Here is a 56,354-nt window from a genome sequence, read left to right on the forward strand (position 1 = left end):
GCTTGAGCAGCGCCCGGCCCTCGTCGTCGGTCGTGGCGGTGGTGACCACCGTGATGTCCATGCCCCGCTGGCGATCGATCCGGTCCTGGTCGATCTCGTGGAACACCGACTGCTCGGTCAGACCGAACGTGTAGTTGCCGTGCCCGTCGAGCTTGCGCCCGTCCAGACCGCGGAAGTCGCGGATACGCGGCAGCGAGATGGACAGCAGCCGGTCCAGGAACTCCCACATCCGGTCGCCGCGGAGGGTCACCTTCGCGCCGATCGGCATGCCCTCGCGGAGCTTGAACTGCGCGATGGACTTGGTCGCCCGCCGCACCTGCGGCTTCTGGCCGGTGATCGTGGCGAGGTCGCGGACCGCGCCGTCGATCAGCTTGGCGTCGCGAGCAGCCTCGCCGACACCCATGTTGACGACGATCTTGACCAGCCGCGGCACCTGCATGGGGTTGCCGTAGCTGTTCTGCTCGCGCAGCTGGGCCACGATCTCGTTGCGGTACCGCTCCTTGAGGCGCGGCAGGGTCTTTTCGGTAGCCGTGGTCATCACAGGTCCTTACCGGTGCTACGCGCGATGCGGACCTTCTGGCCGTTGTCGTCGAACCGGTAACCGACGCGGGTCGGCTTGCCGTCGGAGTCCAGGACCTGCACGTTCGAGACGTGGATCGGGGCCTCCTGAGTGACGATGCCGCCGGTCTTGGCGCCACGCTGGGTGGTGCTGATTCGGGTGTGCTTCTTGACCCGGTTCACGCCCTCGACCAGGACCTTGTCCTGCCGCGGGTAGGCCTGAATGACCTTGCCCTTGGCACCCTTGTCCTTGCCGGCGATGATGACGACCGTGTCGCCCTTCTTGACCTTCACGGTCACAACACCTCCGGCGCGAGGGAAATAATCTTCATGAACCGCTTGTCCCGCAGCTCCCGGCCCACCGGGCCGAAGATACGGGTACCGCGCGGGTCCCCGCCGTCCTTGATGATGACGGCGGCGTTCTCGTCGAAGCGGATGTACGAGCCGTCCGGACGTCGCCTCTCCTTGGCGGTGCGAACGACGACCGCCTTGACGACGTCGCCCTTCTTGACACCGGCACCCGGGATCGCGTCCTTGACGGTGGCCACGATGACGTCGCCGATGCTCGCGTAGCGCCGACCGGAGCCACCGAGAACCCGGATGCACAGGATCTCCCGAGCACCCGTGTTGTCGGCGACGCGCAGTCGCGACTCCTGCTGAATCACGTCTATCTCCTATGTCTGCCGGTTCTCCGGCCGCCGTAGCGGCCGGAGCCTGGCGGAACCTACGCCCGACGCAACGCCGGGCGAGCTCGAGCCTTCGCTACTTGGCCTTTTCCTGGATCTCCACGATCCGCCAACGCTTGGTGGCGCTCAGCGGCCGGGTCTCCATGATCAGGACCCGGTCGCCGATGCCGGCGGCGTTCTGCTCGTCGTGCACCTTCAGCTTGCGCGTACGACGCATGATCTTGCCGTACAGCGCGTGCTTGACCCGGTCCTCGACCTCGACCACGACGGTCTTGTCCATCTTGTCGCTGACCACCAGGCCCTCACGGACCTTGCGGCGCGCCCGCTCGGTGGCGGTGGTGGTGTTCTCGGTCATGATGCAGTCACCTCAGTCGGCGCGGCCGAGAGCCCCAGCTCGCGCTCGCGCATGATCGTGTAGATCCGGGCGATCTCCCGACGGATGACCTGCAGCCGCCGGTTGTTGTCCAGCTGCCCGGTTGCGGCCTGCACGCGGAGGTTGAACAGCTCCGCCTTGGCCTCCCGCAGCTTCGTGACCAGCTCCTCCTCGGAGAGCTCACGCAGCTCGGTCGCCTTAACGCCCGCTGCCATCAGGATTCACCCACTTCGCGCGTAACAATGCGGCACTTCATCGGGAGCTTGTGAATCGCGCGACGCATCGCCTCTCGCGCGATCTGCTCGTTGGGGAAGGACATCTCGAAGAGAACCCGCCCCGGCTTGACGTTCGCGACCCACCACTCGGGCGAGCCCTTACCGGAACCCATCCGGGTCTCGGCCGGCTTCTTGGTGAGGGCCTGGTCCGGGAAGATCGTGATCCAGACCTTGCCACCACGCTTGATGTGACGGGTCATCGCGATACGCGCCGACTCGATCTGCCGGTTGGTCACGTACGCGGGCTCGAGAGCCTGGATCCCGAACTCGCCGAACACCACCCGGTTGCCGCCCTTGGACGCGCCACTGCGGTCCGGGTGGTGCGGCTTGCGGAAGCCCTTCGGGGGCTTGCGCGGCATCAGCATCTGTCAGCCCTCCTGCTGCGTTTCTGCCGGAGCGGAAGCCGTGGCGGCGACAGCTGCGCTGTCAACCGGCTCGCCGCTCGGCGTCTCGGCCTGCTGCGCGATGGTCGTCGCGGCAGCCCGGCCGGCCTCAGTGCCACCAGCCGTCGTGCCGGACGAACCCGACCGGCCACGGCGCGGACGCTCGGGACGGTCGCCACGCTCACCACGACGCGGGCGGGACGGACCGGCCTCGGCCGGAGCCTCCCGGCCCGGAACCGCGTCACCCTTGTAGATCCAGACCTTCACGCCGATCCGGCCGAAGGTGGTACGGGCCTCGAAGAAGCCGTACTCGATGTTGGCCCGAAGCGTGTGCAGCGGAACCCGGCCCTCGCGGTAGAACTCGGTCCGGCTCATCTCGGCGCCGCCGAGACGACCCGAGACCTGAACCCGGATGCCCTTGCAGACCGGGTTCTTCATCGCCGACTGCATGGCCTTACGCATCGCCCGACGGAAGCTGACCCGGCTCGACAGCTGCTCGGCCACGCCCTGCGCGACGAGCTGTGCGTCCGACTCGGGGTTCTTCACCTCGATGATGTTCAGCTGGACCTGCTTGCCGGTGAGCTTCTCGAGCTCGCCGCGGATCCGGTCGGCCTCCGCACCCTTACGGCCGATGACGATGCCCGGCCGGGCGGTGTGGATGTCGACCCGGACCCGGTCGCGGGTGCGCTCGATGTCGACCTTGGAGATGCCGGCACGCTCGAGGCCCTTGGACATCATCCGGCGGATCTTGACATCCTCGCCGATGTAGTCCTTGTAGAGCTTGTCGGCAAACCAGCGGGACTTCCAGTCGGTCGAGATGCCGAGCCGGAATCCAGTGGGGTGAACCTTCTGACCCATTACTCGGCGCCTTCCGTCTTGCTCTCCGCTTCGGCCGGTGCGGCCTGCGTCGCCGGGGCGGCCTTCTTCGCCGCGGCCTTCTTCGGCGCTGCCGGCGCGACCGCCTCGACCGCCACGGTGATGTGGCAGGTGCGCTTGCGGATCCGGAACGCCCGACCCTGAGCCCGCGGCTGGAACCGCTTCATGGTCGGACCCTCGTCCACGAACGCCTCGCTGACGAGCAGCGCGTCAGGGTCCAGCCGCTCGTTGTTCTCCGCGTTGGCGATCGCGCTAGCGAGCACCTTGTACACCTGCTCGCTCGCAGCCTGCGGCGCGAACTGCAGCACCGTGAGAGCCTCCTTCGCGGGCAGGCCGCGGACGAGGTTGACCACCCGGCGCGCCTTCATCGGCGAGATGCGCACGTGCCGCGCAACCGCCCGCGCGCCCGGAAGCACCGGAGCGTCGCCCTTTCCTGGCATCGCTGTAACCCCTTGTTCCCTCTATCCGTATGCCCGCGGCGTCAGCGCCGACGGCTCTTCCGGTCGTCCTTCTCGTGACCCTTGAACGTGCGGGTCAGCGCGAACTCGCCGAGCTTGTGCCCGACCATCGCCTCGGTCACGAACACCGGGACGTGCTTGCGTCCGTCGTGCACCGCGATCGTGTGCCCGAGCATGTCCGGGATGATCATCGATCGCCGCGACCAGGTCTTGATCACGTTCTTGGAGCCCTTGTCGTTCTGGACTTCCACCTTCTTGAGCAGGTGGTCGTCGACGAACGGGCCCTTCTTCAGGCTGCGAGGCATGTCTTATCTCCCTCAGCCGCGCTTACGCGTGGCGTAGCGGCGGCGAACGATCAGCCGGTCACTCGGCTGGCCCTTACGGCGGGTGCGGCCCTCGGGCTTACCCTGCGGGTTAACCGGGTGGCGACCACCGGAGGTCTTACCCTCACCACCACCGTGCGGGTGGTCGACCGGGTTCATGGCGACACCACGGACGGTCGGGCGCTTGCCCTTCCACCGCATACGGCCGGCCTTGCCCCAGTTGATGTTCGACTGGTCGGCGTTGCCGATCTCGCCGATGCTCGCGCGGCACCGCACGTCCACCCGCCGGATCTCGCCGGACGGCATACGCAGGGTCGCGTACGCGCCCTCACGGCCGAGCAGCTGGATGCCGACGCCGGCGGAACGGGCCAGCTTGGCCCCGCCACCCGGACGCAGCTCCACGTTGTGAATCGTGGTACCGACCGGGATGTTGCGCAGCGGCAGGTTGTTACCCGGCTTGATGTCGGCGCCCGGGCCGGACTCGACGCGGTCGCCCTGCTTCATGTCCTTCGGCGCGATGATGTATCGCTTCTCGCCGTCGGCGTAGTGCAGCAGCGCGATGCGCGCGGTGCGGTTCGGGTCGTACTCGATGTGCGCGACCTTCGCCGGCACGCCGTCCTTGTCGACCCGCTTGAAGTCGATCAGACGGTACTGGCGCTTGTGCCCGCCACCGTGGTGCCGCGTGGTGATCCGGCCGTGGGCGTTACGCCCGCCCTTCTTCGGCAACGGAGCCAGCAGCGACTTCTCCGGCGTGGACCGGGTGATCTCGGCGAAGTCGGCAACGCTGGAGCCACGTCGGCCCGGCGTCGTCGGCTTGTACTTACGGATAGCCATTGTCTACACCCCTCAGCTGACCGGGCCGCCGAAGGCCTCGATGCGGTCACCGTCAGCCAGCTTCACGATCGCCCGCTTGGTCGCCTTGCGCTGACCGAAACCGGTCTTGGTGCGCTTCCGCTTACCCTGGCGGTTGAGCGTGTTGACCGTCAGGACGCGGACGTTGAAGATCTGCTGGATAGCGATCTTGATCTCGGTCTTGTTCGCGTCCGGGTGCACCAGGAAGGTGTACCAGTTCCGGTTCAGCTCGCTGTAGCTCTTCTCCGAGACGACCGGCGCCACGATGATGTCGCGCGGGTCGGCGATCGTGCTCACTTGCCACCCTCCTCGGTGGTCTCGGCGGGAACGCCCAGGAACTCGTCCAGGGCGTCCTTGGTGAAGACCACATCGTCGGCCACCAGCACGTCGTACGTGTTGAGCTGGCCGGCCTCGATCAGGTGCACCCGCGGCTCATTGCGCAGCGACACCCAGTTCAGCTCGTCGGTGCTGCTCAGCACGACCAGGACCCGACGGGCCTCGGTGAGCTTGGTCAGCGTGGCCAGGGCCGCCTTGGTCGACGGCGTCTCGCCCGAGACGAAGGCCTCGACGACGTGCACCTGCCCGGCGCGGGCCCGGTCGGAGAGGGCGCCCCGCAGAGCGGCGGCCTTCATCTTCTTCGGGGTCCGCTGGCTGTAGTCGCGCGGCACGGGGCCGTGCACCACACCACCGCCGGCGAACTGCGGCGCGCGGATCGAGCCCTGCCGGGCGCGACCGGTGCCCTTCTGCTTGTACGGCTTCTTGCCGCCACCGGCGACCTCGCCGCGGGTCTTGGCCTTGTGCGTGCCCTGTCGGGCCGCCGCGAGCTGGGCCACCACGACCTGGTGCATCAGCGCGACGTTGGCTTGCACGTCGAAGATGTCAGCCGGCAGCTCGACGGAGCCGCTGGTGCTGCCTTCGACGGTGCGCACGTCAACGGTGGTCACTTGGCCGCACCGCCCTTCTTCACCTTGCTCTTGGCCGCGGTACGGACCAGAACCAGCGCACCCTTGGGGCCAGGAATGGCCCCGCGGACGAGCAGGAGGTTGTTCTCGGTGTCGACCGCCTGGACGGTGAGGTTCTGCACGGTGTAGCGCACGCCACCCATACGGCCGGCCATCCGGGTGCCCTTGAAGACACGACCCGGGGTGGCGCAGGCGCCGATGGAACCGGGCGAGCGGTGCTTACGCTCGACACCGTGGCCGGCACCCAGACCGTGGAAGCCGTGCCGCTTCATCGGGCCGGCGTAGCCCTTGCCCTTGGTCTTGCCGGTGACGTCGATGACGACGCCCGCCGGAAACTCGTCGACCGTGACCTCCTGGCCGAGCGAGTAGTCCGCAGCGTCCGTGGTGCGCAGCTCGACGATGTGCCGGCGCGGTGCCACGTCCGCCTTCGCGTAGTGCCCGCTGACCGGCTTCTTGACCTTGCGCGGGTCGATGACGCCGTACGCGAGCTGGACCGCGGAGTAACCGTCCTTCTCGGCGCTACGAACCTGGCTGATGACGCACGGGCCGGCCTCGACCACGGTCACGGGAACAACCTTGTTGTTGTCCCAGACCTGGGTCATGCCGAGCTTGGCGCCCAGGATCCCCTTGACTTGCCTGTCCATTTGTCCGGTCCCTACAGCTTGATCTCGATGTCGACGCCAGCCGGCAGGTCGAGGCGCATGAGCGAGTCGACCGTCTTCGGAGTCGGGTCGATGATGTCGATCAGCCGCTTGTGCGTGCGCATCTCGAAGTGCTCGCGCGAGTCCTTGTACTTGTGCGGCGAGCGGATAACGCAGAAACGGTTGATCTCCGTGGGCAGCGGCACCGGGCCCGCGACCTGCGCCCCGGTGCGCGTCACCGTCTCGACGATCTTCCGAGCCGAGGAGTCGACGACCTCGTGGTCATAGGCCTTGAGCCGGATGCGGATCTTCTGTCCCGCCATGGTGGCTTCTGTTCCTTCTCTCGATGCCGCTGTGTTGCGGGCGCCTGTACCGGCTGGTACAGGCCCACTTCGCCGACCCCCGCGGTCGGGCGTGTCGCGCCCTCGGGCCGGGCTCCGCCCCGGGACTCCGGAGCGGTGCTGACCGCACGGTGGGTCAAGACGCCGATCGCTACCGCGACCTGAACGCCGTGCGAGGGTGGTTGGCGACCTGCGCCGCCAACCACCCCACGCTCGACTGTCCCGTCACCCGGAGGTTCAGCGGAAGCCGAACACAGGCGACGAACTGTCGTTACGCAACCTGACTAGTATGCCGCACGACCGGCGGCGGGTCTAATCGGGGTTACCTTGGTCACTTAGAGATCTTGGTGACGAACCCGGCGCCGACGGTGCGGCCACCCTCGCGGATCGCGAACTTGAGGTTCTCCTCCATGGCGATGGGCTGGATCAGCTTCACCGACATGGTGGTGTTGTCACCCGGCATGACCATCTCGGTGCCCTCGGGGAGGGTGACGACACCGGTGACGTCAGTGGTCCGGAAGTAGAACTGCGGACGGTAGTTCTGGAAGAACGGGGTGTGGCGGCCACCCTCCTCCTTGGAGAGGATGTAGACCGTCGCCTCGAACTCCGTGTGCGGGGTGTTCGAGCCCGGCTTCACGACGACCATGCCACGCTCGACCTCGTCGCGCTTGGTGCCACGCAGCAGCAGGCCGACGTTCTCGCCTGCGCGAGCGTCGTCCAGGGTCTTCCGGAACATCTCGATCGCGGTGACCTTGGTCTTGAAGCTCTTCTCCTTGATACCGACGAGCTCAACATCCTCGTTCGGCAGGAGAACGCCGCGCTCCACACGACCGGTGACGACGGTGCCACGACCGGTGATCGTGAAGACGTCCTCAACCGGCATCAGGAACGGCTTGTCAACCTCGCGCTCCGGCTGCGGGATCGAGGTGTCGACCGCGGTCATCAGGTCCAGCAGCTTGCCGGTCCACTCGGGGTCACCCTCGAGGGCCTTCAGCGCCGAAACCCGAACGACCGGCAGGTCGTCACCCGGGTACTCCTGCGAGGAGAGCAGCTCACGGACCTCGAGCTCGACGAGCTCCAGGAGCTCCTCGTCATCGACCATGTCGCTCTTGTTGAGCGCCACGACGATGTACGGCACACCGACCTGACGGGCCAGCAGCACGTGCTCGCGGGTCTGCGGCATCGGGCCGTCGGTCGCCGCGACCACCAGGATCGCGCCGTCCATCTGCGCGGCACCGGTGATCATGTTCTTGATGTAGTCGGCGTGCCCAGGGCAGTCGACGTGCGCGTAGTGCCGCGACTCGGTCTGGTACTCGACGTGCGCGATCGAGATCGTGATGCCGCGGGCCTTCTCCTCCGGCGCCTTGTCGATCTCGTCGAACGGCGTGTAGGGGTTCAGGTCCGGGTACTGGTCGTGCAGGACCTTGGTGATGGCCGCCGTCAGCGTCGTCTTACCGTGGTCGATGTGACCAATGGTGCCGATGTTGACGTGCGGCTTAGTCCGCTCGAACTTAGCCTTCGCCACTGGTGTCCTCCTGTGGACTTCTTGGTTCGTACGCCCGGCGCGCCGGTCGGCGCTTAGGACTCTGTCGACAGCCTTTCCGGCCTGACGGCCGGGAAGCTTTTGTGGGTTCTGCGGCGATGAAGCCTACAGGCCCGATCTCACGCAACCCGATCGTGGTGGCCGCGGGCGGGTGAAACCTCCCGCGACCAACCACGAATCACCTGCTCCGGGACGTTACTCGCCCGTCGCCTTGGCAATGATCTCCTTAGCGACGCTCGAGGGAACCTCGGCGTAGGAGTCGAACTGCATGCTGTAGCTAGCCCGGCCCTGGGTCTTCGACCGCAGGTCGCCGACGTAGCCGAACATCTCCGACAACGGCACCAGAGCCCGAACGATGCGGGCGCCGCTGCGCTCCTCCATCGCCTGGATGATTCCGCGGCGGGAGTTGAGGTCACCGATGACGTCACCCATGTTCTCCTCAGGAGTGGTGACTTCAACGGCCATCATCGGCTCGAGCAACGCAGGGTCGGCCTTGCGGGCCGCGTCCTTCATCACCATCGAGCCGGCGATCTTGAATGCCATTTCCGACGAGTCGACCTCGTGGTACTGGCCGTCCAGCAGGGTCAGCTTGACACCGACCAGCGGGAAGCCGGCGAGGATGCCGTACTGCATGGCGTCCTGCGCGCCCGCGTCCACCGACGGGATGAACTCCCGGGGGATGCGGCCACCGCTGACAGCGTTGGCGAACTCGTAGGTCGGCGAGTCGTTGTCGAGCGGAAGCGGCTCGATGCTCACGATGACGCGGGCGTACTGGCCCGAACCACCGGTCTGCTTCTTGTGCGTGTACTCGACCTTCTCCACCTTGCGGCGGATGGTCTCGCGGTACGCCACCTGCGGCTTGCCGACGTTCGCCTCGACGTTGAACTCACGTCGCATACGGTCGACCAGGATGTCCAGGTGCAGCTCACCCATGCCGGAGATGACCGTCTGACCGGTCTCCTCGTCCAACCGGACGCGGAAGGTCGGGTCCTCCTCGGCCAGGCGCTGGATCGCGGTGCCCAGCTTCTCCTGGTCGGACTTGGTCTTCGGCTCGATCGCCACCGAGATGACCGGCTCCGGGAAGGTCATCGACTCCAGGATCACCGGGTTCGCCGGGTCGGAGAGCGTGTCGCCGGTGGTGGTCTGCTTGAGACCCTGCACGGCGATGATGTCGCCGGCCTGCGCCGACGGACGCTCTTCCCGCTTGTTGGCGTGCATCTGGTAGATCTTGCCGATCCGCTCCTTGCGGTCCTTGGTGGAGTTGACCACCTGGGAGCCGGACTCGAGCAGACCGGAGTAGACCCGGACGTAGGTGAGCTTGCCGAGGTGCTTGTCCGTCTGGATCTTGAAGGCCAGACCGGAGAACGGCTCCGACTTGGACGGCTTCCGCACCAGCGGGGTCTCGCCGTCGGTGGCCGTACCCTCGATCGCCGGAACGTCCAGCGGCGACGGCAGGAAGTCGACCACGGCGTCGAGCATCGGCTGGACGCCCTTGTTCTTGAACGCCGAGCCGCAGAGCACCGGGTTGGCCTTGCCGGCGATGGTGGCACGCCGGATGGCGGCCTTGATCTCCTCGACGGAGACCTCCTCGCCTTCCAGGTACTTCTCCATCACCGAGTCGTCGACGTCGGCCAGGGTCTCCATCAGCTTCTCGCGCCACTCGGCCGCGGAGTCGACCAGGTCGGCCGGGATCTCCTCGATCGCGTAGTCGTCACCCTTCTGGGTCTCCCCACGCCAGGTGAGCGCGCGCATGCCGATCAGGTCGACGACACCGATGTGGTCACCCTCGAGCCCGATCGGGATCTGGAGCACCAGCGGGGTGGCGTTGAGCCGGTCGATCATCATCTGCACGCAGCGGAAGAAGTCGGCACCGGTCCGGTCGAGCTTGTTGACGAAGCACATGCGCGGGACGTTGTACTTGTCGGCCTGCCGCCAGACGTTCTCCGTCTGCGGCTCGACGCCGGCGACACCGTCGTAGACCGCGACCGCACCATCCAGCACGCGCAGCGACCGCTCGACCTCGACCGTGAAGTCGACGTGGCCAGGCGTGTCGATGATCTGGATCGTGTGGCCCTTCCACTCACACTTGGTAGCAGCGGAGGTGATGGTGATGCCACGCTCCTGCTCCTGCTCCATCCAGTCCATGACGGCAGCGCCCTCGTGGACCTCACCGATCTTGTACGTGATGCCGGTGTAGAACAGGATCCGCTCGGTGGTCGTGGTCTTACCGGCATCGATGTGCGCCATGATGCCGATGTTGCGTACGTTGGCGAGCGCGTCTGCGGCGGCCACTTCAATCCCTACTTATCGTCGTCTCGACTCAACTGGTGGCGGTTCCGGCGCCCGTGGGCGCCGGAACCAGGGTGTTACCAGCGGTAGTGCGCGAAGGCCTTGTTCGACTCGGCCATCTTGTGCGTGTCCTCGCGCCGCTTGACGGCGGCACCGAGGCCGTTGCTCGCGTCCAGCAGCTCGTTCATCAGCCGCTCGACCATGGTCTTCTCACGCCGAGCGCGGGAGTAGGTCACCAGCCAGCGCAGGCCCAGGGTGGTCGCCCGGGTGGGGCGGACCTCGACCGGAACCTGGTAGGTGGCGCCACCGACACGGCGGCTGCGCACCTCGAGGGTCGGCTTGACGTTGTCCATCGCCCGCTTGAGGGTGACGACCGGGTCGGTGCCGGACTTCTCGCGGCAGCCCTCGAGGGCCGCGTACACGATGGTCTCGGCGAGCTGACGCTTGCCGCGCAGCAGGATCTTGTTCACCAGCTGGGTGACCAGCGGCGAGTTGTACACCGGGTCAGCGACCAACGGCCGCCGCGGAGCGGGTCCCTTACGCGGCATGTCAGCTCTTCTCCTTCTTCGCGCCGTAACGGCTGCGCGCCTGCTTGCGGTTGCGGACACCCTGGGTGTCCAGCGAGCCGCGAACGATCTTGTAACGCACGCCGGGGAGGTCCTTCACCCGGCCGCCGCGAACGAGCACGATCGAGTGCTCCTGCAGGTTGTGACCGACGCCCGGGATGTAGGCCGTCACCTCGATCTGGCTGCTGAGCTTCACACGAGCGACCTTGCGCAGCGCCGAGTTCGGCTTCTTCGGGGTGGTGGTGTACACGCGGGTGCACACGCCGCGCCGCTGAGGGGAACCCTTCAGCGCCGGGGTCTTGGTCTTGCTCGTCTTTGCCTGGCGGCCCTTTCGGACCAGCTGCTGGATCGTGGGCACCGGGTTTCTCCGCTCCCTTCGGCCGCTGTCGCGACCGCGCCGTCTGCTCGTTAGCCGGCCTGATGACCGGCTCTCCTACATTCCGACCAGGGCCGCCTTGCGGCAGTCCCGGCACCCGCGGTCGGGCGTGTCGCCCCGTCCACGGTCCCGGTGGGGACGCTTTCGCGTGCCTACCGGGGATCTGTCTGTCACCGGCCCGCGAGTCGCCCCGCTCCGGATCCTTGGCTTGCCGTGCCGCCGTCCGGAATCCGGATCCAGCGCACGCACGAGTTGCCCGGGCAGGCCCGGGCACAAGGGGAAAGAGTACCTACCACAGCCGCCCAGGTCAAAACGGAATGACCCGGCGAACATCTCACACCCGCCGGTCTGATCCCGCCCTGCCCCGTCGCCCGCAATGGGCACCTACGAATACAAGTGTACCGGCTCCCCCGCCGGACCACCCGTCGCCCCCGGGGCGGCCACCCCGGGCAGGCGCGGACCCTTCGCCGACTCGAACCGGCCGGTCAACCGCCGGCGCGCGTCTCCGATAAGGGACAATCCACGCGACAAGTGTGCAGCAGCAGCCCTCTGATCCATGATCATCTCGAGATCACGGACGTCGGGGTATCAACGACGGCCGGTTACCCCGACCTCACCGACACCGTGCGGATCAGCCAAGGCCGGGTGGGTGATGGGGCTCACGCCAGTGAGATCAACAATGCCAGGCCCAGACCCAGGGCGCTGAGCAGCGCCCCCGCCGCGCCGCAGCTGATTCCGGCCACCGCCAGGCCCTGCCCGGTGAACCGGACCGCGGGCGGCGCCGCCGGCCGGCGGATCTGCCGCCGACCGAGCAGGCCGGCGACGATCGCCGCCACCCCGGCGAGCATGCCGAGCACGGCGAACGCTCCGGACGCCCAGGCCCCACCGTTGTTCGCGAAGGCCACCCCGATGCAGATCACCAGCAGCGAGACCAGGATCGACGCGATGCCGACCAGCAGCGCCCCTACAGCCAGACCGGAGGTGACCGGGGGCACGTCCAGGTGCACCACGCCGAACGGCGTACCCGGCACCATCTCCACCCGCTTCGGCGGCCGGCGCTGGTCGTCCGTGGGTGGCGGCACCGGCGGTGCTGGCGACACGCCCCAACCAGCGGCCTGGCCCGACGGCGGGGCTCCCCAGCCGGGCGCCCCACCAGCGCCACTCACCGGCCAGGTGGACGGAGGCACCGGGCCCGCCGCCCCGCCAGGCCCGCTCGCCGGCGGCCCCCAGCTCTGCGCCGCCGGGGCCGGCGCCCCAGATCCGGGGTACGGCTGCCCGCCACCCGGGTACGGCACCCCAGATCCGGGGTACGGCTGCCCACCCGGGTACGGCACCCCAGAACCCGGGTACGGCTGCCCACCACCCGCGTAGGGTGCCCCGGATCCGGGGTACGGCTGCCCGGTGCTCGAAGGGGCCGTGCCGGTATTCGGGGACGGCTGCCCGGGGCTGGGCGGCGTCGGCGTACCCCAGTTAGGAGACGGCGTGGAAGCCGCCGGAGCGCCCCAACCGGGTGTCGACGCCAGCGGTTTGCCCCAGTCGGGCGTGGCGGCCGGCGACGGCCCGCCGTCCGGGGATGCATCCTGGCTGGCCGACTCACCGCCCGGGTCGGGTCGCGCCCAGTCGCTCGGCTCAGGCAGGCCGTTGGCCGGCTCCGACGCGCCAGGATGACCGGCCGGTTCGTCCGCCGGTGGCCGCGCCGGTTCCGTCACGAGGTCCTCCTGTCGACAGGGCCGCCACCGCCGTGCGACGGACACCGGCCAGGCTACCGTCGGGTGCACAGGCGCTTACGCCCGGCGCGGCGGCGAGCCGGCGGCTCAGTCCATGTTCGTCGGATAGTCGTGGCCCAACGGAGAGCCCGCCATCCGGACCACGCCGATCACCACCGCGATCACCACGCTGACCGCGACCAGCACCAGGCCGGTCCACGCGAGCCGCTCCCCCCGTCGCAGCCAGGCCGCGCCGGTCAGGAAACCCCCCGAGGTGTACGCCTCTCGGCGCGCCTGCCGAGCGAGTTGCAGCGCCACCGTGGCCGGCGCCACTCCACCGATGAACAGACCGGTCAGCATGCCGAGCAGTCCCAACGCGAAGACCGCCCGCGCCTTGGTGGCTCGGGCCGGGTCGGGATCCAGCGGGTGGCGCAGGCCCTGCTGCGCGACGGGCACCTGCCCGGGTGCGGTCGTCATGCCCCCATCATGCCGAACCCGGCCCGCGGATGGGCCAGGCCCGGACTGAGCGACGCTGTTCAAGATCTCTGTGGCCTCAGCAGTTCCACGGACCCGCTCGCAACTGTTCCGGACACCGTGATCATGGGCGTGGCCGCGGCGGGCACGGTCGGGTGCCCCGAGCCCGGACGCGACGAGGCCCCCGGCGGGTGCCGGGGGCCTCGTCGTGCGGTTGGTGCTTAGCGGTACGACCCGAAGTCGAAGTCGTCCAGCGGCACAGCCTGCCCGTTGGCCGGCCCGAAGCCGTAGTCGGTCTCCGGGTAACCGGTCATCGAGTAGACCTTGGCCTTCGCCTCCTCGGTCGGCTCCACCCGGACGTTGCGGTACTTGCTGATGCCGGTACCAGCCGGGATGAGCTTTCCGATGATCACGTTCTCCTTGAGGCCGACCAGCGAGTCGCTGCGCGAGTTGATCGCAGCGTCGGTCAGCACCCGGGTGGTCTCCTGGAAGGAGGCCGCCGAGAGCCAGGAGTCCGTGGCCAGCGAGGCCTTGGTGATACCCATCAGCACCGGACGACCGGCGGCGGGCTCGCCGCCCTCCGAGACGAGTCGGCGGTTCTCCGACTCGAACAGCGCCCGGTCGACCAGCACACCCGGCAGGAACTCGGTCGAGCCGGAGTCGATGACCGTCACCCGCTTGAGCATCTGGCGAATGATGATCTCGATGTGCTTGTCGTGGATGAGCACACCCTGCGAGCGGTAGACCTCCTGGACCTCACTGGTCAGGTGGACCTGGACCGCCCGCGGACCCATGATCCGCAGCAGCTCGTGCGGGTCGATGGTGCCCTCGGTCAGCTTCTCGCCGACCGCGACGTGACCGCCGTCGTGGGTACGCAGCCGAACCCGCTTGGAGATCTTGTCGTACACGATCTCCTCGCTGCCGTCGTCCGGCACCACGATGATCTTGCGCGAGCGCTCGCCGTCCTCGATCCGGATCCGGCCGGGGGTGTCGGCGATGGGCGCCTTACCCTTCGGGACCCGGGCCTCGAAGATCTCCTGGACACGCGGCAGACCCTGGGTGATGTCCTCACCCGCGACACCACCGGTGTGGAAGGTACGCATCGTCAGCTGCGTACCCGGCTCACCGATCGACTGGGCGGCGATGATGCCGACCGCCTCGCCGACGTCCACGGTCTTGCCGGTCGGCAGCGAACGCCCGTAGCAGGCACCGCAGACACCCAGCTTCGACTCGCAGGTGAGCACGCTGCGCACCCGGACCGTCTCCACGCCGGCGGCGACGATCTTGTCGACCCCGATGGAGTTGATGTCCTGACCCCGCTCGGCGACCACGGTGCCGTCCGGCCCCTTGATGTCGTCGGCCAGGGTACGGGCGTGCACGCTGGTCTCGGCGTGCTCGTGCACGACCAGCTTGCCGCCCTCCAGGCGCTCGCCGATCTGCATCGGGATCGCCCGGTCGGTGCCGCAGTCTTCCTCGCGGATGATGACGTCCTGCGAGACGTCCACCAGACGACGGGTCAGGTAACCCGAGTCGGCGGTACGCAGCGCGGTGTCGGCGAGACCCTTACGGGCACCGTGCGTGGAGATGAAGTACTCCAGCACGGACAGACCCTCCCGGTAGCTGGCCTTGATCGGCCGCGGGATGATCTCGCCCTTCGGGTTGGCCACCAGACCACGGATCGCCGCGATCTGCCGGAGCTGGAGCAGGTTGCCTCGAGCACCCGAATTGATCATCTTCCACAGTGGGTTCTCCTGCGGAAGCGCAGTGTCCATCTCCTTGGCGACCTCGTTGGTCGCCTTGGTCCAGATCTCGATGAGCTCGCCGCGACGCTCCTCGGCGGTCATCAGACCACGCTGGTACTGCTTGTCGATCCGGTCGGCTTCCTTCTCGTACTTCTCCAGGATCTCCGCCTTGCGCGGCGGAGCGATGACGTCCTCCATGCCGATGGTCACGCCGGACCAGGTGGCCCAGTGGAAACCGGCCTCCTTGAGCCCGTCCAGGGTGGCGGCCAGCGCCACCTTGGGGAACCGCTCGGCAAGGTCGTTGACGATCGCGGAGAGCTGACCCTTGCGGATCTCGTAGTTCACGAAGCGGTAGCCCTGCGGCAGCGTCTCGTTGAACAGCACCCGACCCAGGGTGGTCTCCACGGTCAGCGCTTCGCCCTCGACCCAGCCCTCCGGGGCGGTCCACGGCTCGGCGCCGGCGCCGTTGTCGACCCCGATCACGTTGTGCAGACGGATCTTCACCGGTGCCTGCAGGTGCAGCTCACCGTTGTCGAACGCCATCCGCGTCTCGGCGTCCGAGCTGAACGCCCGGCCCTCGCCCTTCTCACCGGGGGTGAGGTGGGTGAGGTGGTAGAGACCGATGACCATGTCCTGGGTAGGCATGGTGACCGGCTTGCCGTCGGCCGGCTTGAGGATGTTGTTCGACGACAGCATCAGGATCCGGGCCTCGGCCTGGGCCTCAGCGGACAGCGGCACGTGCACCGCCATCTGGTCACCGTCGAAGTCGGCGTTGAACGCGGTGCAGACCAGCGGGTGGATCTGGATCGCCTTGCCCTCGACCAGCTGCGGCTCGAAGGCCTGGATGCCCAGGCGGTGCAGGGTCGGCGCCCGGTTGAGCAGCACGGGGTGCTCGCCGATGACCTCTTCCAGCACGTCCCACACGACCGGACGCTGCCGCTCGACCATCCGCTTGGCAGACTTGATGTTCTGCGCGTGGTTGAGGTCGACCAGCCGCTTCATCACGAACGGCTTGAACAGCTCCAGCGCCATCTGCTTGGGCAGGCCGCACTGGTGCAGCTTGAGCTTCGGGCCGACCACGATGACCGAACGGCCGGAGTAGTCGACGCGCTTGCCCAGCAGGTTCTGGCGGAACCGGCCCTGCTTGCCCTTGAGCATGTCGGACAGCGACTTGAGCGGACGGTTACCCGGACCGGTGACCGGCCGGCCGCGGCGGCCGTTGTCGAACAGCGCGTCGACGGCCTCCTGGAGCATCCGCTTCTCGTTGTTGACGATGATCTCGGGCGCGCCGAGGTCGATCAGCCGCTTGAGGCGGTTGTTCCGGTTGATCACGCGGCGGTACAGGTCGTTCAGGTCCGAGGTGGCGAACCGGCCACCGTCGAGCTGCACCATCGGGCGCAGGTCCGGCGGGATGACCGGGACGCAGTCCAGCACCATGCCGAGCGGCGAGTTGCGGGTGTTCAGGAACGCCGCCACGACCTTGAGTCGCTTGAGCGCCCGGATCTTCCGCTGGCCCTTGCCGGACCGGATGGTCTCCCGCAGGCTCTCGGCCTCGGCGTCGAGGTCCATGTTCTGGACCAGCGCCTTGATCGCCTCGGCGCCCATCGAGCCGGTGAAGTACTCACCGAACCGGTCGCGCAGCTCGCGGTAGAGCAGTTCGTCGGTGACCAGCTGCTTCGGCTCCAGCTTGCGGAAGGTGTCCAGCACCTCGTCCAGGCGGTCGATCTCGCGCTGGGCCCGGTCGCGGATCTGGCGCATCTCGCGCTCTCCGCCCTCCTTGACCTTGCGCCGGACGTCCGCCTTGGCACCCTCGGCCTCCAGCTCGGCCAGGTCGGCCTCGAGCTTGGCGGCCCGCTTCTCGATCTCCGAGTCGCGGCTGTTCTCGGACTGCCGCTTCTCGGCCAGGATCTCGTTCTCGATCGTCGAGAGGTCGCGGTGACGCGACTCCGCGTCCACGCTCGTCACGACGTACGAGGCGAAGTAGATGATCTTCTCGAGGTCCTTGGGGGCGAGGTCCAGCAGGTAACCCAGCCGGCTCGGCACGCCCTTGAAGTACCAGATGTGGGTGACCGGAGCGGCCAGCTCGATGTGGCCCATCCGCTCACGACGCACCTTGGAGCGAGTCACCTCGACGCCGCAGCGCTCGCAGATGATGCCCTTGAAGCGCACCCGCTTGTACTTACCGCAGTAGCACTCCCAGTCCCGCTGCGGACCGAAGATCTTCTCGCAGAAGAGCCCGTCCTTCTCCGGCTTGAGGGTGCGGTAGTTGATCGTCTCAGGCTTCTTGACCTCGCCGTGCGACCACTGACGGATGTCGTCGGCGGTGGCGAGACCAATGCGCAGCTCGTCGAAGAAGTTGACGTCGAGCACTATGTCCCCTATGTCGTCGTCTGTACTGCTAATTCTCGGGCGAGGTCGGGGGCCGGCGTACCGGCCCCCGACCGCTCACCTCAGACCTCTTCGACCGAGCTCGGCTCGCGCCGGGACAGGTCGATGCCCAGCTCCTCAGCGGCCCGGAACACCTCGTCGTCGGTCTCGCGCATTTCCAGGGCCACACCGTCGCTGGAGAGCACCTCAACGTTGAGGCACAGCGACTGCAGCTCCTTGAGCAGCACCTTGAACGACTCCGGGATGCCCGGCTCCGGGATGTTCTCGCCCTTGACGATGGCCTCGTAGACCTTCACTCGGCCGAGCACGTCGTCGGACTTGATCGTGAGCAGCTCCTGCAGGGCGTAGGCAGCGCCGTACGCCTGCATCGCCCAGCACTCCATCTCACCGAAACGCTGACCACCGAACTGCGCCTTACCACCCAGCGGCTGCTGCGTGATCATCGAGTACGGACCGGTCGAACGAGCGTGGATCTTGTCGTCGACCAGGTGGTTGAGCTTCAGGATGTAGACGTAGCCGACCGCGATCGGGTCCGGCAGCGGCTCGCCGGAACGACCATCGAACAACTGCGCCTTGCCGGTACGCCCGATCAGCTGCTTGCCGTCCCGGTTGGGCAGGGTCGACTCGAGCAGGCCGGAGATCTCCTCCTCGCGAGCACCATCGAAGACCGGGGTGGCCACGTTGGTGTCGCCCTCGGACTCGTGCGCGTCGATCGAGCGCAGCTGGCGCTTCCAGTCGGCGTCGTCACCCTCGACCTTCCAACCGGTCTTGGCGACCCAACCGAGGTGGGTCTCCAGCACCTGGCCGATGTTCATCCGGCTCGGCACACCGAGCGGGTTGAGCACGATGTCGACCGGGGTGCCGTCCTCAAGGAACGGCATGTCCTCGATCGGCAGGATCTTCGAGATGACACCCTTGTTGCCGTGCCGGCCGGCGAGCTTGTCGCCGTCCTGGATCTTGCGCTTCTGGGCGACGTAGACCCGGACCAGCTCGTTGACACCCGGCGGCAACTCGTCGCCGTCCTCGCGGGAGAACGTGCGCACACCGATGACCGTGCCGGTCTCGCCGTGCGGCACCTTCAGCGAGGTGTCCCGAACCTCACGCGCCTTCTCACCGAAGATCGCGCGGAGCAGGCGCTCCTCCGGGGTCAGCTCGGTCTCACCCTTGGGCGTGACCTTGCCGACCAGGATGTCGCCGGGGACGACCTCGGCGCCGATCCGGATGATGCCGCGCTCGTCGAGGTCAGCGAGCATTTCCTCGCTGACGTTCGGGATGTCGCGGGTGATCTCCTCCGGGCCGAGCTTGGTGTCCCGGGCGTCGACCTCGTGCTCCTCGATGTGGATCGAGGTGAGCACGTCCTGCTGCACGAGGCGCTGCGACAGGATGATCGCGTCCTCGTAGTTGTGGCCCTCCCAGCACATGAACGCCACCAGCAGGTTGCGTCCGAGTGCCATCTCGCCCTCGTCGGTGCACGGACCGTCGGCGATGACCTGACCGGCCTCGACGCGGTCGCCCTCGAAGACGACCGGCTTCTGGTTGACGCAGGAGCCGGCGTTGGAGCGGCGGAACTTGTGCAGCAGGTACGTCCGGCGGTGGCCGTCATCCTGGTGGATGGTGACGTAGTCGGCGCAGAGATCCTCGATCACACCACCGACCTCGGCGACCACCACGTCGCCAGCGTCGACCGCGGCCCGGTACTCCATTCCCGTACCCACGAGCGGCGCCTCGGCCTTGACCAGCGGCACCGCCTGGCGCTGCATGTTCGCGCCCATCAGTGCCCGGTTGGCGTCGTCGTGCTCGAGGAACGGGATCATGGCGGTCGCGACCGAGGTCATCTGCCGGGGCGAGACGTCCATGTAGTCGACGGCGCCGGGGACGACGTCCTCGGTCTCGCCGCCCTTACGACGGCAGAGCACCCGGTCCTCGGCGAACGTGCCGTCAGGCTGCAGGCGCGCGTTGGCCTGGGCCTTGACGAACCGGTCCTCCTCGTCCGCGGTCAGGTAGTCGATCTGGTCGGTGACCCGACCCTCGACGACCTTCCGGTACGGCGTCTCGATGAAGCCGAACGGGTTGACCCGGGCGAAGGTGGACAGCGCGCCGATCAGGCCGATGTTCGGGCCTTCCGGCGTCTCGATCGGGCACATCCGGCCGTAGTGGGACGGGTGCACGTCGCGGACCTCGAAGCCGGCCCGCTCCCGGGACAGACCACCCGGGCCGAGCGCGCTCAGCCGACGCCGGTGGGTCAGGCCCGCCAGCGGGTTGGTCTGGTCCATGAACTGGGACAGCTGCGACGTCCCGAAGAACTCCTTGATCGCCGCCACCACCGGGCGGATATTGATCAGGGTCTGCGGGGTGATCGCCTCGACGTCCTGCGTGGTCATCCGCTCGCGGACGACACGCTCCATCCGGGACAGGCCGACCCGAACCTGGTTCTGGATCAGCTCGCCCACGGTACGGAGGCGCCGGTTGCCGAAGTGGTCGATGTCGTCGGCCTCGTAGCCGTCCTCACCGGCGTGCAGCCGGCACAGGTACTCCACGGTGGCGACGATGTCGTCCTCGGTCAGCGTGCCGGTGGTGATCGGTACGCCGACTTCGAGCTTCTTGTTGAACTTGTAGCGCCCGACCTTGGCGACGTCGTACCTCTTCGGGTTGAAGAAGAGGTTGTCGAGCAGGGTCTGGGCGTTCTCGCGCGTCGGCGGCTCGCCAGGGCGCAGCTTGCGGTAGATGTCGAGCAGAGCCTCGTCGGCGCCGGCGATGTGGTCCTTCTCGAGCGTGGTCATCATCAGCTCGGACCAGCCGAACTTCTCACGGATCCGCTCGGCCGACCATCCGATGGCCTTGAGCAGGACGGTGACGGCCTGCCGACGCTTGCGGTCGATGCGTACGCCGACCGTGTCGCGCTTATCGATGTCGAACTCCAGCCAGGCACCCCGACTCGGGATGACCTTGACGCTGGAGAGGTCGCGGTCGGAGGTCTTGTCCGGCTGCTTGTCGAAGTACACGCCCGGAGACCGGACGAGCTGGCTGACCACGACGCGCTCGGTGCCGTTGATGACGAAGGTGCCCTTGGGCGTCATCATCGGGAAGTCACCCATGAACACCGTCTGGCTCTTGATCTCGCCAGTGGTGTTGTTGGTGAACTCCGCGGTCACGAAGAGCGGAGCGCAGTAGGTCAGGTCCTTCTCCTTGCACTCCTCGATCGAGGCCTTGACCTCGTCGAAGCGCGGCGCTGAGAAGGAAAGAGACATGGTGCCGGAAAAGTCCTCAATGGGACTGATCTCTTCGAGGATCTCCGCGAGACCCGAGCGTGCGTGCGGGTCGTCCGCCGACCGGCCCTGCCAAGCCTCGTTGCCAACGAGCCAGTCGAACGACTCGTTCTGGATGGCGAGGAGGTTGGGGACCTCGAGGTGTTCGGTGATCCTGCCGAATGAAACTCGGCGGGGCGCGAATGCGCTCGACGTACGACTGGTCTTCGCAGGGCGGGAAGCTGCCAAGATGCGTCCTTCCGAGGACCGGTGCTGCAGAACGGCTGGTACGCGTGCACTCCAATGACCCCACCAGAAATATCCGTAAACGGACATTTCCGCGCAGGGGTCAAGACGGAAGGCAGCGCAAACTAGCAGTGTAGCCGAGAGGCTAACCGCTGTCCAGCCCACCCCGCAGGTCGTTTGCGGAACGCGCCTCGGGCCCCCGGAAACGGGGTCTACCGGGCCGCTCGGAACGCAACGGTCCTGCCGGGCCGCTCGGGTAGCAGCGGCTGATGGTGCCGCCGCTGCACTACCCACATCGTGGCCGTCGCAAGCGCGGTGTCTTGCTGGTGTCAGCGTGCCTGGCAGCCCGGGGCCGCGTCAAGGCCCGGTATCCGGTTGCCCCTCTTTCCCGCCGACGACACACCCCGCCAGGCACGGCCGATGCAGGGCTGATGGTCGTCGAAGCCCAGCTCAGGCCGCCTGTGCACCGGAGCCACCAAACACAGCGGGCGGTGACCCTGTCGGATCACCGCCCGCCGCGACGCGGTGGTATTCCCGGCTCAGCGAGCCGGGCAACGCGCTGGTGGAGCGTCAGGTCACTTGAGGGTGACCTTGGCGCCCTCGCCCTCGAGCTTGGCCTTCGCCTTCTCGGCGGTCTCCTTGTTGACCTTCTCCAGGATGGCCTTCGGCGCGGACTCGACCGCGTCCTTGGCCTCCTTGAGGCCCAGGCCGGTCAGCTCGCGCACGACCTTGATGACCTGGATCTTCTTGCCGCCGTCAGCCTCGAGGATGACGTCGAACTCGTCCTTCTCCTCCTCGACCGGAGCAGCAGCGGCGCCGCCGCCGCCACCCTGGGCGATCGCGACCGGAGCGGCCGCGGTGACCTCGAAGGTCGTCTCGAACTGCTTCACGAACTCGGAGAGCTCGATCAGCGTCATCTCCTTGAACGCGTCGAGGAGCTCGTCGGTGCTGAGCTTCGCCATGTCTGGCGTCCTTTCCTAAATCTGTTAAGTAAGAACTGGTGCGCCGGGAGGGCCTCAGGCCGCCTCGGCGCCCTCCTTCTCGCGCTTGTCCTGCAGGGCAGCCGCCAGGCGGGCGGTCTTCGACAGCGGGGCCTGGAACAGGGCCGCGGCCTTGCTCAGGTTGCCCTTCATCGCGCCGGCCAGCTTGGCCAGCAGCACCTCGCGGGACTCCAGGTCGGCAAGCTTCGTGACCTCGGCCGCGGAAATGGCCTTGCCCTCGAAGACACCGCCCTTGATGACGAGCTTCGGGTTGGCCTTCGCGAAGTCGCGAAGTCCCTTCGCCGCCTCGACGACGTCGCCCGAAACGAAAGTCAGCGCGGTAGGACCGGTGAACAACTCGTCGAGGCCGGTGATGCCCGCGTCCGTCGCAGCACGCTTGGCCAGCGTGTTCTTCGTGACCGTGTAGCTGGTCTCGGCACCGAGCGTGCGCCGCAGCTGGGTGAGCTGCGAAACGGTCAGACCGCGGTACTCGGTCAGCACGGTGGCGCCCGAACTGCGGAAGCTCTCGGTCAGCTCAGCGACGGCCGTGGCCTTGTCGGCCCGGATCGGCTTGTCCGCCATGTCCCTCCTCTCTCGTTACTCGAGGCTGGTCCCCGTCACGGCCGGAGCCGGGGCGGGGGCGGAGGCAGCACGACAACGAGAAAAGCCCCGGCGCAGGGCGCACGGGGCGAGGGCCGGCGGATCGTCATGGTCGGCGGACCATGCTCACTGCCGAGTTACGCTTGCCGCCCTACGCGGGTCGCCCGTCGTCGCGGGACCTTCGACCGTGCCGAAGCACGGTGACCAGCGGTCTTTGGGTGGTTCCTCATCCATGACAACACGGATGACGTTTGAAGAGTACGCGACCGCGTGACCTGCGCCAAATCGCCCTCGTGTGGGCTGGGCCACCGCCGGCCCAGCGACCCCGGGCTGGTCAGCCCTGGGCCCGCCGCCGCCACAGGTAGCCGCCGGCCGCCACGGTGCTCCAGACCAACGCCCAACCGCTGAGCCCCAGCAGGGTGAGCGCGGCGGCGTCGCCCGCGATCGCGCGGGCGGTGGCCATGATCGGCGGTGCGAGCCAGGGAGCCACCGAGCCGGCCATACCGAGCACCACCGCGCCGACGCCGCCGAGGGCCAGGACCGCGACGCCGTACCCGGCACTGCCCACGGAGGCCCGGCTGGCGAGCGCGCCAAGGGCCACCGCAGCGGGTACGGCCAGCAGATGCGCCCACAGCCCCAGTGCGAGGCCGACCAGCACCGACCGGTCGGTGGGCTCGACGGGGCCGGTGACCCCGCCGACCAGCCACGGGAAGACCAGCGCGATGGCCACGGTGACCAGCGCGACCACGCCGGCGGCGAGCAGCCCGCTCAGCCGTTCCCGGGCCACCCCGACCGTGACCTGAGCCAGCCGGCGCTGGACGTCCGGCTCGACGTCCAACAGGATCTTGGTCTGCCATGCCAGCACCGGGAAGAGCACCACCGCCGAGACGCCGTACGCCTCCGCCGGCTGTGCCCGACCCCCGCCGTAGAGGATGGCGAGCGCCACCAGGCCGGCGAGCAGTGGCGCGATCGCCCGGCCGGTCCGCAGGAAGCCGGCCAGCCGCAGCCGGACCAGGGCGCTCATCGGGCCTCCCCCGCCGCTCGCTCGACCGCCACGCCGGAATCATCGGCGGACACCGGGTCGTCCAGCGCCGGGTCGTCGCCGGCTGGGCGGGTCGCCGAGGCGTCGTCGGCGGAGCGGGTCGAGGGCGCGCCGTTGACAGGCCGGGCCGACGAGGCATCGTCGACCGACCGGGTCGACGCGGCGGCGGGCCGGGCGTCGGGGCGTACCCGCAGCACCTGGTGGCCCTCGGCGCGCAACCGGGCGACGGCGCCGGCGACCCGCGCGGCCGGCACCGCCAGCTCGATCACCGCGATCGCCTCGCCCTCCGCAGTCTCCTCGGTCACCGCGCCGTCGGCCACCAGCCAGCGACGTGCACCCGGCAGCCGGACCGTCTCCCCCCGGTGGTCACTGACCAGGACGGCGCCGCCGTCCGCCAGCACCTCGTCGATCAGATCCGGAACCAGCTCGCGGGTGGTGGCGTCCAGCCCCTCCCACGGCTCGTCCAGGACCAGCAGGCCCGGCGGCCGCAGCAGCGCCTGGGCCAGGCCGACCTTCTGGGCGGTGCCCTTGGACAGCTCCGGCAGACGGACCCCCCGGAACGCGGCCAGCCCCAGCCGGTCGGTCCAGGCCGTGACCGCCTCGTCGGCGGCCGCGCGGCCCAGTCCCGCCACCCGGGCCATCCCGGTCAGGTAGCGGGTCACGGTGAAGGGCTGGTCCGCAGGGAAGCGCTCCGGCACCCAGCCGACTCGCCCGGGCCGGTCGGTGACCCGGCCCCGGCCCGGCCGGAGCACGCCGGCGGCCACCTGGAGCAACGTCGACTTGCCCACTCCGTTGCGGCCCAGCACGACCGCCACCTCGCCCGGACCGATCTGAACCTGTACGTCTCGCAGCACCCACGGACCACGCCGGTGGTACCGCAACCAGACGTTCTCCAGCCGCATGCGGTCGAGCCTGCCACACCGCAGACGCGCCGGGGCGCCGCCACGGTGGTGGCGGCGCCCCGGTGGAGCGGAGTGTCGGCTCAGGCCTCGGCCGAGCCCTCCTGCAGGTTCTTGATCACGTTGGGGTCGACCGGGACACCCGGGCCCATCGTGGTGGTCAGGACGACCTTGCGGAGGTACTTGCCCTTCGCGGCGGACGGCTTGGCGCGCAGCACCTCGTCGAGCACCGCCGCGTAGTTGTCCACCAGCTGGCTCTCCGAGAAGGAGGCCTTGCCGATGATCAGGTGCAGGTTGGAGTGCTTGTCCACCCGGAAGGTGATCTTGCCGCCCTTGATGTCCTGCACCGCCTTGGTGACGTCCATGGTCACCGTGCCGGTCTTCGGGTTCGGCATGAGACCGCGCGGGCCCAGGATCCGCGCGATCCGGCCGATCTTGGCCATCTGGTCCGGCGTGGCGATCGCCGCGTCGAAGTCGAGCCAACCACCCTGGATCCGAGCGACCAGCTCGTCGGTGCCCACCTCGTCCGCACCCGCCGCGGCGGCCTCATCGGCCTTCGCGCCAGCGGCGAAGACGATCACGCGGGCGGTCTTACCGGTGCCGTGCGGCAGGTTGACCACGCCGCGGACCATCTGGTCCGCCTTGCGGGGGTCGACGCCGAGGCGCATCGCGACCTCGACCGTGGCGTCGAACTTGACGTTGGTGGTGTCCTTGGCCAGCTTCACGGCCTCGGCCGGGGTGTAGAGCCGGTCCCGGTCGATGGCGTCGGCGGCCTTGCGGTAGCTCTTGCTGTGCTGCATTGCTGATTACTCCTGTGGTCTCTGGCGGGCCCGCTCGGCGCGTGCCCTCCCACGGTCTGATCGTCGGCCGGAGCCGGCGTCAGTCGTTGACGGTGATGCCCATCGAGCGGGCGGTGCCGGCGATGATCTTCTCGGCCTGGGCCAGATCGTTGGCGTTGAGGTCGGCCATCTTCTTCTCGGCGATCTCACGCAGCTGGGCGCGGCTGACCGAGCCGACCTTCTCGGCCTGCGGGACGCCCGAACCCTTCTGCACACCGGCAGCCTTGATCAGCAGCCGGGCGGCGGGCGGGGTCTTCAGCACGAAGGTGAAGGACCGGTCCTCGTACACGCTGATCTCGGCGGGGACGATGTCGCCCCGCTGGGACTCGGTCTGCGCGTTGTAGGACTTGCAGAACTCCATGATGTTGACGCCGTGCTGGCCGAGCGCGGGGCCGACCGGCGGCGCCGGCGTGGCCTGGCCAGCCGGCAACTGAAGCGTGAACGTCTTGACGAGCTTCTTCTTCGGAGGCATGTCACTTCCTGGGGCTTGGAGCTGGGAAAATGCGGCTGACACCGCCCTCGGGGCGCGCACGGTCAGCGCGGTGCGACAGCGGCGACGTTCAAGAGTAGCGCAGGCCGCGTCCCGCTCGTCTGCCGAGGTCGAGCGGGAGGGGGTACGCCGACGTCGACGGCGGGCTGGGCCCGCCGTCGACGACCGGTCAGATCTTGGCGACCTGGTTGAAGTTGAGCTCCACGGGCGTCTCCCGACCGAAGATCGACACCAGCACCTTGAGCTTCTGCTGGTCGGCGTTGATCTCGCTGATCGTGGCCGGCAGCGACGCGAACGCGCCGTCGGTGACGGTGACCGAGTCGCCCACCTCGAAGTCGAGGACCTTGATCTCGGGCTTCGACTTCTTCTGCTCGGTCTCGACGGCCGGCGCCAGCCACTTCAGCACCTCGTCGAGGGAGAGCGGCGCGGGCCGGTCAGCCCGGTCGGTCGCGCCGACGAAGCCGGTCACACCCGGGGTGTTCCGGACGCAGGAGTACGACTCCGCGGTCAACTCCATCCGGACCAGGATGTAGCCCGGGAAGACCTTGGCTTGGACCTGGTTCCGCTTGCCGTTCTTGACCTCGATCTCTTCCCGGGTCGGCACCTCGACCTGGTAGATGAAGTCCTCCATGTCGAGGCTCGTGATCCGGGTCTCGAGATTGGTCTTGACCTTGTTCTCGTAACCGGCGTACGAGTGCACCACGTACCAGTCGCCCGGCGCGTAACGCAGCTTCTGCCTCAGCTCGGCGACGGGATCGTAATCCTCGTCGGGCGCGGGCTCGGTGGTTGGGAACTCCGGCTCGCTGGCGGCCTCAACCGACTCGTCACCAGCCGCCGTCGCGACGGTGGACTGCTCGTCCACCGGTCCGGCGGTCTCGTCGTACTCAGGCACGCTCGCTCACTTCCGTCACTATCGGCTGGAGACAGCCGGTCAGTCCGTGTTGCCGAAGACAAACAGCACGGCCTTGGCGAAGCCGAAGTCCAGGACACCCACGATCGTCAGCATCACCGCTACGAACGTCACCACCACGGCGGTGTACGTCAGCAACTCCTTGCGCGTCGGCCAGATGACCTTACGCAACTCGGCCACGACCTCGCGGAAGAACCGGGCGATGCGGCCGAATACGCCTACCCGCCCCGTCTCCGACCGGGTGGTCGGACGGCTGTCCGCCGACTCCGCCCGAGCGCGGGACCGCGTCGCGGTGCCGCCCCCGGAGATCGGCTCGTCCGCGCTGGTGGCGTCGTCGTCAGCTACGTCGTCGACGACCTCGTCGTCCAGACGATCGTCGCCGGCGTCCTCGCCGCGCCGCTTGTTGTCGGCCACTTCGCCCTCCGTCGCGGAATCTCGGGTCGCACGCCGGACGGCGTGCGCGGCGCTGTTCACGCCGGCCGGACCAACCGTCCCGCGACGGGCCGCGGCCGGCGGATCAACCAGAGGGGTCCGGTGTGTCGGAACCACCCCGCCGATGCCACCACCACGGGCCGGACGCCGCCTTGTCGGCGGCGCGACCCACGGGAACGGTCAGGCCTGAGGCGCAGGGGTGACAGGACTTGAACCTGCAGCCTGCGGTTTTGGAGACCGCTGCTCTGCCAATTGAGCTACACCCCTGTGCGGCAACACTCGCCCCACGCGGTCACAGACGACCGAGCAGGGGTCACTTGCCCCACGGCGGACCAGTGTACGGGTAGCCGCCCGACTTTCCCAACCGGTCTCCCCGCCGCGCGTGGCAGACCCGGGTCAGCCGGTCGTCCGGATGGTGGCACGGGCCTGCGAGAGCACTTTCTCGCCCTGGCAGGTGGCCGTCACGTCGATCCGGGTGAGGCCGTCCTCGGTCACCTCGCGGACCTTCGCGGTGACCTCGATCTCGGTCCCCTGCTCGTCGTCGGGGACGACCACCGGCCGGGTGAACCGGACGCCGTACTCGACCACCGCGTCGGGCGACCCGGCCCACTCGGTGACCGCCCGGCCGACCAGCGCCATGGTGAACATGCCGTGCGCGATCACCCCGGGCAGCCCGACCTTGGTGGCGAACCGGTCGCTCCAGTGGATCGGGTTGAAGTCACCCGAGGCGCCGGCGTAGCGGACCAGGTCCGCGCGGGTCACCTGGTACGTCTTGGCTGGCAGCTCCATGTCAGGCCTCCCCGCGTACGACGATCTTGGACCAGACGGCGACCACCGGATCCCCGGCGGCGGTGCTCACGTCGGTGCGGGTGGTCAGGAAACCGTGCCCGCCCCGGTTGCTGACGTCCTCGATGGTGTTGACGCAGACGAGCTCGTCGCCGGCGACCACCGGCCGGGTGTACGCGAACCGCTGGTCGCCGTGGACCACCCGGCTGTAGTCGACGCCGAGCGCCGGGTCCTCGATCACCTGACGGCTGGCCGCCATCGTGATCACCACCGGGAAGGTCGGCGGGGCGACCACGTCGGGGTGACCCAGCGCCTGGGCCGCGGCCGGGTCGTGATGGGCCGGGTCCGTGGCGCCGATGGCGGTGGCGAACTCACGGATCTTTTCTCGGCCCACCTGGTAGGGGGCCGTCGGCGGATAGGTCCGGCCGACGAAGGAAGGGTCCAGAGACATGTCGCGAACGTACACGCCCAACACAATCGCCGACCTGCTCGGTCGGTGGCGGCGGTAGCCGCACCGGCCGGTCAGATCGGCGATCGGAAGAGCTTCGACAGCGGCCGGCAGAACCGGCCGGGAGTCAGCGGGTCTCGCGGTGGACCGTGTGCCGACCGTCGCGCGGGCAGAACTTCTTCAGCTCGATGCGGTCGGGGTCGTTGCGGCGGTTCTTGCGCGTGATGTAGTTGCGCTCCTTGCACTCCACACACGCCAAAGTGATCTTCGGCCGGACATCGGTAGCCTTCGCCACGGCGGAGTGCCTTCCTCGCTAACGGAAACAACTACGACGCACCAGCGTAGTCGCTGACTGCGTGGACATGCAAAGTGGGCGCCAGAGGCGCCCATCACCACGACCACCGGGAACGAACCCGGAAGACGAGAGTAGCGGTGGCCGGAATTGAACCGGCGACACAGCGATTATGAGCCGCTTGCTCTGCCATCTGAGCTACACCGCCGCGGTGGGTCCGGCTGAACCCTCGAGCCCCCTTACGGAATCGAACCGTAGACCTTCTCCTTACCATGGAGACGCTCTGCCGACTGAGCTAAGGGGGCCTGCGCGATCTCCCCGTGGGGCGCGCAGAAGTAAGAGTACACGGCCCGGCTCGACAGGTGAAATCGGATCCCCGATGATCGTTTCCGCCCTGGTCAGGGCAGGGCCAGGGCACGGTCAGGGCACGGCACGAAGGCGCGGAAGCTCCGTACCGGAGATCGTCTCCGGGTCGACCTGGGCGCCGAACCAGGCAGCCAGCCGCTCGTACGGCAGCGGTCGGCTGAACAGGAAGCCCTGCCCGATCTCGCAGCCGATGTCCTGAAGGAGCTCCAGGGTCAGCTCGCTCTCCACGCCCTCGGCGACCACGGCCAGGCCGAACTGCTGGGAGAGGGTCACCACCGCGTTGACGATGGCCAGGTCCCCCGGATCGGTCGCCATGCCCTGCACGAAGGAGCGATCCACCTTGACCTCGTGCACCGGCAGCCGGCGCAGGTGGGCCAGGGACGAGTCACCGGTGCCGAAGTCGTCCACCGACAGCCGGACCCCGAGGTCGCGAAGCCGGTGCAGGGTCGGGATGGGCCGGTCGGTGCCGTCCAGCACCCCCGCCTCGGTGATCTCCAGGGTGAGACGCTGCGCCGGCACCCCGTACTCGGTCAGCAGCTCCTGCACCCGGTCCGGGAAATGCTCGTCGGTCAGCGTACGGGCGGCCAGGTTGACCGCCACGGGCAGCGGGTGGTCGGTCTGGGCCCAGTCCCGACTGCGCCGCAACCCCTCGCGCAGCACCACCTCGGTGAGCCGGCTCAGCTGGCCGGTGTGCTCGGCCACCGCGACGAAGTCCTCCGGGGCGACGCTGCCGTGCGTGGGGTGCTCCCACCGGGCCAGGCACTCGACGCCGACCAGGCGGCGGTCCCGCAGTGTCACCTTGGGCTGGAAGTAGACCTCCAGCTCGTCCTGGTCCAGGGCGCGACGCAGATCGCCAGCAAGGCCCAGCCGGCGCAGCGACCGGGACTCCAGCGCCGGGTTGAACAACTGCACGCTGCCCGGCACCGACTTGGCCGCCGTCGCGGCCAAATCGACCCGCAGCAGCAGGGTCGCCGCGTCGCTGCCATGATCCGGGTGGACGGCAACCCCGACGGCGGTGTTCACGTCGAGGGTGAGCGCGTCGAAGACCATCTCGTCACGGATCTGTTCGCGCAGCTGACCGGCCAACTCCAGCGCCGCGTCTGCGCTCTCCAACCGCAGCGTCACCAGAAACTCGTCCCCGCCGGCCCGGCCGACCAGCGCCGACGACGGCGCGCTGGCGCGCAGCCGGGCGGCAACCTCGGACAGGACCTTGTCCCCCGCCGCATGGCCGAGGGACTCGTTGACCTGGCGCAGACCGTCGACGTCGAAGAGCAGCAGCGCCACCACCTCGCCGTCGGTACGGATCTTGACTGACTCTTCCAGCGCAGCGGTGATCCGCCGACGGTTCGGCAACTTGGTCAGGGCGTCGTGGTACGCGTCGTGCCGCAGGCGGTCGACCAGCCGGGCATTCTCCAGGGCCACCGCGGCGTGCGCGGCCACCGTCTCGAGGACCGCGATGTCCGCGGGCGTGAAGCTGTTGCCATCGCCGATGCGGTTGGCAACCTCGAGGGTGCCGATGACGACCTGGCCGGACCGCAGCGGCACCACCACCGCGTCCTTGATTCGCCGCTCGGCGAGGTCGGCGCGGAACTCGCCGTCGGTGGTCACCCCACGCCCGACGGCAACCGTGCGTCGGGCGTCGCGGACCCGCTCCCGGAGCGTCGACGGAATGTACGCCAGGTCGAGCAGGCCGGAATCGTCCATCCGGGCGGTCAACAAGGTCTCCGGATGTCGCCCCTGAGCCGGGAGCCAGAGTGTGGCGTACTCCGCCTGCATCAGGGCGCGGACCCGGCCGAGCAGGGCGTCCGCCAGCGTGCCGCTCTGGCCGCTCTCGACCACGGCGCGGGTCAGGTCGTACAGGTCGGTGAGGGTGCGGTGCTGGCGGAAGAACTGGGAGTACGCCCGGTAGACCAGGGCGAGGCCGACGCCGAGGGCAGCGAGCAGGAGCAGTGACCACCACGTGCTCCGGACCAGGATCAGAACGATCAGGCCAACCGACACGTTGATCGCCGCGGTGAGCACCCCCGGCGTGGCGGTGAGCAACGCCACGCGGCCGGTCTGCCAGCCATGTAGCAGCGTGTGCACGGCGGCCACGCTGGCGTAGCTGACCAGGATCACCATGCTCACGGCAGCGAAGATGCTGCCCCAGGTCTGTGGGCCCACCCCCTTGATGGGCGGAAGAGCCTGAAGGACGAGGACGGCCAGTGATGTGCCCGCGGCGGCCCGCGCCACGTTGAACCACACCTTGTGCGCGGACAGCCGTTGTCGAGTGTGGGTGATGAGTGAGGTCAGCGCGTAGATGACCACCACCGTCAACGGCGGCAGAAAGTAGAGCGCAAGGACCAGTGGCAGCTCGGTGAGCGTGACGCCGATCGTCTGCCGCCGGACGACCAGGCTGAGCAGCGGCAGCCCCGCCACGATCATGAGGATGAGAAGGAGAGCTGCCTCCGGCCAGTCGCCGAACGGCTCCTTCGCGACCAACCCCGTGATCGTGGCGCAGGCGACCGCGATCAGCGCGAGAGGCGCGGTGATGATCCAAGCGTCCTCGGAGGATCTGCGCCGGGGCTGACCGCGACCGATCATGGCGCTCCTTCGGATTGGCACCACGCGGTCACGGCGCCGTCGCGATACGTACCGTCACCGATGCGCGGCGCCGCTTGGCGGCCGCGTCCGGTGACTGACCCGGAACCCGGCTCAGTGCCAGATGAGGTCCGCAGTCTGCACGATGTCCCCCGAGTTGCCGCCGAGATCGACACCGCCGATGCCACTGAAGAGTGCGGCGAGGACGAAAAATGAGCCAAGCAGTCGGCCCAACCTACGACCAGACATGATCGCTCCTGTCGGAAGTGTGCAGCGTTGATGGAGGTTCCACGATCGTGCCACAGCGCGGGCAGCCAGAAAAGTGGTGGAAGCCCCGACTGGCCCCACCGTCTGTGACTTCCCGCCGTTTGGCCCACCACCCTCGTCGCACCGGGCCAGATCACAAGCCTGCGGGGCAGCTCACCAGTTCGTAGAACGTTCAATACGACCTTCAACACAATTCGGTCCAGCCGTGAAGCGGCCCCCGAATTCACCGCGACGGTCACTGTGCGTAACGCTTGGAGGCGGTGCGCCAACGCACGCGCTCCGTGTCCGGCCATCGACCACCATACCGGCTCATCTCGTTCGCGCCAGTACCTGGACGGATTCACGTCAATGGCATTGAACCCGGCCCAGGCGTGCGATGACACCGAATTTGGGTAGCATAACCGCAGCTCAGACGGCCTCAGGCCGGCGCGGGCGAGAGGGCGGCCCTACGCCCCGCAGCTTTACGACATAGATGAGCCTCTCCACATTGCCGGCACGCATCCTCGGCGGCATCCCACCGGCGGCTGCACCGCTCACCAACGACCAACCTCGACAACGACGGCGCCCCTGCCGGGTAACGCTGGTCTCGCGGCCGTCTGCGCGGTATTCCGTCCTGATCGACACGGTATCGGCGATACCGCGGTATCCGACCGTCGGCAATGCCCCGATATCGCCGATCTCGAGCCGATCATGGCCGGTCCGCGCCCCCCGAGTCTTGCGGGCTGCGCTGACATCACCGACCGACGGATCAATCGAGCGTCGTGCTGACCATGTCGACGAACCCGAGGCGCCGGTTCATCGCGATAGCGGACCCGTTGCGCGGGTGGTGGAACGCGGCGAGTCGCCCGTAGCCCGAAGAGCGAACGAACCCGATCGCGAGGAGCTTCAGCGCCAGCGACAGGCCCCTGCCGCGGTAGGGCGCGAGCACACCTGTCATCTCGCCGAACGCGTACCCCTGGGCCGGATGCAGCGACGTCGTAGACATGCCAATCCACGCACCATCGTCAACCGCAAGCATGACCCCGTCCGGGCGGAAGCTCGGCACGTCGATGCGCTCGGAGACGTACTCGTCGTACGTGTAGAAATCCCCTCGCTCCGGGATGTCAGCCGAGCAGGTTTTGTTGAGGTCATACAACGCCCGCCGGTGGCCGGCCGTGTCGCCGAACTCGGCGAAGGTGGCGAACTCGATCCCCGACTCGCACGCCCTGGACAGGTACGGCGTGAACGCCCCGTCATCGAACTCGTCCACGTTCAGTTGAAGGCGCACCCAGTCCACCATCAAGGGATGGTATCGGGAAACTTCGATTACCCCAGCGTCTCGCCGATCTTGGCGTTCATACCGTTGCCAACGGCTGGACCCAGCCGGACCTCACTAGATCAACGACAACGGCCCCTGATCAGCATCTCTGCTGGTCAGGGGCCGCATCTGCACCTGGTGGCGGGTAGAGGATTCGAACCTCTGAAGCTTTCGCGACGGATTTACAGGGCGTCCGTGATCTTGGCCGCGTCAGGGACGGTGAGCTGGTGCTTCGCTCCATTGATCAGGCGCCGATCAGGCTCCCGCCCACCATCTGCCCACGCCCACCGAACCAGCGCCCCGCATCTTCAACGGGCGGATATCGGAGTGACTCCGCTGGCTTGGCGGCGGACCATGTACCAATGCTCAGCAACGATGCGCTCGCGCGCCTCCAGGACGCCACCACCCTTTGGAGCATCGGGCAGGGCACGGCAGCCGAGGTGATCGAGGCCGCCTGTGACTGCCTCGTGGCAGGCGTTGACAGCCCCTCGCTGTGCATCCTGGCCGGGGTCTCGCCCACCGCCACCGATCAGGATCTGCTCCAGTGGCTTGAACCCACCCTCGACGAGCTTGGTCTGAGCTTCTACCGCAAAGGCAGCGAAGAGCTTGAGGACGCTGCCGTACGCATCATGGCTACCAAGCTTCTCGTCGGCGCCCTCTCCCCGCGCGAGCTGGCTCGCTGGACCCACTCGGTCATCGGGCATGACGGCACACTCCTTGCCGAGGAGTTGGTCATGCTCGACGATGTGTACGACACGCTGGAGTACGGCGAGGAAACCGAAGCGGAGATCCACGCTCGCGTTTTTGCCGAAGCCCGCCGCTTGACCGCCACAGACGTAGCCACCCAAGGCGCCGACTCCGCCGACTGACTCTGGCAGGGTCACGCCAGAGCCTCGCCGATCTTGTCGTTCATGGTGTCGTCTCCGCCGTCGATGCAGTTGGCGTAGACGCGGAGCAGGACCGCGACACCGTGGCCCAGGCGCCGGGCGGCCTCGGTCGGCGGGACGCCGGCATTGAGCCAGAGGGAGGCCGCCGCGTGCCGCAGGTCGTAGGGCCGGCGGACGAGGGGCGAGGCGACCTGCGATTCGGTCAGGGCCTTCTCGCGGGCGAGCTTCCACCACCGGTCGTAGACCGATTCGGAGAGCGGGCCACCGTGCAGGCCCCGGAAGAACCGACCGTCCGGGCCGACCCCGTGATTCTCGACGTGCGCGCACAGCAGCTCGACGAGCCGGGGCGGAATCGGGACCGTGCGAGTCTCAGCCCTCCCCCGGTGCTTGAGTCCGCGCCGCTCGTGGGAGCCGCCGTCATCGGTCCAGTGCGATCCGGCGCGCGGCGAGGTGCCGGCGAGCACCAGGCGGCCCCAGCGATGTTCGATCTTCTCGTGGTCGCAGGACCGGGAAGGCTTGACCGCCGCCAGGTCCTCGAAGTCGGTCCCGCAGTCGGCGCACCGGCCGGCAAGGTCGCAGTCCTCCCGCCGTAGGTCAGCGGCTTCCGAGGGACGCATCCCCGCGTAGTAGAGGCAGCCGAAGAACGCGGTGACCTTGTCGGCGCGTTTGCCGAGAGATTTCACCGCCTCCAGCAGGGTGGCGACCTGGGCCGGGTTCGCCACCACTCGCCGGTCGATGGACTGTGCGACCTCGGGGGCGGTCCACTGGACCCGGTCGACGGGGTTGGAGGCGATCAGTTCCAGCTCGACGGCGTACCCGAGCACGTTGTAGAAGGTGGCCCGCTTCCGCTGGACGGTGGAGGCTGCCGCTGGCTTGCCGTCGAGGCGTACGCAGAGGCTGTCGAGGACGCGGCGGACCATTGCGGGCGAGTCGAGTTCTACGACCGGGAGGGATGCGGTTTCCAGCCAGGCGAGGGCCGCCGCGTGTTCGGTGGGGATCTCGTCGGACCAGCGGCGCGGGTTGAGGCCGTAGAGGTATAGCGCCTCGCGGAGCAGAGCTTAGTCGGTCGGCCCCGCTTGGTTGGCCGGGTCAGGGTCACCGTGATCGAGGTCAGCGCTTCGACGATCGAGCGCCGGGTCTTGGCCGCCGCCCGGGGCCACTTCATCTCGACGTACGCGCGGCTGTGCGCGTACCAGGTGGTGGGGTTCTTGGTTCTCGCCTCGGAGACCGGGCGGCCGGTGGCTGGGTCGAAGGGCTCCCCCGCGTTGGCCGCCTGGACCAGCTCGGCGCGGAACGAGTGCGCCAGGGCTTTGGTACGGAACATGTCCTCGAAGCGTTGGCCGCTCACCGCCCAGCGGACCCGCCACGGCCGAGCCTTCCGGTCAGCGCGCTTAGCGATCTCCCAGATCTGGACCTCGTAGCTCTTCATGCGGCGTCCTGCTCCAGGTCGCCGAGCCACCGACCGAGCGCCGACCGGCGGACCCGAAGCTGTCCGTTCGGGAGCTTGATCACCCGTGGCCCTTTGCCGGTCTGCCGCCAGTAGAACCAGGTCGAGCGCGGTACGCGCAGTTCGGCGAGCACTTCCGGCACGGTCAACAACTCCTCGTTCACTACGTTTCCTCCCCGTCGTGCTGTGCGCTGTGCTGAGTTGCCGAAAGATCTGAGGGTCCCTGCGCGGCCCGGTCCTTGGCGGCGAGCAGTTCGGATCGCCAGCGGGCGCGTTCGCTGATCGACCGCATGAGCCGGTGGGTCATCGGGCCGACGTCCGGGTCATCGGGTCGGGCCAACTCCCAGGCGTGTCGGACCCGTTCGGTGGTGTCGCTCTGGTCGTCGACGAGCTGCGTGCCGTCGGTGGTGACGCCGAGCAGTGCCCGGACCCAGGCCCGCGCGTCGTGCTTGTGGTCGGCGAGGGTCTTGCCGGACCAGTCGCGGGAGATGAGGATGCGCCGGCCGCCGATGCCGAGGGTGTCGCGCTGGTGGACCTTGCCCTTGCAGCGGCCGGGCTTGAGCTTGGCGTGTGCCTTCTTGGGCTGGACGCCGTAGAGCAGCCAGTTGGCGCACCGGTCGGTGCAGGGGGTGAGTTGGAGTTGCTGCCAGAGCCGGTCGAGGTGCTTGCGTTGCCGGTCGGTGGTCGCCTTGTGGCAGTCGCCGGTGTGCTTGGTGATGTATTTGGTGACGTACCGGATGGTCCGTTCGGCGTCCTCGGTGCCGGGCATGACGCCGCGGGCGTCGACTTGGGCGCCGAAGCGGACGACGTGGACTGGTTCGGCGTCCGGGTCGTCGTCGATGGCGTCGAGGGCTTCCGTCCAGGTGGTCAGTGGCTCGCGGGTGTCGGGGTCTACCCATGCCGCTGCCTGCTCGTCCCAGATCGGGAGCCGGTCGAGGGTGTAGCGCTGGACGTCGACCGAGGGCCACCACACCTGGTGGTAGGTCGCCGCCGCCACGGTGCGGAGCACGTAGCGAGGAATGGTGCCCCGGATGGCGAAGTGGGCGTGCGGGGCGAGTCGGCGTTGCGGCTCGACGCAGCCGGCGTACTGGACGTTCCAGCCCTCGCACCGTCGGAGGTTCTGCCAGAACCGGTCGAGCAGCCGGGGGAAGTGCACGGCGTCCCAGGCTGCGCGGTGGTAGTCGTACCTGGCGGGGTTGACGGGGGTGCCATCGGGGCGGACCGGGCCGTACGAGTCGAGGGTGAGCGTGAGCCACATCGACGGTTGGTAGGTGGAGCCGTCCGGGGCGGTGTAGGTCTTGCCGACGGTGCGCCGTTCGACCTTGCACCGGGGCAGTTCGGGGGCATCTTGGCGCCGCTTGGTGGAGCGCTTGCGCCGTGGGCCGGGCTCGTCGTCCTGGTCCTCGTCGTCGCTGGCGTGAGGTGGTCCGACGCGCCCGCGCAGGCCCTCAGCGGCGATGGCTTCCTCTACCTCGCGGATAGCCTCGTCGAGGTCGGTCACCTGATCCCACTGGGCCGCCCTCACCGCCTCGTCGCGGGAGAACTCCAGGTGTGCGCGGAACAGGATCAGAGACTTCTGCGCCTCGGTTGCGGGTTCCGGACCGGGTAGCGGTTCGTCGTCGCGGTGCCAGCCCTCGCGGATCTGGGCTTGCCGTAGCCGGCGGTTCTTCTTGGCGCACGGCGGGCACTTGTCCTCGCGGGTCGCGCCGCAGGGCAGGTCGATGACCTCGGTCAGCCCGGTATCGAGGTCGGTCCGGCGCATGGCGAGCGGACGGACGCAGACGCCGTACTCGATGGCGATGTCCTTGAGGACGTCGATCGAGCGGGGTAGCGCCATGCGGGCCGCCCGCGACCCCGGCCGAGGAGCAACCGGGGTCGGGGCGGGTTCGAGACCGGGCAGGGTCAGAGCCGTCATCGGATGATCCCGACGACCTGGGGCCGGTTGGGGTGGACGACGCCGACCGGAGGCAGCACCGCGACTGATGCCGGCGGCATCACCGGAGCCGGCGGCGCGGTTTCGACAGGCTGCGGCTCGTCGTACCAATCGCCCTGCGGCTGATCGGGCTCCGACGCCGACGGGGTGGCGGGTTCACTGGACAGGACGACCTTCACCAGGGCGAGGAATGCCAGCGACGGCACCGCCGCCACGATCCAGCCCCAGACGGACGGTTCGGCTTCGGCGACCTGCGCGGCGAGGGAGAGCAGCGCGAACGCGATCAGGAGCACGCCGACCAGGCCGACGGGTCGACCATCACGGCGGCGGACACGGATCTCCAGGCCGAGGTAGATGGCCATCAGCTCGACCGCTACGGCGTTGGCCCAGCCAATCCAGTCGGGTTGGCCGTGGGCGACCGTCAGGTCGTGGACGTGGGTGAAGGCGGCGGCGCCGGCCATGGTGCCGATGGCGAGCAGGATCAGCACCCGGACGCCGGACTCGGCGCGTTCGCGGATCATCGGCCGCCCCTGCTGTCGCGGACGGTCAGGGTGATGCAGATCTGCTGGCCGTTGAGGTCGCTGCGGCGGTTAACCATGTGCGCCAGGCCGTGCAGGGCACCGGCAAGCCGGTCCGGGGAACCGTCGAGTTCGATGTGCAGCGGCTTGAGGCGGTGGGTGCCGAGGAAGAAGCTCTTGAGGGACATCGGTTACCTCCGGGCCGGGGCGACGCGGGTACGGATGTGGTCGGGTGGCTCGCCGAGGGAGGCCACCGCTTCGGAGAGGCAGCGCCACAGCGCCCACGCCTCGTCGGGTGTGAGGTACATGCGGCGCCGGCCGCCACCGACTGCGAGATAGACCGGGTACGCGTCGAGGCGGGCGGGGTCGACGCGCACGGACACGGCCGTGCTGGTGGCGCCATCGGTGCCGGGAGCCCGCAGCCGGTAGAAGGTTCGGCCGTCGGTCGGTGCGGTCACCGCGGGTCACCGCCGTCGGTGTCCCGATCGAGGATGTTCAGCAGCGAGTCGGGCAGCAGTGGCCCGCGACGTTGCCGGGGCAGAGGCGGACGGGTCGGTTCGGTGGCGGTTTCCCGGCCGACCTGGGCGAGGATGTCCGCCGCGTCGGCCGGTGCCGGGTACTCGGCGGCCAGCTCCCGGATGTGGTCGTCGGAGATGTAGGAGAAGCGGACCCGGGCCGGCTCGGGGGTGAAGTCGAGGATCACGTAGCCGACGCCCTTGGCCCAGCGCGGCATCTGGTCGGCGAGGGCACCCCGGTTGCGGGCACCGTCACCCAACACGAGGTCGACCTGAGCGGCCTCGGTCAGACCGAGCGCGATCCGGGTCGGGAACAGGTCCCGGAACGGCAGTACCTCCTTGCGGGGGTCCTGCAACGCGGCCACCACTAGGACGCCGACGCCGGCACCCTGCGACAGCAGCAGCCCGAGCGAGCCGGCGATGCGCTTGCGTAGGTCGATGTCCTGGAGGTACGCGGTCAGTGCCGCCATCTCGTCGATGACGACCACGACCAGGGGGTCAGCCTCGGTCGGGGTGTGCACGCGCACAGCGCCGGCAAGCCGGGTCTGCCGTTCCCGCATCACCGTTACGGCCTCGTCGAGCAGGTCGGCCATGGCCTCGAACGACTTGCAGGCGAATTGGGCGAACAGCGGCCGGCCCATCGCGAACTCCATGCCGCCCTTGGGGTCAATCACCCAGAGCCGGACCAGCCCGGAGGAGATCCCACCGGCCAGGACCCGGACCAGCGACCACAGCACCGAGCCCTTCCCGGAGCGGGTTGCACCGCCAATCAGGACGTGCGTGGCGAGCAGGTGCAAGCACCAGTGCCGCAGGTCTTCCCGTCGCGCCAGCGGGAGTGCGGTGAAGTCGGGCACCGATGGGACGTCGAACGGGTCGACCAGAGTCATCGCCGACGAACTGAGACGGCGCATCGAGAGCGGAGCCATCCCGTCGGGGAGCCTCTTGCCGGCGGAGAGCGCGCTTACCGCCGAGTTCCGGGCAAGTCGCGGAACAGTCCGCCAGGCCATCGCCGTCTTACGGGATGAGCGCTTGGTCGCGACCGAACACGGCCGCGGCACATACGCCAACCCATATCGCCCCGAGGACGGACCAGCCAAAGGACCCGAGATTGGGACACGAGAGCGCCAGGTAGCGGCCGATCCAGAGCTTGCAGCGCTCTTCGCTGTCGAGGTAGGCGCAGCCCTGGTCGAACAACAGCACGTCACTCTGGCCAATGGAGCCGTCGGGGCCGTCGTCAGAATCTATCGGCTACCTGGAGCGACGCATTAGGTCCCTTACGCACCTTCAATACCTGTTCAAAGACGGATCGAAACGGGCCGCTCACGCCGCCGCCAGGGCACGAGCCCGTCCCCTCCCTTGGCCGTTCGGGGCGGCCACGCAGACGCCCGTCGACTGGCGTGGAAAGCGGTTCGGGCCACGCGGCGAAGCAGTCGAGCCAGGCCGTTCGATGGTCGCGGCCGTCGGCGCCGGGTGCGGCGGCGCATTGTGTCCGGGCCACCTCTCCGATTTCAAGGGCGCTTCGCGTCGGACGGGACGGCCTGGCGGCCGCCCTTGACCTCGGAGCCTCTGCGGCCCTGGGGCAGGCGGCCAGAGGGCGGGCGGTGGCCTGCCCTCATCAAGTCGCGCAGCCGCCCCGTCACCGACTCGTCGTGTTGTCACTCTGCCGGTCGGCAAAGCCGCCTTGACAGCCCAGTCTGGAACCTTCAAGTCGTGCAAAACCGGGCTTCGGCACGGCGGTTTCCTTCCAGGTCAACTGACCGTCACAAGCCCGGTGCGTCGTAGTCGTCGGCGATGGGCGACTCGTAGAACTGGATCGGGGTCTTGCCACCGGCGTAGATCGCCTCGCGGACGGCGGGCTTCGTCAGGTCGAGCACGCGCATGTTGCCGTTGACTCTGCTCAGCGCTTCGATCCGGTGGAACGACGCGCCGTGGTTCTCGGCAAACTTCGCGAGCCCTTGCAGCTTCTCGGTCGAGTCCCCCAGGTGGTGACCGTGCGGATCGACGATCGACGGCACGACCTTGCCGTTCACTTCATTGAAGAAGATGAAGTCCGGGTGCATCGAGTGCCAGTCGCCGCTACCGTCCCGGTACGCGATCCCAAGCGAGTCCGTCGCCTGACGCGGTGGGTTGCGGTACCACGCGACAGATCGCTTCAGCTCGGCGAAGACCACTTCGCGCTCCCAGTCGTTCAGCTTCGTGATCGGCACCTGCCCGTGCTCGTCGGACATCAGGTGCTTGGGCGCCAACGGCGCCCGCGCCAGCTGCCCGCTCTTTTCGTTCACCTCGACGTAGTCCTCGATCCGCGTCTTCGGCCGCCCGAGCGACGTCACTTGCGGTTCGACTGCCAGCGCCCGGATGTCCTCGTACTCGGATTGGCGGTCGTCACGCAGGCTCTTGATGTCCACGCGGTGCTCGGCGAACAGCGTGTTTGCGATCTCGTTCGCCCGCGCGTCTATCCGTTCACGGATCTCCGGGACCGTCGCCAGCGCTGCGGCTTGGATAAACGCGTCGCGCAGGTCGTCGTCCTCGCCGTCCTCGCCCACCAGGTGGTCTACGTACATCGACGCGATGTCCGAGCCGAACGCCTTGCGGGCGTCCTGGAATGCGGCTCGAATCGCCCGCTCGTCGGCCTGTTCGAAGATGTCCGCGTACGCGATGTTGCCTTTACCGAGTCGGCCGGAAATTTGCTGCAGCCGAACGACGAGCACCTCCGCCGTCGATGCCTTCACCTTGGACGCAAATTCGACGTTCGCCCCGTCGAGCGCCGCGTGGATTAACCCGGCAACTTCCTTCACCGCACCGGGACGCACACCGTCGGTGGCCAGCGCGTGGGCGAGCGAGGCGAGCCGCTTCACCGGGGCAGCGCCCCGCTGCGGGACGGTCATCGTAGGGATCGAATCCCACACGGGCCAGACGAAGTCCACCGCACCGTTCGGCAGCAGCTTGCACTCTTCGATGACCGCCTTTCGGCCCGATCCGTCCGGGACTCCGTCGATCTTGCCGGTCAGGTACTTCACGACGTTGCCGGCCATCGTCCGGTCGAAGAACGGCAGGATGCAGTCGACCGAGTTGAGCACCTCATCGCCGGGCACGCGGCGGGCGAGCGGGTTGCGTACCATCCGGCCGAGCAACTGTGTGATGTGCGTGTGCTCGCGCGCCGGGCGGAAGGACACGAGCACCTCGGCCCGCGGGCAGTCCCACCCGGTCGAGATGGCGTCCTTGGCGATCAGGATCCGAATATGCGTCTTGTCCTCGACCGTCTGGGGCTCGACCCAGTCGACGTCGTGCGCGCCGAATTGCTGGCGAGTGTGTTCGCCGAACACGTGCCGGATACACCCGGCTGGCAGCGCCGGGAACTCGTCGAAGACAACGTCGATCGCCTCGCCGATCTTGTCGTGGTCCGGCGTGGCCGGCGCCTGCAGGACCAGCAGCGGCCGGACTACGTCCGGCAGACCCTGGTCGGCGCAGTATCTTTCCCACCGCTCGCTCGACTCGCGGAACTTCTTGGCCGCTCGGCGCACGAGGACTAGGTCGATCGCCTGGGCCTCGGCAGGGATCTCCAGGACGACCGTGTCCTTGACGAGGCCGGACTCCTGCACTTGGAACCCGTCCACCTCGATCGGCGGCAGCGCCCGGCGCGCGTCGGACGAGTCCGCCTCAGCCATCGCGTCCCGGAACTGCTCGATCGTCGCCGAGATGCCCCAGACAATCGGGATCGGTGGGTAGCCGGAGTGTCCGTTGACAAGCTTGCGGACGGTGGTCGGTTTGTCGGACGCGCTGCGGTCGGCGCGGAACCCGCGGTGCGCCTCGTCAAGGATCATGTACACAGTCGTGTCCGGGTCGTTGATCGTGTTGGCGATCGTCTCCCAGATCGTCCACCCCTGCATGTCCGGCTGGGCTGCGTCATGCAGACCGGGAAGTACCTCGCCCTCCTCCACCTCGACGTGACCGCGAGTGAGTAGTGAGTTCTTCGTCAGCTTGCCGGTGTTGAGGAAGTACACCTTGCCCGGCTCGAGCCGCGGCTTGGCGAACGGCGGTTCGATGACGACGAGATCGGACGACTCAATCTTGTCGGACGCCTCCATCAACCGAAACCGCGACTGCTCGTTCAGGTCCGGGCTATAGGAGAACCAGATGACGACGGCGCCCGGGTCGGCCTCGAACTCGAACGTCTCGTTGCCGTAGAACAAAGCTTCGATGACCGCCGCGGCCATCACGGTCTTGCCGGCACCGGTTGTCGCGGACAGGGACACGGACGTCGGAACGTTTTCGCGCTCGTACACGTTCTTCGCCCGCTCCAGCGAGCTGAGCATCGCCGCTACGGCGTCGGCTTGGTACGGCTTGAGGGTAAACTTCATCGCGCAGCCCGCCCCGCTTCGATCTCGAAGTTGCGCAGGTACGCCTCGTACAGGCGAACCGGCTCGACGTGCGCAGGCAACTGGCGCACCATCGCCTCGAACAAACGGTCTTCGTCGGTGACAATGAACGCGTGCGTGACGCTCGGCGCGTCGTCCATCGCCTTCAGGAACTGCTCCGACTGGTCGAGATCAGCGATCACGCCGTACGCCTCCGCAACATCCCATCCAGTGGAAACGTCGTCGATTCGCCTCCCGCGGGAGCCGGCCCTCAGCCACAGGAAGGGCGCAATCTTCCCGAACTCGCGGTTCGTGGAGACCCGCAGCGGCGCCTCGTACGTCAGCGTAAAGAACTCGACATTCTCCTCGAACCCGTCCGCCATCGGAAACTCGTCGGTGAACTTGTAATTCCCGTTGATCGGCGTGCCGTCGGGTTTCTTGCCATTGATTGCGGCGGCGATGCGCGGCCTGGTGATGTACTCGCAGATGCCCCACCGCTCCCACTCAACATCACCAGGTCGAAGGCCCTTGGCTCGTAGCGCCTTCTGTTCATCCGCGGCTACCTCGTTGTTGGTCACCAAAATAGAGCGACGCCGACCTCCGTCTTGCCTGTTGAGTCTCATCACGGCATGAGTGGTGGTTCCGGAACCCGCGAAAAAGTCCACGACGACAGCGTCACGGTTTCGTAGAACAGCGAACCGAAGAGCGTCTTCTACCGCATACAAGGACTTCGGATAAGGAAACGCCCTGTCAACCAATAGATCCTTCACGAGTGCGGTCCCGTGCCCGGAAGTAGAATGCGAAGATTGGTTCCAGATTGTCAGAGGAGAGCGCTGACTTGCCAGCTTCTTCAATTCCACCGCTCCATCTGAATCCCGTCCCGTAACCACGAGGTCACCCGACTCGATGGCAGCTATTTGGCCCTCCATTAGGTAGTACGGCGTTCTGCCTCCACCGTTCTTCGAGCCGAACTTGATGTAGCCCTTCCTGAGGTATTCTTCAAACTTGGGCTTACTCAGAGACCATCGACCATCCGAGCCGTTTCTCTGAATCGGCCAGAGCACGGACATGCCGTCAGGAACTTGTACGGAAGCCGCAGGAACACCGTCTGGGATCGGCTCGCCAGCGAACACGAAACTCAACGTCCGAGAGTCAAAGAAGAGGGGATAGAACATATTGAATCGGCCAGACGTCTGGCCAGTCGATGCAAGGCGAAGCAGACTCTTCCACCGAATCTTCTCGTTATCACCTTCTTGCGCCTCATTTAACATGTCAGATCTCCACGGGGAGATGCCGGCATTGCCAAATCGAACGAAATAGACGAATTCCTCACTGCGTGAAAATTCGCCTCGGCGCGCATTACCTTTGCGGTTAATCACTGTTGAGATCATCTGCGCTCGACCATCGGGAAACAATTGTTCCAGCAGCAGCCCTAGCCGCAGATACTCCTTTTCGTCGATGGTGACGATGAGGACAGAGTGATCCGGGTTGAGCAGCTCCTTCGCGAGACGCAGACGCCGCTCCATCATCGCGAGCCACTTGGAATGGCGGTACAGGTCGTCTGCCTCAACGTAGTCGTTGTTGTACTTCCAGTCCTTGGCACCCGTGTTATACGGCGGGTCGATGTAGATGGCGTCGACCTTGCCGCGATGTGTGAACAGCAGCGCTTGAAGTGCGTGATAGTTCTCCGCGTTGATCACTGCGTGGTACGGCTTAACAGGGCCACCGCGCTCGACCTTTCCAGTGGACACGAGGCCGGGGTAGATCGGGTCGCGAAATTCGGCGACTACGGCCAAGTCATCGAGCGGGACCTCGGTGGCTTGGAGAAGGGCCTCACTCTCCTCGACCACCGATCGGGTGAGTGTCGCGGTCGCGGCCTTCCGGTCGACGGAGGCGACACGCCACAGGACGCTGTTGGACTCCCTGAGCTCCAACTCCAGGCGAGAAAGCTCGTCTCTCTCGGCGTCGGTCTGATCCCTCTCCCTAATCGCCCTCAGGTTGGCGAGGCGAGCCTGTTTCTCCCGCGTCAAGAGCGCGTGCACCTTGTCATTCTTGCGGACCGGCCGGCCCGGTAGCTCGACGGCTTCCGGGACGTGTCGCTCGAAGTTCAGGCCGAAGGAGCGCCGTTCGGCAAGGGCGTCCGTCTCGCGCTTGAGGTCCGCGGCGAGGCGCTCGTCCTTCAGTGCGACTTGGCGCAGGAGTTCGGAGAGGCGAGACATGTAGTTGAGTCTTTCGGGTCAGCGGTCAGACGGTGTATGTGCCCCGGGCAAAGGTGGCGAGGATGCGTTGGTGGGTCTGCCGCGGCAGAGTGCGGTTGCCGGGCTCTCCGAACGGAGTGCCAGGCTTGGCCGGCACCTCCTGCAGCATACGGTCTAGCCCGGTACGCGAGACGATGAGTAGCCCGTGTGTGGCGCGGGTGCATGTGACGGCCAGACGACCGAACGACGAGTTGAACTCGTCGAGTTCCGAGGCACCGGTGAGCGGGTGGACCGCTGCCGTGATGCCGTTTGTCTGCCCTTGCCACGAGTCGACGGTGGAGGTGAGCAGGTCCGCTTCGGTGAGACCGTGCCGCTTGCGCAGCCGTTCGACTGCGTCGGCGGCGTCGTCAACCGTGGCGTTGCGGGTGGCGAGCAAGGCGACGAGCGGATCGGTCCGCTCGTCCCCGGGTTCGGTGGTCATCGTCTTTCCGCTCGGTGTGCCGTCGCCGTTGTACTCGGTGGCGGCGAGCGAGAAGCCGGCGGAGAAAAGGTCGTCGAGAAGCTGCTCGACGAATTGGACGAGGGGGAAGTCGACGTCTGGCGCTTCGGCAGGCGGTAGCCCGTCGACTTCCAACAGCGTCGGGACGCCGGATGCGACGGACTCCCACACGTCCTTCGCTACGCCGGTCAGCTTGCCGAGCTTGATAATGCGGTCGCCGGGCGCGGCGACGCAATTGAGGGAGCGCCACTCGGGGTAGAAGGCGCGCCACAGACCGAGCTGCTCCCCGGTCGGGCGCCACACGGCGGGCAGTTCCGTAGCCCACGCGGTCGCGTCGGCGGAGTGGTTGTGGGGCCAGGCGCGGTACGGGTTATACCCGGAGTCGCCTCGCCAGGGGTTCTCGCCGATCTCGATCGGTGACAGCTGCCCGACGTCACCGACGCCGACGCGGATCGGGGCGACGTAGTTCAGCTTGTCGAACCGGTGGCTGGCCAGCTGCCACGCTTCGTCGACGAACAGGACGTCGAACCGGTAGTCGCCGTGAAACGACGGGGTGAAGTGGTCCCTGACGATCTTGCGCGGCCCGATCTCACCGAACATGTGCGACGTGGCGATCACGACCGGGACGTCGGTCGGGATGGCGCTGCCGGAGTCGACGACGGAGGCGGCCGCCTTCACCGAGTCGGGAACGTCGTTGAAGCGGCCCTTCGACGACCAGAGGTAGACCTTGTCTTTGCCGATGGCGTTGCCGAGCGACTCGGCGAGCGGCCAGAGCTGCCGGTTCTGGAACGCGGTGACGGCGACCCGCAGGCACTGCGGCTGGACGATCGCGTCCTGGACGAGTTGCTTGAGGACGTACGACTTGCCGGCCCCGGCGGCCGCTTTGAGCAGAATCGTCGTGATGTCGGACGAGCCGCTGAGCGCGTCGAGCAGCTGCCCTTTGGCGAACTTGGCGGCAGCTTCGTTCTCGGCGGCGGCACGTGAGTGGTGGTAAGCGCTCGTTGCGACCACGGTGGGCGGGGTGAAGACGATGGCCACGGCTACTCCACGTCGTCCATCGAGAGGTCTTCCGGCGGTGCGACGGCCGGTTCGGCTGCGGGGTCGGGCAGGTCGTCGCCGACGGCGGCGACGTCGAAGGCGTCCGAGTCGACAATCGGCGGCCAGGTTTGCGGATTGAGCCGACCCGACGCCCGGCGGGCCGCGAGTTCGTCGGACCACTCGGCTTCCGAGACTTCGTGCGGCTTGCAGCAGTATTGGTGGCTCGCAGGGTCGTCGCCGTACGAGTCGGGGGTGCAGTCCGGCTTCGGGGCGGAGCGTTGGTCGATGCTCGGCCGTGGGACGTTCAGGAACGCGTCGCCGGCGTTCATGGAGAACCACGCGAAGTCGGCGACGACCAATTCATCTCCGACGGCTACGCGCGGGTCGTGGTGTGGGTCCCACTCGAACTGGCGCGGGTCGGCCGAGATCCTTGTCAGCGGGCCGATCGCCATGTTCGATATTTTGAAGGACCCCTTCTGGATTTTCACGGTGACCGTAGGCTCTTCCACGCACGGTTCGCCGTTGACGTGCAGGGCGACGACGCGGGATTCGTCTCCGATGCGCCGCGAGTCGACTTCGAGGACGTATGGGGAGGTGCCGACCACGCGGGCGATGGCCAAGTGACGGTTGCCGGCGTCGACCGCGGCGTCGTGAGCGGCGAGCGGGCTGGTGAGTACCGTGAGCTGGTCGACGAACAGCTTGTCCGCCTCTAGGACCGGGACATTGTCGTTGCGCCAGAAGCGCGACGTGCGGGAGAACCGCACGAGGTCGAACGCGTGCAGGTCGAGGCGGCGGCGCCACACGATCTGCGAGTCGCCCTCGACCTGGCGGACGGCGGACCGCAGCTTGGATGCAACGAACTCGGAGTCAAGCGCGGCGACGCACTTGTCGAACACGTCCGTCTTGTACGCCAGCTCGTCCCGCACCAGTGAGTCGTAAGCGGCCGGGTTGGCCGGGCGCGGCAGACCGGGCTTGTCGCCGATGAACGCCTCGTGGATTGCGTTCGACTGGGGGGTGGTTAGTTGGGCGCCGACGGTGTGCGGCGACTTCTCGATCAGGGAGCTGTGTGTGCGGAAGTCGATCGGCACTCGTCCGGAGGTCGCCCACGGGTACAGGTAGTCGGCACGCAGCGAGGTCACGGCCGGTCCGCCGGCGGTGACGAGAGCGGCGAGGGCGGCGCGCAGGTCGACGATCGGGGTTCGGGACTTCATTGTGCGGGCGCGGTCCTGTTCTAGCAGAAACGACACGGCCGTCCGGTCTTTCTCTGGCAGCCGCGGCGGGATGATGGCGGGCTCGCCGTCGAAGGTCAGCGCCGGACGGTCTTGGTTTTTGTCGCGCTGCCAGCGCAGCCGGGACAGCTCGGAGCCGGCGATCGAGTCCGCGATGCCGACGAGTAGGTCGGCGGTACCGGAGTCGGGGACGACGACGTGGATCGGTTCGGGGCTGGTCGTATTCGCTTTCACGGCACCGGACATGGCGTCGAAGAGCTGCTTGGCAAGCAGCTTCATGATCTGGCGGCGAGTGGCATCGGAGTCGGGGTTGTAGAAGAGGGTGACGTCCCACGCCCCGGCGCCCTGGGCGGTGATGCGCTGAATGGCAATGCCGTACACACCGAGCGTCGCACCGTCCGACTTTGCCAGGACGACGTTGACGGTGCCGGGCTGTCCAATCGGGTCGAGGCGCCGCTGCCGCGACTTCACGCCGACGCCGGAGAGCGTGGCCTCAATCATCGACCGGACGGAGGACGGGACGGGGCCTAGCGGGGTGGTCTTGTCGATCAGCCCTATCGCCTGTTGACGCATCTCTGGTTTCACGCCAAGTTCGATGAGCAGGTCTGCGGGGTCTTTCGACGACTGCAGTTCGTTTCGGCAAAAGATGAAGAGGTCGCATCCGGCGCACGGGGCAGGGTCGAAGCGAGCCGCGAGGTGGGCGAGGTGCTCGAGGGGGTCAATCGTCGTCGCGCCTGGGAACCTTGCTAGCTCCTTCTGCCGTTCGACGACGCGCATCCGGACTTCGTTGCGGTGGTCGGTGAGGTCTTCGATGACGGCGGTCGGATTCAGGGACGTGTTGCGTGGCACCGCGAGCACGCCGGAGGTGTGGACTTCCATACCGTTCGGCAGCTGCGACCACTGCGCGGCGGATTCGGCGCCGAGGGCGACCTGCAGGAATCCCTTCATTAGCTTCGCGTCGTCGATCTTTGCGCGCACGCGCTGGTAGTCCTTCGCGTCTCCGACGACCAGCCACGACGCATCGAGCTCGCCGCCGGCGTCGGGGCGGCGCGGGGCGACGACAGCGAAATCCGGTCGGGTGGTGGTGGCGTCCACTCCATCGAAACCGACGAACGGGACAGCGAGGTGGTAGATCAGTGTGGCGCGGCCGTGGACGATCGCGTCTCTGTGAGCAGCGGCGAGTGCGGCGGCGGTCTTGGCGACGTTGACACCGGCGTCCCTGATTACGACACCGGCCGGGCGGTCCAGGCCGAGGGCGCCGACGGCAGTCGTGACAACTTCGGAGGCGAACCGTTTGTCCTGAACAAGGCCTTCGAACGTCATCGCACGCATCCAGCGCAGCAGCGGGATGGCGCTCTCCCGGCCCTTCGAGTGGCCGGCGTCCTGAGCCAGCTTCCGGCGGGTGACGCCCGTGATCAGCGGGTCTGTCCCACGAAATCGGGCGCACGAGGCGTGCGCGGACGCCGCCACTGCGCTGCTGGCGCCTCCGGACACCTTGCCTGGCATGGCCCAGATTCTGCCGTAAGCTAACCACATTGATCAAGCGTCTTTGCACGGCACTGCTACTGCCGTTGGTAGGGTGCTTCTACTTTCCTAAACCGTGTGTCACAACCTCCGGGTGACAGCAACGCTGACTGGCACCACAGAGACTTGGGAGGCAATCTTGCAGAATTGCCTGGTGAGTAGCGGAGCGTGGAAGCAGGTCTTCCGAAAGTCGTCAATGGGATCCGACGTGTAAGTGCTGCACGAGACCGAGCAGTACGAGGCGGCCAAGCTGGAGAAGGTTCTCCCTGCGGAGGAACCCGGATTAGCCAGCGAGGCGGCCTGTACGACGCGACGCTTCGTGCCTCGCTGTGCCGGGTGGCGCAGCCTTCCGCGTTGAGCCTAGAAAGTCGATTGCTGCTGGCGTAGCCGGTCAAAGGTCTGCCAACCACTCAGGGGGTGAGGCGGCCGCGGCGGCTAGCCTTGCATCGATCGGGAACTCGTGGACGATCAGGCGGGTTCGCGCCTCGTTGAGTTCTATAGGCCGAAACAGCTCGTTGAACCATGGCAGGCAGGCTGCAAACTCGACCGTGTCTTCGAGCCGCTCAAGTTCGAGAAGCCGCTGAAAGCCGTAGGAAGTATGCCTCGGATCCGCCAAGAGGTGCCTCGTCGCGCCGACAGCGCCTCTGTAGCGCTCGACCATTTCAAGGAACTGGAACGGGTTATAGCCGAGCCGCCTCAGCCGAGGGATACCGCCGAGAACGTACTCATCGAATTTCTTGCTGAGGAATGCCGTTCTGTCCGGATTTTGATCGTTGCTCGTCACACATTGCTCCGTCTCTGCGCCCAGCCCAGATTGCGAGCATGCCAGAGCTGTGTCTGGTTGCCTACAGACTGATGTGAGGCTCCAGGGTGGCTGCGGCCACGAGCAAGATCACCGGGCACAGATTCGGCACAACTGGCAACGATCAGCAGCGACAAGCACTGGCAAATGCCGGCAGACTTCCTGCTGCTCACGACACAGATCGGTCCGGTTGGTGACGATCATCGGGACGGAGACGGGTTCAGGGTTCGAGTCGCTAGCGGCAGAAGCCGTGCGGCGTCCCGGGGACAGGAGCCGGTTGGCTTCATTGCCGATTTCCTCTGTTCTGGATCAAGGCGCCGCGCTCCGCGCGGCGCGGGCGGTGAGCCGGCCGGCGGCAAGCCGCCCCGGCCGCCTCCGGCGCCGGGGCGGAGAGCCACCGACTGCCGCCGGACCGCCGCCCCGAACTTCACTGATCCAGACGCAGCACGACCACGGCCAGGCGGCACGGAAGCCGGCAGGTCAACCTGATCGAGGGCCAAGGCTTCCGACTGCCGCGCCAGTCCAACCCCGGGACTGGCTTGCCCCCGGCCTGTCTCCGCAGCCAGGTAAGCCCCACGGCAGCCTCAACCAGTCACTCCAGGCGTGTTCGCACAGGGCCGGCAACTCCCCCAGAGCACGAGCATTCGCAGCCCCAGAGGAGCGCTCAGCGGCAAGATCGACCTGCCCACCATCTGCCCACAACCAGTCGTCACCGGCCGGACTCAGCAGGACTCGGCCAGATCAACGACAACGGCCCCCGATCAGCATCTCTGCTGGTCAGGGACCGTGTCTGCACCTGGTGGCGGGTAGAGGATTCGAACCTCTGAAGCTTTCGCGACGGATTTACAGTCCGCTCCCATTGGCCGCTCGGGCAACCCGCCAGGGCACCCCACCGCGTCGTAACGCGGCGGCGGAAGCAAGGATAGCGGCTCACCCCGGCACCGGCGCAACCGGGTACGGTCAGGGGGTCGTGCCGCTGGTCGGTGGCCGACGACAGGCCCCAGATCGCCGGACAGCAGGAGCAGAAGCATGGCAGCGAACCCGTCGTTCGACATCGTGAGCAAGGTCGACCGCCAGGAGGTCGACAACGCCCTCCGTCAGGCGGAGAAGGAGTTCTCGACGCGGTTCGACTTCCGCGGCACGGGCGCGGAGATTTCCTGGTCGGGCGATGAGGCGATCGGTCTCCAGGCTGAGACGGAGGAGCGGGTGCGTGCCGCTCTGGACGTCTTCAAGGAGAAGCTGGTCAAGCGGAACATCTCGCTGAAGTCGCTGGACGCGGGTGACCCGCGCCCGTCGGGCAAGATCTTCAAGATCGACTGCAAGGTGATCCAGGGCATCGAGTCGGACAAGGCCAAGGCGATCAGCAAGAAGATCCGCGACGAGGGCCCCAAGGGCGTCCAGGCCCAGATCCAGGGCGACCAGCTGCGGGTCACCGGCAAGAAGCGGGACGACCTCCAGGCGGTCATCGCGCTGCTCAAGGGCGAGGATTTCGGCGTCGCGCTCCAGTTCAACAACTACAGGTAAGGCGGGGACCGCCGGCCTGGCAGACGGGTCGGCCACGCCTTGTTACCCGGGCATACATCGTCACGTGTGGTCGTCGTTGGTCGCTCGCGATCGGCCTCTGACGGCCTAGTGACGGCCTGGACCGGGTCCCCGGCGGGGCATACGCTGCACAACGTCTTGCGCCCCTGTGTGCCCCACCACATCGTTCACCGGCTCTAGACCGGGCAGGTACCGCCGACGGCCTTGATCCACTTGGAACCTTGCTGACGTGTCGCGCTTCCCGCTGGCAGTTGTTCGAGTTGAGTCCTGGCCTTCGCCATAACGTCCTTCCATCCATCGCAGTTGCCGGACCGTCGCTCTTGTTCTGCCCAGTACGTGTACGAGTGGACGAGACCATAGGCCCTAGCCGCTGGAGGCTGAGTATCCCTGGCTCTAATTGCGAGCAGCATCGTACTGCGCCCTGCCGCATAGTCCCCTAGCCTGAACTCGCTATGCGCCTTGATGTGCAACAGGCCGGTTTGAACTGTTAACTCTGAGGTTTTGGTCAGCCCACGCTGCGCAAATCTAGTCGCCTGCTCGTATTCGCCGCAGAACTTGAAGGCCGAAGCGATGGAATAATGTTCCGATGCAGTTCCCCCACCTTCCAACTGGTCGGCAATATCGGCCGCCTGTCGAGCGAGGGCCAGGATTTCTGGGATAACTTCACCTGCATTCGCTACACCGATCAGCTCACCTTTGTCGTTGTTAATATTTTCTGAGCCGTCATGCTGCAACGTATTCATTCGCTCAATGAGCTGCGACAGCTCAACTCTCGCAGCAAACTTCTGCTGCTGAATATTTTGCTGCCAACTGAAGCATGACGCAGCAATCGATGTCAGCAACGCCAGAACCGCAACTACTACCGACGCCTCCCGATACCACCGTGGGCGTGCGCTACTTTCAATGCTCGCAACGGCAGCGGGCCTCGCCGACCGTAGGTCAGCGGCCGATGAAGGGACCAGCCTCGGCGGATTGCTTTCCGCCCGCTTCGCTTGGCTCTGCCTCCCGCGAGCACCCATAGGACGTCGTCTAGTCAACGGTGATCCCATCAATCCTTTGTCAGCGCGAAGCGTGGCAATCTCTAGACTAGGTGAGCAGGGCAACTGCCCCTGCCATCCCGTATGCCCTCGACCCGTCCTCCTGGGGAGCAGGCCGCCGCCCGGCCCGCCACGTCAAGCGGACCTTGACGCAGGTTCGGACGCTGGTGGGCTGGGCGGTGGTCTGCTCGGCTTGCCCGGGTCGAGGACAGGCGGGATGGGCTTACCGCAACCACCCACGGACCGCGACCCGCCGACGCAGCCCCGGCCATCCTGGAGCCTGAGCGCCCCCGCCGGAGGCGCACTAACCGCAACCCCGCGACCGCCGCCAGTTCGCCGACGCGGCCGGCGTGCGGTTCCCCACGTCGCGCGGCTGGCCGGGCGGCCAGGCCGGCTGCCGGCCCATCCCCCCTGCTGATCACCGCCTATCGGTATGCGGCGGCCCCTTGGGCCTTCGCTACCCGCGCCAGCCGCCGGGCGTCTCGCGTGGCCGGAGTCGGAGCGTCAGCGGAGCGACGGACGCGCGCCCAGGAGGCGGCGCGTGCGGCCCGTTCAGGGCCGCCTTGAAGACGTACAGAAACTTTGCACAACATCGCCGGCAGTCCGGCCGCCACCGGCCCGGCTCTGACTAACCCGCGATTTGCGTCGACTGGCGCGATACGGCCTGGTGAATCCGCAGTGCCGCTTGATCCGGGGTGTGGGCCGCAGTGTCGATGCAGAGGTCGGCATCGTCGAGCGACTGGGTCTGATCCCATGCCCTCATACGGTCCTCTAGGTCTCCCGTGCCCCGGGCTCGGGCACGCTCCTCCGCTACCCTCCGGGGGCACCAGAGCGATACAACCGTCCAGTGCGTCGAGGGCTCAAAGGACCGAATGGCATCGACCGCTTCGACCTGGCCGAGGTGCACCACGGGAACGTGTCGCGCTAACTCGTCGATGACGCCCGGTCGGTCGACGGCGTAGACAGCGCCGTACCGGCGGTTCTCCCACAGCAACTGCCCTCTTGCGCGAAGAGCAGCTAGGTCCGTATCGGTTGTCATGCGATAGCCCTCTGTCCGCCCCGGTCCAACTTTCAGCCGCTGGAACAGCCTGTACCGAGAATCGAGCAGGCGAAGAGCTGCTGTGACCGTGTCCTTGCCCGACGCTGGCGGGCCGTACAGGATGATCCCCTGGTTCATGCGGGTTCCGTCCCGAGGATGGACTTAAGCACCTCGTTCGCCTGCTCCAACAGCGGATCTGCCGATACGCAGTTGTCGATGAGGTAGTGCTCAGCGCTGGGTCGAAACGCTGTGTCAACCCCTGCCAGATACTCGGGCCAGCTCGCCAGCTTTGCGGCATCACGGGCTGCGCCGCGACGTCTGATGTACGTCTGCATCGTCTGCGCGTCGCAGTACACCCAGACCAGATGGACCCTGGCCTCCATTGAGGCGAACCGAGAATGCATCCGAGATACCCACAGGTCATCCCGAAGCTCTCTGACGAACGGGGCAGTGACGATCGCGCTATTGCCGCACTCGACGTTCTCCTCAGCGGCGTCCATCAGGGCCTCGTACTCACGTGGCCGAATCACGTTGAGATATGCCTCAGACTCGCGGTCGTGCGGCGAAAGCCCCATGACTTCTAGAGCTGCCTCCACTACCGGCCGCGTCAAGCTGTCCTTGTCGAGGATTGCCCAGCCAGTAGCACGGGCGAGGATGCGGCCGAGTTCAGTTTTTCCACTGCCGGCATACCCGCCAACGACGATCACGTTCGGCCGCCTGAGCCGGACGGGACTCCGTCGCTCCTGGTCGGGCAGCCGTACCACCCGCTTTGAACGCGACTTGCTGACCACCAGGCCCTGATCCGAGAGCACCCGCATGGCCTCGTTGATCGTGAACACGCTGACGTTCCACTGCGTTGCCATGTCGCGGCTCGAAGGCAGTGTGTCGCCGTCTTGCCAGACACCAGCAGTGATCTCGTTGCGTAGCTGGCGCGCGATCTGTTGATGAAGGCTCTCACTGCGGGAAAGCCGGGGGCGAGGGGAAGACATCCGGGTCCTCACTGCTAGGTCGTGGGCCTAGCACAAGCCTACCAGTTACCTAACAGACGCTCCGCCTGGTGACGCCGCGTTATGGGCGCTGCTCAGATGGTGCACACCTAACAGTTGCGCGGGTCACCATTCAACTGTTAGCTTCGATGCATCGAGCAGTCGTCCACTGGGGACGCGCTCAGACACAGGAGGTTTGTTGTGAAGCTGTACGTGGACACCACGAGCATGCAGGTGACGGCGTCGAAGGACCCGGAGCCGAAGAACGACCAGAACGGCAATCAGAAGTCCGAGAAGAACACGGGCCGGCTTATGTGGTCTACCCAGGTCTTCGTGCTCGACGCGAACGGCGGGGAGGTCATCACCATCACCACGGCGGGAGAGAAGCCGAGCGTGAAGGTGGGCGACTTCCTGGCTGTCGAGCAGTTGGAGGCCATTCCGTGGGCGACCAACGGGCGTAACGGCGTCGCGTTCCGGGCGATCTCACTGAAGCTGAAGACTGGTTCTCCGGCCGGTAAGTAGGTCCCTCGCACCGCTGTGCTGTGTGAGCCGCTGGTGTCCGTGGCTCGCTGGAGCGGCCTGATGGTCCGCTGAACCAAATCCACAACATCGGTCCGGGAGTGCTTCTGACTCCTACATTCCCGGCCTGGTCATCACCTGTGGTGGTGGCATCCCCGCAAGAGCTGGCGCGGGGTCGGTCTGACTCCTACATCACCCGACCCCGTGCCTTCCAACTCATCCAACCCAACTTGCACTTGGGAGGACTCGTCGTGTCCAAGTCTAGCCCCCGCCGCTTCGGCGGCAGGTCAACCGGAACGGTGACGGTCATCGAGGCCAAGGTTCACCGTTCCTCCGCGCGTAACGCCCGCATGGCGTTCATCCTCACGGCGGTCATCGTCGGCCTTCTCGCGGCCGTGGTGGCCGCTTCCTCCATTCACCCGATCCTTGCTGTCTTCGTCGGTGCGCTGATCGGCGTTCCGGTTGGCGGCCTCGTCTGGCTGCTCGTCCGGATCTGGCCGGTGATACGGCTGCTGTGGTGGTGGACCCCGGAAACCATCCTCGGCGTCCTGCTGCTCACCGCGTGGGTGCAGCTCGCCAACCACACCCCGACCGTGGTGACCCTGCTTGTCGTCGCCCTGGTCGTCGGCGTCCCCGCCGCCATCACCCCGGTTCGCCGACAGGTCATCGCCTGGACCTGGTGCCTCGTGGTGAGGCATCGGCTGCGCGTGTGCTTCGCGCAGTTCATCATCGCCAACCAGTCCGGCAGCCTGCCA

Annotated in this window: 56 protein-coding genes, 4 tRNA genes and 1 pseudogene (2 of these 61 only partly in view); 5 read left to right on the forward strand and 56 right to left on the reverse strand. The window is 67.4% G+C overall.

The genetic code is table 11. The features are described 5' to 3' along the window. The 39 genes from rplE to V6V47_RS21665 all read right to left on the reverse strand — a co-directional run. Nucleotides 1-538 carry the 5' portion of a 50S ribosomal protein L5 gene (rplE, locus tag V6V47_RS21475; RefSeq protein ID WP_334630103.1) on the reverse strand. It extends 29 nt beyond the left edge of the window, so 538 of the gene's 567 nt are visible here — the first part of the coding sequence; its start codon is at nucleotides 536-538; the stop codon falls past the left edge of the window. Further along, nucleotides 538-858 carry a 50S ribosomal protein L24 gene (gene rplX / locus V6V47_RS21480; RefSeq protein WP_334630104.1) on the reverse strand — a complete coding sequence of 107 codons (321 nt, stop codon included), beginning with the start codon at nucleotides 856-858 and terminating at the stop codon, nucleotides 538-540. The genes rplE and rplX overlap by 1 nt, the downstream gene beginning before the upstream one ends. Beyond that, nucleotides 855-1,223 carry a 50S ribosomal protein L14 gene (gene rplN / locus V6V47_RS21485; RefSeq protein WP_007465279.1) on the reverse strand — a complete coding sequence of 123 codons (369 nt, stop codon included), beginning with the start codon at nucleotides 1,221-1,223 and terminating at the stop codon, nucleotides 855-857. The genes rplX and rplN overlap by 4 nt, the downstream gene beginning before the upstream one ends. Nucleotides 1,224-1,320: 97 nt before the next feature. Continuing rightward, the gene (gene rpsQ, locus V6V47_RS21490; protein WP_334630105.1) at nucleotides 1,321-1,599 is read right to left on the reverse strand and encodes a 30S ribosomal protein S17; all 279 of its coding nucleotides are present in this window, start codon (nucleotides 1,597-1,599) and stop codon (nucleotides 1,321-1,323) included. Beyond that, nucleotides 1,596-1,832, reverse strand: coding sequence for a 50S ribosomal protein L29 (gene rpmC / locus V6V47_RS21495; protein ID WP_007465283.1), 237 nt, complete (start codon nucleotides 1,830-1,832; stop codon nucleotides 1,596-1,598). The genes rpsQ and rpmC overlap by 4 nt, the downstream gene beginning before the upstream one ends. Beyond that, a complete protein-coding gene (gene rplP, locus V6V47_RS21500; protein WP_007465292.1) occupies nucleotides 1,832-2,257 on the reverse strand; it encodes a 50S ribosomal protein L16 in 426 nt (141 codons plus the stop codon). Before rplP ends, rpmC begins: the two co-directional genes overlap by 1 nt. Nucleotides 2,258-2,260: 3 nt before the next feature. Beyond that, complete coding sequence (gene rpsC / locus V6V47_RS21505) at nucleotides 2,261-3,133, reverse strand: 30S ribosomal protein S3 (protein WP_210914129.1); 873 nt, start codon at nucleotides 3,131-3,133, stop codon at nucleotides 2,261-2,263. Beyond that, nucleotides 3,133-3,591: a 50S ribosomal protein L22 gene (gene rplV / locus V6V47_RS21510; protein ID WP_334630106.1), complete on the reverse strand. Its 459-nt coding sequence runs from the start codon at nucleotides 3,589-3,591 to the stop codon at nucleotides 3,133-3,135. Before rplV ends, rpsC begins: the two co-directional genes overlap by 1 nt. A gap of 41 nt (nucleotides 3,592-3,632) precedes the next feature. After that, a complete protein-coding gene (rpsS, locus tag V6V47_RS21515; RefSeq protein ID WP_326561093.1) occupies nucleotides 3,633-3,914 on the reverse strand; it encodes a 30S ribosomal protein S19 in 282 nt (93 codons plus the stop codon). 12 nt (nucleotides 3,915-3,926) lie between these two features. Beyond that, nucleotides 3,927-4,766, reverse strand: coding sequence for a 50S ribosomal protein L2 (rplB, locus tag V6V47_RS21520; protein ID WP_030329891.1), 840 nt, complete (start codon nucleotides 4,764-4,766; stop codon nucleotides 3,927-3,929). A 12-nt stretch (nucleotides 4,767-4,778) separates the two neighbouring features. Further along, entirely contained in the window at nucleotides 4,779-5,081 is a 303-nt protein-coding gene (gene rplW / locus V6V47_RS21525; RefSeq protein ID WP_007465304.1) for a 50S ribosomal protein L23, read from the reverse strand. Further along, entirely contained in the window at nucleotides 5,078-5,728 is a 651-nt protein-coding gene (gene rplD, locus V6V47_RS21530; protein ID WP_334630107.1) for a 50S ribosomal protein L4, read from the reverse strand. The genes rplW and rplD overlap by 4 nt, the downstream gene beginning before the upstream one ends. Beyond that, nucleotides 5,725-6,390, reverse strand: a complete 666-nt coding sequence (gene rplC, locus V6V47_RS21535) for a 50S ribosomal protein L3 (protein ID WP_334630108.1) — start codon at nucleotides 6,388-6,390, stop codon at nucleotides 5,725-5,727. Before rplC ends, rplD begins: the two co-directional genes overlap by 4 nt. 11 nt (nucleotides 6,391-6,401) lie before the next feature. Next, complete coding sequence (rpsJ, locus tag V6V47_RS21540; RefSeq protein WP_007073037.1) at nucleotides 6,402-6,710, reverse strand: 30S ribosomal protein S10; 309 nt, start codon at nucleotides 6,708-6,710, stop codon at nucleotides 6,402-6,404. A 349-nt stretch (nucleotides 6,711-7,059) separates the two neighbouring features. Then, nucleotides 7,060-8,253, reverse strand: coding sequence for an elongation factor Tu (gene tuf, locus V6V47_RS21545; RefSeq protein WP_334630109.1), 1,194 nt, complete (start codon nucleotides 8,251-8,253; stop codon nucleotides 7,060-7,062). A 213-nt stretch (nucleotides 8,254-8,466) separates the two neighbouring features. Continuing rightward, nucleotides 8,467-10,563, reverse strand: a complete 2,097-nt coding sequence (fusA, locus tag V6V47_RS21550) for an elongation factor G (protein ID WP_334630110.1) — start codon at nucleotides 10,561-10,563, stop codon at nucleotides 8,467-8,469. 74 nt (nucleotides 10,564-10,637) lie between these two features. Next, entirely contained in the window at nucleotides 10,638-11,108 is a 471-nt protein-coding gene (rpsG, locus tag V6V47_RS21555; protein ID WP_030489583.1) for a 30S ribosomal protein S7, read from the reverse strand. A gap of 1 nt (nucleotide 11,109) precedes the next feature. Beyond that, nucleotides 11,110-11,484, reverse strand: a complete 375-nt coding sequence (rpsL, locus tag V6V47_RS21560; RefSeq protein WP_014440718.1) for a 30S ribosomal protein S12 — start codon at nucleotides 11,482-11,484, stop codon at nucleotides 11,110-11,112. A 677-nt stretch (nucleotides 11,485-12,161) separates the two neighbouring features. Further along, a complete protein-coding gene (locus tag V6V47_RS21565; RefSeq protein ID WP_334630142.1) occupies nucleotides 12,162-12,542 on the reverse strand; it encodes a hypothetical protein in 381 nt (126 codons plus the stop codon). Nucleotides 12,543-13,316: 774 nt separating this feature from the next. Further along, entirely contained in the window at nucleotides 13,317-13,685 is a 369-nt protein-coding gene (locus V6V47_RS21570; protein ID WP_334630111.1) for a hypothetical protein, read from the reverse strand. Between the two features lie 218 nt (nucleotides 13,686-13,903). Continuing rightward, nucleotides 13,904-17,794, reverse strand: coding sequence for a DNA-directed RNA polymerase subunit beta' (locus V6V47_RS21575; RefSeq protein WP_334630112.1), 3,891 nt, complete (start codon nucleotides 17,792-17,794; stop codon nucleotides 13,904-13,906). Nucleotides 17,795-17,874: 80 nt separating this feature from the next. Then, nucleotides 17,875-21,306, reverse strand: a complete 3,432-nt coding sequence (rpoB, locus tag V6V47_RS21580) for a DNA-directed RNA polymerase subunit beta (protein WP_334630113.1) — start codon at nucleotides 21,304-21,306, stop codon at nucleotides 17,875-17,877. A 572-nt stretch (nucleotides 21,307-21,878) separates the two neighbouring features. After that, complete coding sequence (gene rplL, locus V6V47_RS21585) at nucleotides 21,879-22,265, reverse strand: 50S ribosomal protein L7/L12 (RefSeq protein WP_334630114.1); 387 nt, start codon at nucleotides 22,263-22,265, stop codon at nucleotides 21,879-21,881. A gap of 54 nt (nucleotides 22,266-22,319) precedes the next feature. After that, nucleotides 22,320-22,865 (reverse strand): 50S ribosomal protein L10, encoded by a 546-nt coding sequence (rplJ, locus tag V6V47_RS21590; protein ID WP_334630115.1) that lies wholly within the window; start codon nucleotides 22,863-22,865, stop codon nucleotides 22,320-22,322. 352 nt (nucleotides 22,866-23,217) lie between these two features. Beyond that, nucleotides 23,218-23,907, reverse strand: coding sequence for a hypothetical protein (locus V6V47_RS21595; protein WP_334630116.1), 690 nt, complete (start codon nucleotides 23,905-23,907; stop codon nucleotides 23,218-23,220). Then, the gene (locus V6V47_RS21600) at nucleotides 23,904-24,827 is read right to left on the reverse strand and encodes an ABC transporter ATP-binding protein (protein ID WP_334630117.1); all 924 of its coding nucleotides are present in this window, start codon (nucleotides 24,825-24,827) and stop codon (nucleotides 23,904-23,906) included. Before V6V47_RS21600 ends, V6V47_RS21595 begins: the two co-directional genes overlap by 4 nt. Before the next feature lie 80 nt (nucleotides 24,828-24,907). After that, nucleotides 24,908-25,624, reverse strand: coding sequence for a 50S ribosomal protein L1 (gene rplA, locus V6V47_RS21605; RefSeq protein ID WP_334630118.1), 717 nt, complete (start codon nucleotides 25,622-25,624; stop codon nucleotides 24,908-24,910). 79 nt (nucleotides 25,625-25,703) lie between these two features. After that, nucleotides 25,704-26,135, reverse strand: a complete 432-nt coding sequence (gene rplK, locus V6V47_RS21610; RefSeq protein ID WP_334498718.1) for a 50S ribosomal protein L11 — start codon at nucleotides 26,133-26,135, stop codon at nucleotides 25,704-25,706. 187 nt (nucleotides 26,136-26,322) lie between these two features. Further along, a complete protein-coding gene (gene nusG / locus V6V47_RS21615) occupies nucleotides 26,323-27,045 on the reverse strand; it encodes a transcription termination/antitermination protein NusG (RefSeq protein ID WP_334630119.1) in 723 nt (240 codons plus the stop codon). A gap of 39 nt (nucleotides 27,046-27,084) precedes the next feature. Beyond that, entirely contained in the window at nucleotides 27,085-27,477 is a 393-nt protein-coding gene (gene secE / locus V6V47_RS21620) for a preprotein translocase subunit SecE (protein WP_334630120.1), read from the reverse strand. A 212-nt stretch (nucleotides 27,478-27,689) separates the two neighbouring features. Beyond that, nucleotides 27,690-27,762 (reverse strand) — tRNA-Trp (locus tag V6V47_RS21625). 129 nt (nucleotides 27,763-27,891) lie between these two features. Further along, on the reverse strand, nucleotides 27,892-28,284 hold the full coding sequence (locus V6V47_RS21630) for a MaoC family dehydratase (protein ID WP_334630121.1): 393 nt from the start codon (nucleotides 28,282-28,284) through the stop codon (nucleotides 27,892-27,894). A gap of 1 nt (nucleotide 28,285) precedes the next feature. Continuing rightward, on the reverse strand, nucleotides 28,286-28,732 hold the full coding sequence (locus V6V47_RS21635) for a MaoC family dehydratase N-terminal domain-containing protein (RefSeq protein ID WP_334630122.1): 447 nt from the start codon (nucleotides 28,730-28,732) through the stop codon (nucleotides 28,286-28,288). 124 nt (nucleotides 28,733-28,856) lie between these two features. Continuing rightward, complete coding sequence (gene rpmG, locus V6V47_RS21640) at nucleotides 28,857-29,024, reverse strand: 50S ribosomal protein L33 (protein WP_007073056.1); 168 nt, start codon at nucleotides 29,022-29,024, stop codon at nucleotides 28,857-28,859. A gap of 132 nt (nucleotides 29,025-29,156) precedes the next feature. Then, a tRNA-Met gene (locus tag V6V47_RS21645) sits at nucleotides 29,157-29,229 on the reverse strand. A gap of 24 nt (nucleotides 29,230-29,253) precedes the next feature. Next, nucleotides 29,254-29,326: transfer RNA gene (locus V6V47_RS21650), tRNA-Thr, on the reverse strand. A gap of 115 nt (nucleotides 29,327-29,441) precedes the next feature. After that, the gene (locus tag V6V47_RS21655) at nucleotides 29,442-31,970 is read right to left on the reverse strand and encodes a putative bifunctional diguanylate cyclase/phosphodiesterase (RefSeq protein WP_334630123.1); all 2,529 of its coding nucleotides are present in this window, start codon (nucleotides 31,968-31,970) and stop codon (nucleotides 29,442-29,444) included. A gap of 111 nt (nucleotides 31,971-32,081) precedes the next feature. Continuing rightward, complete coding sequence (locus V6V47_RS21660; RefSeq protein ID WP_334630124.1) at nucleotides 32,082-32,216, reverse strand: hypothetical protein; 135 nt, start codon at nucleotides 32,214-32,216, stop codon at nucleotides 32,082-32,084. Between the two features lie 766 nt (nucleotides 32,217-32,982). Then, entirely contained in the window at nucleotides 32,983-33,513 is a 531-nt protein-coding gene (locus V6V47_RS21665) for a GNAT family N-acetyltransferase (RefSeq protein WP_334630125.1), read from the reverse strand. Nucleotides 33,514-33,893: 380 nt separating this feature from the next. Between V6V47_RS21665 and V6V47_RS21670 the strand changes: the two genes are divergently transcribed. Beyond that, the gene (locus V6V47_RS21670; protein ID WP_334630126.1) at nucleotides 33,894-34,400 is read left to right on the forward strand and encodes a hypothetical protein; all 507 of its coding nucleotides are present in this window, start codon (nucleotides 33,894-33,896) and stop codon (nucleotides 34,398-34,400) included. Between the two features lie 11 nt (nucleotides 34,401-34,411). Here the strand turns inward: V6V47_RS21670 and V6V47_RS21675 are convergent, their stop codons facing one another. The 8 genes and pseudogenes from V6V47_RS21675 to V6V47_RS21710 all read right to left on the reverse strand — a co-directional run. Continuing rightward, a complete protein-coding gene (locus tag V6V47_RS21675) occupies nucleotides 34,412-35,338 on the reverse strand; it encodes a tyrosine-type recombinase/integrase (protein ID WP_334630127.1) in 927 nt (308 codons plus the stop codon). Between the two features lie 17 nt (nucleotides 35,339-35,355). Next, on the reverse strand, nucleotides 35,356-35,847 hold the full coding sequence (locus V6V47_RS21680; RefSeq protein ID WP_334630128.1) for a hypothetical protein: 492 nt from the start codon (nucleotides 35,845-35,847) through the stop codon (nucleotides 35,356-35,358). After that, nucleotides 35,844-36,029, reverse strand: a complete 186-nt coding sequence (locus V6V47_RS21685) for a helix-turn-helix transcriptional regulator (RefSeq protein WP_030329852.1) — start codon at nucleotides 36,027-36,029, stop codon at nucleotides 35,844-35,846. The genes V6V47_RS21680 and V6V47_RS21685 overlap by 4 nt, the downstream gene beginning before the upstream one ends. Continuing rightward, nucleotides 36,029-37,780, reverse strand: coding sequence for a replication initiator (locus V6V47_RS21690; protein WP_334630129.1), 1,752 nt, complete (start codon nucleotides 37,778-37,780; stop codon nucleotides 36,029-36,031). The genes V6V47_RS21685 and V6V47_RS21690 overlap by 1 nt, the downstream gene beginning before the upstream one ends. Continuing rightward, nucleotides 37,777-38,319: a DUF2637 domain-containing protein gene (locus tag V6V47_RS21695; protein ID WP_334630130.1), complete on the reverse strand. Its 543-nt coding sequence runs from the start codon at nucleotides 38,317-38,319 to the stop codon at nucleotides 37,777-37,779. Before V6V47_RS21695 ends, V6V47_RS21690 begins: the two co-directional genes overlap by 4 nt. Then, nucleotides 38,316-38,504, reverse strand: a complete 189-nt coding sequence (locus tag V6V47_RS21700; RefSeq protein ID WP_334630131.1) for a hypothetical protein — start codon at nucleotides 38,502-38,504, stop codon at nucleotides 38,316-38,318. The genes V6V47_RS21695 and V6V47_RS21700 overlap by 4 nt, the downstream gene beginning before the upstream one ends. A gap of 3 nt (nucleotides 38,505-38,507) precedes the next feature. Continuing rightward, entirely contained in the window at nucleotides 38,508-38,774 is a 267-nt protein-coding gene (locus V6V47_RS21705; RefSeq protein ID WP_334630132.1) for a hypothetical protein, read from the reverse strand. Continuing rightward, nucleotides 38,771-39,715 (reverse strand): annotated as a pseudogene (locus V6V47_RS21710) (FtsK/SpoIIIE domain-containing protein); the annotation flags it as partial. The pseudogene V6V47_RS21710 and the gene V6V47_RS21705, both read right to left, overlap by 4 nt. Between V6V47_RS21710 and V6V47_RS32740 the strand changes: the two are divergent. Beyond that, nucleotides 39,672-40,100, forward strand: a complete 429-nt coding sequence (locus V6V47_RS32740) for a GntR family transcriptional regulator (RefSeq protein WP_442934280.1) — start codon at nucleotides 39,672-39,674, stop codon at nucleotides 40,098-40,100. The pseudogene V6V47_RS21710 and the gene V6V47_RS32740 sit on opposite strands and share 44 nt — an antisense overlap. 491 nt (nucleotides 40,101-40,591) lie before the next feature. Here the strand turns inward: V6V47_RS32740 and V6V47_RS21715 are convergent, their stop codons facing one another. The 6 genes from V6V47_RS21715 to V6V47_RS21740 all read right to left on the reverse strand — a co-directional run bounded on the left by V6V47_RS21715 (nucleotide 40,592) and on the right by V6V47_RS21740 (nucleotide 51,357). Continuing rightward, complete coding sequence (locus V6V47_RS21715) at nucleotides 40,592-43,189, reverse strand: DEAD/DEAH box helicase (protein WP_334630133.1); 2,598 nt, start codon at nucleotides 43,187-43,189, stop codon at nucleotides 40,592-40,594. After that, on the reverse strand, nucleotides 43,186-45,405 hold the full coding sequence (locus V6V47_RS21720) for a site-specific DNA-methyltransferase (protein WP_334630134.1): 2,220 nt from the start codon (nucleotides 45,403-45,405) through the stop codon (nucleotides 43,186-43,188). The genes V6V47_RS21715 and V6V47_RS21720 overlap by 4 nt, the downstream gene beginning before the upstream one ends. Before the next feature lie 25 nt (nucleotides 45,406-45,430). Continuing rightward, on the reverse strand, nucleotides 45,431-46,921 hold the full coding sequence (locus V6V47_RS21725; RefSeq protein ID WP_334630135.1) for a hypothetical protein: 1,491 nt from the start codon (nucleotides 46,919-46,921) through the stop codon (nucleotides 45,431-45,433). A 2-nt stretch (nucleotides 46,922-46,923) separates the two neighbouring features. Next, a complete protein-coding gene (locus tag V6V47_RS21730; RefSeq protein WP_334630136.1) occupies nucleotides 46,924-49,656 on the reverse strand; it encodes a hypothetical protein in 2,733 nt (910 codons plus the stop codon). 409 nt (nucleotides 49,657-50,065) lie between these two features. Beyond that, nucleotides 50,066-50,458 carry a hypothetical protein gene (locus V6V47_RS21735; protein ID WP_334630137.1) on the reverse strand — a complete coding sequence of 131 codons (393 nt, stop codon included), beginning with the start codon at nucleotides 50,456-50,458 and terminating at the stop codon, nucleotides 50,066-50,068. Nucleotides 50,459-51,273: 815 nt separating this feature from the next. Continuing rightward, nucleotides 51,274-51,357: transfer RNA gene (locus tag V6V47_RS21740), tRNA-Tyr, on the reverse strand. A gap of 148 nt (nucleotides 51,358-51,505) precedes the next feature. Between V6V47_RS21740 and V6V47_RS21745 the strand changes: the two genes are divergently transcribed. After that, nucleotides 51,506-52,000 carry a YajQ family cyclic di-GMP-binding protein gene (locus V6V47_RS21745; protein WP_334630138.1) on the forward strand — a complete coding sequence of 165 codons (495 nt, stop codon included), beginning with the start codon at nucleotides 51,506-51,508 and terminating at the stop codon, nucleotides 51,998-52,000. Between the two features lie 194 nt (nucleotides 52,001-52,194). Here the strand turns inward: V6V47_RS21745 and V6V47_RS21750 are convergent, their stop codons facing one another. The 3 genes from V6V47_RS21750 to V6V47_RS21760 all read right to left on the reverse strand — a co-directional run bounded on the left by V6V47_RS21750 (nucleotide 52,195) and on the right by V6V47_RS21760 (nucleotide 55,083). Further along, nucleotides 52,195-52,860, reverse strand: a complete 666-nt coding sequence (locus tag V6V47_RS21750; protein WP_334630139.1) for a hypothetical protein — start codon at nucleotides 52,858-52,860, stop codon at nucleotides 52,195-52,197. Between the two features lie 823 nt (nucleotides 52,861-53,683). Then, nucleotides 53,684-54,232 carry a phosphotransferase-like protein gene (locus V6V47_RS21755; protein WP_334630140.1) on the reverse strand — a complete coding sequence of 183 codons (549 nt, stop codon included), beginning with the start codon at nucleotides 54,230-54,232 and terminating at the stop codon, nucleotides 53,684-53,686. After that, nucleotides 54,229-55,083: a GntR family transcriptional regulator gene (locus V6V47_RS21760; protein WP_124858585.1), complete on the reverse strand. Its 855-nt coding sequence runs from the start codon at nucleotides 55,081-55,083 to the stop codon at nucleotides 54,229-54,231. The genes V6V47_RS21755 and V6V47_RS21760 overlap by 4 nt, the downstream gene beginning before the upstream one ends. Nucleotides 55,084-55,281: 198 nt before the next feature. Between V6V47_RS21760 and V6V47_RS21765 the strand changes: the two genes are divergently transcribed. Beyond that, nucleotides 55,282-55,602, forward strand: coding sequence for a hypothetical protein (locus V6V47_RS21765; protein WP_334630141.1), 321 nt, complete (start codon nucleotides 55,282-55,284; stop codon nucleotides 55,600-55,602). A 296-nt stretch (nucleotides 55,603-55,898) separates the two neighbouring features. Beyond that, a protein-coding gene (locus V6V47_RS21770) for a hypothetical protein (protein WP_334630143.1) crosses the window boundary here: on the forward strand, nucleotides 55,899-56,354 show its 5' portion. It continues 435 nt past the right edge of the window; only the first 456 of its 891 coding nucleotides appear in the window; its start codon is at nucleotides 55,899-55,901; its stop codon lies off the right edge, out of view.

Source organism: Micromonospora sp. CPCC 205539 (genome assembly GCF_036906815.1).
Classification (GTDB): Bacteria; Actinomycetota; Actinomycetes; order Mycobacteriales; family Micromonosporaceae; genus Micromonospora.

What these genes read in the sequence shown, in the direction of transcription:
- rpsQ (WP_334630105.1), bottom strand. Translation starts at nt 1,599, where the DNA reads ATGACCGAGAACACCACCACCGCCACCGAGCGGGCGCGCCGCAAGGTC.
- rpmC (WP_007465283.1), bottom strand. Translation starts at nt 1,832, where the DNA reads ATGGCAGCGGGCGTTAAGGCGACCGAGCTGCGTGAGCTCTCCGAGGAG.
- rplP (WP_007465292.1), bottom strand. Translation starts at nt 2,257, where the DNA reads ATGCTGATGCCGCGCAAGCCCCCGAAGGGCTTCCGCAAGCCGCACCAC.
- rpsC (WP_210914129.1), bottom strand. Translation starts at nt 3,133, where the DNA reads ATGGGTCAGAAGGTTCACCCCACTGGATTCCGGCTCGGCATCTCGACC.
- rplV (WP_334630106.1), bottom strand. Translation starts at nt 3,591, where the DNA reads ATGCCAGGAAAGGGCGACGCTCCGGTGCTTCCGGGCGCGCGGGCGGTT.
- rpsS (WP_326561093.1), bottom strand. Translation starts at nt 3,914, where the DNA reads ATGCCTCGCAGCCTGAAGAAGGGCCCGTTCGTCGACGACCACCTGCTC.
- rplB (WP_030329891.1), bottom strand. Translation starts at nt 4,766, where the DNA reads ATGGCTATCCGTAAGTACAAGCCGACGACGCCGGGCCGACGTGGCTCC.
- rplC (WP_334630108.1), bottom strand. Translation starts at nt 6,390, where the DNA reads ATGGACAGGCAAGTCAAGGGGATCCTGGGCGCCAAGCTCGGCATGACC.
- rpsJ (WP_007073037.1), bottom strand. Translation starts at nt 6,710, where the DNA reads ATGGCGGGACAGAAGATCCGCATCCGGCTCAAGGCCTATGACCACGAG.
- rpsG (WP_030489583.1), bottom strand. Translation starts at nt 11,108, where the DNA reads ATGCCGCGTAAGGGACCCGCTCCGCGGCGGCCGTTGGTCGCTGACCCG.
- V6V47_RS21570 (WP_334630111.1), bottom strand. Translation starts at nt 13,685, where the DNA reads ATGACGACCGCACCCGGGCAGGTGCCCGTCGCGCAGCAGGGCCTGCGC.
- rplL (WP_334630114.1), bottom strand. Translation starts at nt 22,265, where the DNA reads ATGGCGAAGCTCAGCACCGACGAGCTCCTCGACGCGTTCAAGGAGATG.
- rplJ (WP_334630115.1), bottom strand. Translation starts at nt 22,865, where the DNA reads ATGGCGGACAAGCCGATCCGGGCCGACAAGGCCACGGCCGTCGCTGAG.
- V6V47_RS21595 (WP_334630116.1), bottom strand. Translation starts at nt 23,907, where the DNA reads ATGAGCGCCCTGGTCCGGCTGCGGCTGGCCGGCTTCCTGCGGACCGGC.
- V6V47_RS21600 (WP_334630117.1), bottom strand. Translation starts at nt 24,827, where the DNA reads ATGCGGCTGGAGAACGTCTGGTTGCGGTACCACCGGCGTGGTCCGTGG.
- rplA (WP_334630118.1), bottom strand. Translation starts at nt 25,624, where the DNA reads ATGCAGCACAGCAAGAGCTACCGCAAGGCCGCCGACGCCATCGACCGG.
- rplK (WP_334498718.1), bottom strand. Translation starts at nt 26,135, where the DNA reads ATGCCTCCGAAGAAGAAGCTCGTCAAGACGTTCACGCTTCAGTTGCCG.
- V6V47_RS21630 (WP_334630121.1), bottom strand. Translation starts at nt 28,284, where the DNA reads ATGGAGCTGCCAGCCAAGACGTACCAGGTGACCCGCGCGGACCTGGTC.
- V6V47_RS21635 (WP_334630122.1), bottom strand. Translation starts at nt 28,732, where the DNA reads ATGTCTCTGGACCCTTCCTTCGTCGGCCGGACCTATCCGCCGACGGCC.
- V6V47_RS21655 (WP_334630123.1), bottom strand. Translation starts at nt 31,970, where the DNA reads ATGATCGGTCGCGGTCAGCCCCGGCGCAGATCCTCCGAGGACGCTTGG.
- V6V47_RS21660 (WP_334630124.1), bottom strand. Translation starts at nt 32,216, where the DNA reads ATGTCTGGTCGTAGGTTGGGCCGACTGCTTGGCTCATTTTTCGTCCTC.
- V6V47_RS21665 (WP_334630125.1), bottom strand. Translation starts at nt 33,513, where the DNA reads ATGGTGGACTGGGTGCGCCTTCAACTGAACGTGGACGAGTTCGATGAC.
- V6V47_RS21670 (WP_334630126.1), top strand. Translation starts at nt 33,894, where the DNA reads ATGCTCAGCAACGATGCGCTCGCGCGCCTCCAGGACGCCACCACCCTT.
- V6V47_RS21675 (WP_334630127.1), bottom strand. Translation starts at nt 35,338, where the DNA reads ATGGTCCGCCGCGTCCTCGACAGCCTCTGCGTACGCCTCGACGGCAAG.
- V6V47_RS21680 (WP_334630128.1), bottom strand. Translation starts at nt 35,847, where the DNA reads ATGAAGAGCTACGAGGTCCAGATCTGGGAGATCGCTAAGCGCGCTGAC.
- V6V47_RS21690 (WP_334630129.1), bottom strand. Translation starts at nt 37,780, where the DNA reads ATGACGGCTCTGACCCTGCCCGGTCTCGAACCCGCCCCGACCCCGGTT.
- V6V47_RS21695 (WP_334630130.1), bottom strand. Translation starts at nt 38,319, where the DNA reads ATGATCCGCGAACGCGCCGAGTCCGGCGTCCGGGTGCTGATCCTGCTC.
- V6V47_RS21700 (WP_334630131.1), bottom strand. Translation starts at nt 38,504, where the DNA reads ATGTCCCTCAAGAGCTTCTTCCTCGGCACCCACCGCCTCAAGCCGCTG.
- V6V47_RS21715 (WP_334630133.1), bottom strand. Translation starts at nt 43,189, where the DNA reads ATGAAGTTTACCCTCAAGCCGTACCAAGCCGACGCCGTAGCGGCGATG.
- V6V47_RS21720 (WP_334630134.1), bottom strand. Translation starts at nt 45,405, where the DNA reads ATGTCTCGCCTCTCCGAACTCCTGCGCCAAGTCGCACTGAAGGACGAG.
- V6V47_RS21730 (WP_334630136.1), bottom strand. Translation starts at nt 49,656, where the DNA reads ATGCCAGGCAAGGTGTCCGGAGGCGCCAGCAGCGCAGTGGCGGCGTCC.
- V6V47_RS21745 (WP_334630138.1), top strand. Translation starts at nt 51,506, where the DNA reads ATGGCAGCGAACCCGTCGTTCGACATCGTGAGCAAGGTCGACCGCCAG.
- V6V47_RS21755 (WP_334630140.1), bottom strand. Translation starts at nt 54,232, where the DNA reads ATGAACCAGGGGATCATCCTGTACGGCCCGCCAGCGTCGGGCAAGGAC.
- V6V47_RS21760 (WP_124858585.1), bottom strand. Translation starts at nt 55,083, where the DNA reads ATGTCTTCCCCTCGCCCCCGGCTTTCCCGCAGTGAGAGCCTTCATCAA.